The organism is Microbacterium aureliae (assembly GCF_054780155.1).
In genome coordinates this window covers 1-57,671 of sequence record NZ_BAAGWW010000006.1, presented here as the reverse complement: position 1 = coordinate 57,671, position 57,671 = coordinate 1, and the positions used below count along the sequence as shown (strand labels likewise).

At 72.6% G+C, this 57,671-nt stretch carries 24 protein-coding genes (1 of these 24 running past the window's edge); 17 read left to right on the top strand and 7 right to left on the bottom strand.

All coding sequences use genetic code 11. The annotated features are described in order from the left end of the window. The 9 genes in view from ACYVF4_RS13340 to ACYVF4_RS13300 are tightly spaced (at most 20 nt apart) and all read left to right on the top strand, a layout consistent with a single transcriptional unit that may run on beyond the window. Positions 1-226 carry the 3' end of a dipeptide/oligopeptide/nickel ABC transporter permease/ATP-binding protein gene (locus tag ACYVF4_RS13340; RefSeq protein ID WP_460723596.1) on the top strand. 1,859 nt of this gene lie to the left of the window's left edge, so only the last 226 of its 2,085 coding nucleotides appear in the window; its start codon lies off the left edge, out of view; the stop codon is at positions 224-226. Next, positions 223-1,029 (top strand): ABC transporter ATP-binding protein, encoded by an 807-nt coding sequence (locus ACYVF4_RS13335; protein WP_460723594.1) that lies wholly within the window; start codon positions 223-225, stop codon positions 1,027-1,029. The genes ACYVF4_RS13340 and ACYVF4_RS13335 overlap by 4 nt, the downstream gene beginning before the upstream one ends. Before the next feature lie 20 nt (positions 1,030-1,049). Continuing rightward, the gene (locus tag ACYVF4_RS13330; protein ID WP_460723592.1) at positions 1,050-2,009 is read left to right on the top strand and encodes a dihydrodipicolinate synthase family protein; all 960 of its coding nucleotides are present in this window, start codon (positions 1,050-1,052) and stop codon (positions 2,007-2,009) included. After that, complete coding sequence (locus ACYVF4_RS13325; RefSeq protein ID WP_460723590.1) at positions 2,006-2,962, top strand: ROK family protein; 957 nt, start codon at positions 2,006-2,008, stop codon at positions 2,960-2,962. The genes ACYVF4_RS13330 and ACYVF4_RS13325 overlap by 4 nt, the downstream gene beginning before the upstream one ends. After that, positions 2,959-3,660 (top strand): N-acetylmannosamine-6-phosphate 2-epimerase, encoded by a 702-nt coding sequence (locus ACYVF4_RS13320; RefSeq protein ID WP_460723588.1) that lies wholly within the window; start codon positions 2,959-2,961, stop codon positions 3,658-3,660. The genes ACYVF4_RS13325 and ACYVF4_RS13320 overlap by 4 nt, the downstream gene beginning before the upstream one ends. Next, positions 3,660-4,436 (top strand): glucosamine-6-phosphate deaminase, encoded by a 777-nt coding sequence (gene nagB, locus ACYVF4_RS13315; RefSeq protein ID WP_460723586.1) that lies wholly within the window; start codon positions 3,660-3,662, stop codon positions 4,434-4,436. Before ACYVF4_RS13320 ends, nagB begins: the two co-directional genes overlap by 1 nt. Further along, positions 4,411-5,391, top strand: coding sequence for a DUF4862 family protein (locus tag ACYVF4_RS13310; protein WP_460723584.1), 981 nt, complete (start codon positions 4,411-4,413; stop codon positions 5,389-5,391). The genes nagB and ACYVF4_RS13310 overlap by 26 nt, the downstream gene beginning before the upstream one ends. Continuing rightward, positions 5,388-6,557: an N-acetylglucosamine-6-phosphate deacetylase gene (gene nagA / locus ACYVF4_RS13305; protein ID WP_460723581.1), complete on the top strand. Its 1,170-nt coding sequence runs from the start codon at positions 5,388-5,390 to the stop codon at positions 6,555-6,557. The genes ACYVF4_RS13310 and nagA overlap by 4 nt, the downstream gene beginning before the upstream one ends. Before the next feature lie 16 nt (positions 6,558-6,573). Further along, positions 6,574-6,789, top strand: a complete 216-nt coding sequence (locus tag ACYVF4_RS13300; protein ID WP_460723579.1) for a putative acetyltransferase — start codon at positions 6,574-6,576, stop codon at positions 6,787-6,789. Positions 6,790-6,798: 9 nt separating this feature from the next. Here the strand turns inward: ACYVF4_RS13300 and ACYVF4_RS13295 are convergent, their stop codons facing one another. From ACYVF4_RS13295 to ACYVF4_RS13285, 3 genes are read right to left on the bottom strand one after another with little or no spacing between them, the layout of a single operon-like run. Next, complete coding sequence (locus ACYVF4_RS13295) at positions 6,799-7,650, bottom strand: macro domain-containing protein (RefSeq protein WP_460723577.1); 852 nt, start codon at positions 7,648-7,650, stop codon at positions 6,799-6,801. Positions 7,651-7,680: 30 nt separating this feature from the next. After that, positions 7,681-9,396, bottom strand: coding sequence for an amidase (locus tag ACYVF4_RS13290; RefSeq protein ID WP_460723575.1), 1,716 nt, complete (start codon positions 9,394-9,396; stop codon positions 7,681-7,683). Beyond that, positions 9,393-10,445 carry an agmatine deiminase family protein gene (locus ACYVF4_RS13285; protein ID WP_460723573.1) on the bottom strand — a complete coding sequence of 351 codons (1,053 nt, stop codon included), beginning with the start codon at positions 10,443-10,445 and terminating at the stop codon, positions 9,393-9,395. Before ACYVF4_RS13285 ends, ACYVF4_RS13290 begins: the two co-directional genes overlap by 4 nt. A gap of 75 nt (positions 10,446-10,520) precedes the next feature. On the opposite strand from ACYVF4_RS13285, the gene ACYVF4_RS13280 reads away from it, so the two are divergent. From ACYVF4_RS13280 to ACYVF4_RS13265, 4 genes are all read left to right on the top strand, one after another. Then, positions 10,521-11,123: a TetR/AcrR family transcriptional regulator gene (locus ACYVF4_RS13280; protein WP_460723571.1), complete on the top strand. Its 603-nt coding sequence runs from the start codon at positions 10,521-10,523 to the stop codon at positions 11,121-11,123. A gap of 96 nt (positions 11,124-11,219) precedes the next feature. Continuing rightward, positions 11,220-11,495 (top strand): GlsB/YeaQ/YmgE family stress response membrane protein, encoded by a 276-nt coding sequence (locus ACYVF4_RS13275; protein ID WP_460723569.1) that lies wholly within the window; start codon positions 11,220-11,222, stop codon positions 11,493-11,495. A gap of 60 nt (positions 11,496-11,555) precedes the next feature. Then, positions 11,556-12,326, top strand: a complete 771-nt coding sequence (locus tag ACYVF4_RS13270; protein WP_460723567.1) for a DUF72 domain-containing protein — start codon at positions 11,556-11,558, stop codon at positions 12,324-12,326. Continuing rightward, positions 12,326-13,168, top strand: a complete 843-nt coding sequence (locus ACYVF4_RS13265; RefSeq protein WP_460723565.1) for a sulfurtransferase — start codon at positions 12,326-12,328, stop codon at positions 13,166-13,168. Before ACYVF4_RS13270 ends, ACYVF4_RS13265 begins: the two co-directional genes overlap by 1 nt. A 50-nt stretch (positions 13,169-13,218) precedes the next feature. Here the strand turns inward: ACYVF4_RS13265 and ACYVF4_RS13260 are convergent, their stop codons facing one another. Genes ACYVF4_RS13260 through ACYVF4_RS13250 form a run of 3 tightly spaced genes read right to left on the bottom strand, consistent with a single transcriptional unit; the run spans position 13,219 to position 14,850 of the window. Continuing rightward, positions 13,219-13,770, bottom strand: a complete 552-nt coding sequence (locus ACYVF4_RS13260; protein WP_460723563.1) for a DUF3618 domain-containing protein — start codon at positions 13,768-13,770, stop codon at positions 13,219-13,221. After that, entirely contained in the window at positions 13,767-14,198 is a 432-nt protein-coding gene (locus tag ACYVF4_RS13255; protein WP_460723561.1) for a phage holin family protein, read from the bottom strand. Before ACYVF4_RS13255 ends, ACYVF4_RS13260 begins: the two co-directional genes overlap by 4 nt. Next, entirely contained in the window at positions 14,191-14,850 is a 660-nt protein-coding gene (locus tag ACYVF4_RS13250; RefSeq protein WP_460723559.1) for a hypothetical protein, read from the bottom strand. Before ACYVF4_RS13250 ends, ACYVF4_RS13255 begins: the two co-directional genes overlap by 8 nt. Before the next feature lie 284 nt (positions 14,851-15,134). On the opposite strand from ACYVF4_RS13250, the gene ACYVF4_RS13245 reads away from it, so the two are divergent. Together ACYVF4_RS13245 and ACYVF4_RS13240 are read left to right on the top strand one after the other, a co-directional pair. After that, complete coding sequence (locus ACYVF4_RS13245) at positions 15,135-16,292, top strand: right-handed parallel beta-helix repeat-containing protein (protein WP_460723557.1); 1,158 nt, start codon at positions 15,135-15,137, stop codon at positions 16,290-16,292. A gap of 137 nt (positions 16,293-16,429) precedes the next feature. Then, positions 16,430-54,964, top strand: coding sequence for an FG-GAP-like repeat-containing protein (locus ACYVF4_RS13240; RefSeq protein WP_460723555.1), 38,535 nt, complete (start codon positions 16,430-16,432; stop codon positions 54,962-54,964). Between the two features lie 3 nt (positions 54,965-54,967). Here the strand turns inward: ACYVF4_RS13240 and ACYVF4_RS13235 are convergent, their stop codons facing one another. Continuing rightward, the gene (locus ACYVF4_RS13235) at positions 54,968-56,185 is read right to left on the bottom strand and encodes a trans-sulfuration enzyme family protein (RefSeq protein WP_460723553.1); all 1,218 of its coding nucleotides are present in this window, start codon (positions 56,183-56,185) and stop codon (positions 54,968-54,970) included. Positions 56,186-56,298: 113 nt separating this feature from the next. Here ACYVF4_RS13235 and ACYVF4_RS13230 point away from each other — a divergent pair, with 113 nt between their 5' ends. Both ACYVF4_RS13230 and ACYVF4_RS13225 read left to right on the top strand, forming a co-directional pair. Continuing rightward, positions 56,299-56,808, top strand: coding sequence for an Lrp/AsnC family transcriptional regulator (locus ACYVF4_RS13230; RefSeq protein WP_460723551.1), 510 nt, complete (start codon positions 56,299-56,301; stop codon positions 56,806-56,808). Between the two features lie 4 nt (positions 56,809-56,812). Continuing rightward, a complete protein-coding gene (locus tag ACYVF4_RS13225; RefSeq protein WP_460723549.1) occupies positions 56,813-57,196 on the top strand; it encodes a TIGR03618 family F420-dependent PPOX class oxidoreductase in 384 nt (127 codons plus the stop codon). Positions 57,197-57,671 lie beyond the last annotated feature (475 nt).

The window sequence follows — 57,671 nt, the reverse complement described above, 5'->3', positions numbered from 1 at the left end:
AGCGGTGCTGTCCATCGAGTCGGGCTCGGCCCGCCTGCACCAGGTCCCCGGTGTCGTGCCCTCGCCGCGCGACTTCCCCGCCGGCGATCGATTCGCGCCCCGCTCGTCGAACCCGGCGCGCAACCTCGGCGTGACGCCGGTTCGCCGGCGGATCGACGGCACCGACCATTACTACGCGGCGCATCCCGACGACGCGCCCATCGAGCCGATCGGAGCGAGCCGATGAACGACGCGGTCATCGAACTGCGGGACGTGCACGTCCGCTACAAGTCCCGCTCGTCGACGCTGTTCCACCGCCGCTACGTCGACGCGCTGGACGGGGTCTCCCTCACGGTCCGCCGCGGCCAGACCCTCGGCATCGTCGGCGAGTCCGGGTCGGGCAAGTCCACCTCGGCGAAGGTCCTCGTAGGCCTCGAACGGCCCACGTCGGGCTCGGTGGTCTTCGCCGGCGAAGAGGTGCGCAGCTTCACGACGCCGGTCCGCCGCCGCCTCGGCCGGATCCTCTCGGTGGTGTTCCAGGATCCGGCGACGGCGCTGAACGCCCGCATGACGGTGCGCGACGCGCTGCTGGACCCCATGCAGGTGCACCGCATCGGCTCGGCGGCCTCGCGCGAGCGGAAGGTCCGCGACCTCGTCGCGCGCGTCGGCCTGCCCGCGTCGGCCCTCGAGGCGCTGCCCGGGCAGCTCTCGGGCGGTCAGCGGCAGCGGGTGGCGATCGCGCGCGCCCTCGCATTGGACCCGCAGGTCATCGTCGCCGACGAGCCGACCTCGGCCCTAGACGTGTCGGTGCGCGCGCAGATCCTGAACCTGCTGACCGACCTCAAGGACGAGCTGGGCCTCGGGATGGTGTTCATCTCGCACGACATCCAGACGGTCCGCTACCTCTCGGACGAGATCGCGGTGATGAACCGCGGCCGCGTCGTCGAGTTCGGTCCCGCCGCCCAGGTCTTCGACCACCCCGAGGACGACTACACCCGCACCCTGCTGGGCGCATCCCCCTCACTTCTCGAACCGACGATCGTCGGCTGACCGCAACCGGAGCATCCCCCATGACCACGTCCTCCCCTTCCCCCGCCCCGCGCCGATTCTCGGGCGTCGTGCCGCCGGTGGCCACCCCGCTGCTGCCCGACGGCGGAGTGGACCATGCCTCGCTCGAGCGCCTGGTCGACCACCTCATCGAGGCCGGCGTCCACGGCCTCTTCGCCCTGGGCTCCACCGCCGAGACGGCCTACTTCACCGATGCGCAGCGCGCCGAGATCGTCCGGACCGTGACCTCGGCAGCATCCGGCCGGGTGCCCATCATCGTCGGGGCGATCGAGCTGACCTCGGCCCGCATCATCGAGACCGCGCGGCGGCTGACGATCCCCGGCGTGGATGCCGTCGTGACCACCGCGCCGCTGTACACCCTCAACTCCACCCGCGAGGTCGCATCCCACTTCGCCGCGATCGCCGCCGGCATCGACGTGCCGCTGTGGGCGTACGACGTGCCGGTGCGCGTGCACTCGAAGCTGCCCGTCGACCTGCTGGTGTCGCTCGGCGAGGCCGGGGTCATCGACGGCGTCAAAGACTCGTCGGGCGACGATGTCGGCTTCCGCCGGTTGGTGGCCGCCAATGAGGCTGCCGGCCACCCGCTCCAGCTGCTGACCGGCCACGAAGTGGTCGTCGACGCGATGGCCCTCGTCGGCGCCGACGGGGTCGTCCCCGGCCTCGCCAACGTCGAAGCGAGCGGATACGTCCGCCTGTGGGAAGCCGCCGTCCGCGGCGACTGGGCTGCCGCGCGCACGGAGCAGGAGCGGCTCAACCGCATCTTCGAGATCGTCTTCCAGCCCGTCGGGCTCTCGGGCGACGCCACGGGCGTCGGTGCGTTCAAGGCGGCCATGAAGGCCCGGGGGATCATCGACCACGCCACCATGGCCTTCCCGACGCAGCCCCTCGACGAGCAGGCGGTATCCCGGATCCACGGCATCCTGGCCTCGTTGGATCTGCTGCCGGACCCCGTCGCGGGATGACCGAGGTCGTCCTCGCGGTCGACATCGGAGGAACCAAGACCGCCGTCGCCCTCATCGACCGCGCAGGGGTCGCCCACGCCCGCGCGCACGGAGCGACGCCCGGCAGAGAGGGCCCGTCCGCCGTCGTCCGCAGCGTCGGAACCCTCGCCCGCGCAGCGCTGGAGCGGGCTCCCGCCGACATCGTCGTACGCGGCGTCGGCGTCGCCACTGCCGGAGTCGTCGACGTCGCCGTCGGATCGATCGTCTCTTCCACCGACACGATGACGGGGTGGGCGGGGACGCCGCTGCGGCAGCTGATCCGCGACGAGCTGGACGACGTGCTGGATGCCGGTGCGGTGGTCTCAGTGCAGAACGACGTCGACGCGCACGCCCTCGGCGAGGTCCGCCACGGGGCGGGCGCCGGTGCGCGCAGCGCGCTGGTCGTCGCCGTGGGCACGGGCGTCGGCGCGGGCATCGTCCGGGACGGCGCGGTGTGGCGCGGCAGCCGCGGTGTCGCAGGGGAACTCGGCCACGTGCCGATCCCCGGCGCGGAGCATCTGCGCTGTCCGTGCGGCCGGAGCGGGCACCTCGAGGCGCTGGGGTCGGGCGTCGGCCTGCACCGGCAGTACCTCTGGCTCGGGGGGGACGCCGCCGTCACCGACGCGCGCGCCGTCGTCGCCCTCGCCCGCCAGGGCGACGCGACCGCCGCTCGAGCCGTCGACGACTCCGCCACCGCGGTCGGCCGGGCGACAGCCGGAGCGGTGACGCTGCTCGACCCTGAAACGGTCATCATGACCGGCGGGATCGTCGCAATCGGCGAGACATGGTGGACGCCGATGCTGGCCGCGCTGCGGGGCGAACTCATCGACGCGCTCCACGACATCCCCGTCGTCGCCGGCTCACTGGGCGGCGATGCGCCCCTGCGCGGGGCCGCGAGCACCGCGTGGCACGACCTGGAAGAAGAGGACCGATGACCGACACCTCCGGAATCTTGGAGCAGCTCGCGGGCGGACTGATCGTCTCGTGCCAGGCATACCCCGGCGAGCCCATGCGCGATCCCGACACGATGCGACGCATCGCCGAGGCAGCCGTCCTCGGCGGCGCAGCCGGCATCCGACTGCAGGGACTCGCCGACATCCGGGCCGCCTCGGGCCTGACCGTGCCGATCGTGGGCCTGGTCAAGAACGGTGACGGCGACGTGTTCATCACCCCGACCCTGACCCTCGCGCGCGAGGTCGCCGACGCGGGTGCCGGCGTCGTCGCGATCGACGGCACCCGGCGGCCGCGGCCCGACGGCCTGACGCTCGCCGAGACCGTCGCGGGGCTGCGCGAGACCCACGACGTGCTCGTCATGGCCGACTGCGGGTCGCTGGCCGACGCGGTCGCCGCAGCCGATGCGGGCGCCGACATCATCGGCACGACGCTGGCGGGCTACACCGGCGAGCGGCCGAAGACCCCCGGTCCCGACCTGGAGCTCATCGCGCAGATCGCCGCCGCGCTGGACCTGCCGATCGTCGCCGAGGGCCGCATCCACACCCCCGCCGACGCGAACGCCGCGATGCGGGCGGGCGCCTTCGCGGTGTGCGTCGGCACCGCCATCACCCATCCCACGACGATCACGTCGTGGTTCGCCGACGCCGTCGCGTCCGCGCCGGGCAGGAAGGACAGCTGATGGAAGTCATCATCACCCGCGAGGACGCCATCGGCCCCCTCGTCGCCGACGACATCGCCGCGCTGCTGCGAGAGCGGCCGAATGCCGTGCTCGGGCTCGCGACCGGATCGAGCCCGCTGCGGGTGTACAACGAGCTCGCGGCGCGGACCGCCCGGGGTGAGCTGTCGTTCGCGCGTGCCCGCGCCTTCACCCTCGACGAGTACGTCGGGCTGCCCGCCGACGACCCCCGCAGCTACCGCCGCGTGGTCGCGACGGACTTCACCGACCGCGTCGACTTCGCCCCGGATGCCGTGCAGAGCCCCGACGGGGGAGCGGCGGACCTGGACGAGGCGTGCCGTCGGTATGAAGCGGCGATCACCGCTGCCGGCGGTGTCGACCTGCAGATCCTCGGGATCGGCACCGACGGGCACATCGCCTTCAACGAGCCCGGGTCCTCGCTGGCCTCTGCCACGCGGGTGAAGACCCTCACGATGCAGACCCGTCGCGACAACGCCCGGTTCTTCGACGGCGACGTCGACGCCGTGCCGATGCACTGCCTCACCCAGGGGCTCGGCACCATCATGCGTGCCCGGCACGTGGTGCTCGTGGCCACCGGGCAGGCCAAGGCCGAGGCGGTCCACCAGATGGTCGAGGGCGCCGTGTCCGCGATGTGGCCGGCCACGATCCTGCAGCACCACCCGCACGCCACCGTCCTGCTCGATGAGGCTGCAGCCTCGCGACTGCAGCTCGCCGACTACTACCGGTACACGTATGAGCACCGCCACCTCGTCCAGTGACGCGGCCGCGGCCGGCGGCATCCCCCGTGTCCTGATCAGTGCGTACGCCGCCTCGCCCGCGCACGGCGCGTGGGACCCGGCGCTGGAAGAAGAGCTGTTCGAGCGCCTCATGGGACTGCCCGCGGTGGCGGGCCTCGAGGTGCCGTGGGTCGGGGCCCTGCATCCGCACGACAGCGAGTGGTTCGTGCGCCACGTGCCCCGCTTGGCGGTGCTCGCCGTCACGGCGCTGCCGTGGGTCATGCGCCGGTGTGCCCAGGCGCCCGGGTACGGCCTGGCCTCGGCCGACCCCGACGGCCAGGCGGCCGCCCTCGCGGATCTGCGGGCGATCCGCGACCAGACTGCAGACCTCGCCGAGCGCAGCGGCGTGCGCACTGCGTTCGTCATGCTCCACTCCGCCCCGCGGGGGAGCGGCAGCGCAGACGCGTTCGCGCGGTCGCTCGGCGAGCTGGCGACATGGGACTGGGTCGGCGCCCGCCTGGCCGTCGAGCACTGCGACGCCGTGCGCCCGGGGCAGCCGTTCGAGAAGGGCTTCCTCTCGATCGACGACGAGCTGGCCGTCCTGGACCGGATGCCGGGGGCCGCCGGCCTCTGGATGAACTGGGGCCGCTCGGCGATCGAGCTGCGGGATCCCGCCGCGGTCACCCGCCAGATCGCGCTCGCCGCCGGGACCGGCCGGCTCACCGGCCTGACCTTCTCGGGGGCCTCGGTCATCGACGACGCCTACGGACCCGCCTGGATCGACACGCATCCTCCGATCCGCGAGACCGATTCCGCCACGAGCTCGCTGCTGACCGCCGAGGCCGTCGCCGCCGCGGTGCGGGCCGCCGGTGACGTGCCCTGGTGGGGGGTGAAGGTGAGCAGGCGGACGTCCGACCGCACGGCCGCCGACGTCGCGGCGACCGTAGGCCGTAACCTTGCCGTCGTGCGAGACGCGATTGCGGAGTCCGGCCGGTGACCGAGACCCTCATCCATTCCGCGCGCATCGTCACCGCGGCAGACGGCGCCATGGCCGATATCCCCGACGGCTGGCTGCACGTGCGCGACGGCGTCGTCGCGGGCGTGGGCGCGCGCGCGGATGGATTGCCGCGGGTCGATCCTCGGGCCGAGGTCATCGACGCCGTCGCCGTGGCCGGTGCCGGCGCGATGCTCACGCCGGGACTGGTCGACATCCACTGTCACGGCGGGGGAGGGGTCTCGTTCGACGGCTCGCTCGATGACATCGCCCACGCCGTCGCAGTGCACCGGCGACACGGGGTGACCAGCCTGCTGCTGTCCCTCGTCAGCGCACCGCTGGACGCGCTCGAGTCCCAGATGGCGCGCATCGCCGAGGCGATGACGGCGGTGCCCGGCGTCCTCGGCGCCCACCTCGAGGGGCCCTTCCTCGCCGACGCCCGCCGCGGCGCGCATGATCCCGCGGTGCTGCGCGAGCCCGAGGCAGGCGGGCTGGATCGGATGATGGCGGGCGGAATCGTCCGTCAGGTGACGCTCGCTCCCGAACTGGCGGGCTCGATGGGCGCGATCGAGCGCATCGCCGCCGTCGGCGCGGTCGCCGCCGTCGGGCACACCGACGCCGACGCCGACACCGTGGACCAGGCCTTCGAGCGCGGAGCGCGACTGCTCACGCACGCCTTCAACGGCATGCGCCCGCTGCTGCACCGTGCCCCCGGGCCCGTCGGTGCGGCGCTGGCCGACCCCCGTGTCGTGCTCGAGGTGATCCCCGACGGCGTCCACGTCGACGGAAGGGTGGTCCGGATGCTGTTCGCCGCCGCCCCCGGCCGGATCGCGGTCGTCAGCGACGCCATGGCGGCCGCCGGTGCGCCCGACGGCCGGTACGCCCTGGGATCGCTCGAGGTCGACGTCGTCGACGGTGCGGCCCGCGTGGTCGACAGCGGCTCGCTCGCCGGCTCGACCCTGACTCTGGATGCGGCCGTGCGCCACTGCATTCGGTTCGGTGTTGCGCTCGCCGACGTCGTCCGCGCCGCGACCGCGACACCGGCGCGCGTGATCGGTCGCCCCGACCTCGGTGTGCTCGCGGCGGGTGCCCCCGCCGACGCGGTGCTGTGGAGCGTGGACCTGCACGTCGCGCGGGTGTGGCAGGACGGCGCGGTCGTCGTGGGCTGACGCCTACGATCGAGAGATGCCGCTGATCCAGCCCCTGCCGCCGCCCGGCGGGCGGGTCGTCGTGCGCTACCTGCTGCCGAGCGGCCAGGCCACCGACGCCCTCGGCGAGCTGCTGAGCGCCGACGAGCACACCGTCGTCGTCGACGGCAAGCGTGGGATCGAGCGGATCGCCGTCGCCGACATCATCGCCGCCAAGCCCGTCCCGCCGCCGCCCGCCCCGCGGACGCGCTGACCGGCGGCGCTACCCGCCGGCGCCCCGACCATCCCGCACCGCCGCGAAGCGGTCCAGCAGGATCGGGATGCCGGTCTTCATCCACCACGCGGGGTCGACGGTGCCCGCCGACATCCCGTGGCCCGGATCGAACTCCGCCATGTGCAGGGGCTCGTGCGCTCGGTCGAGCGGCGTGCCGAGGACGTCGGCCGCCTCGGCGAGGACGACGCTGCGCAGGCCGAACCAGTCCTCGGGCAGCGGGGTCTCGCCCAGGCGTGCCCGCAGCTCCCGCCACAGGTACGGGTCGCCGCGGAGTCCCCATTGCGTGACCCCGCGCTCGAACAGGCTGCCGATGCTGCCCGGCGCGACCGGCGGGGGGAATCGCGCGTGGACGAGCGCGCGCACGTGGCGGTACGCCGCATCGTCGAAGGCGACGAGGCGCAGCTCCTCGACCCCGGTCGGGGTGTGCTGTGCGGCGTCGAGGGCGGCGGTGACGGATGCCGCGCGCGGCCACCCGTACACGCCGGCGCCGACGAGGGGCGCGGCCACGCACCGGGCGCCCAACTCGTCGGCGACCTCGAGGACGCGGCGGAAGCAGCTCTCGAGCAGGGCGGGATCGGTCTCGCCGGCGTTGCGGTTCGGGCCGACGGTGTGGATGACGTGGGCCGCGGGCAGGTTCCCGGCGATCGTCCAGCCGGCGTCGCCGCTGGCGAGCCCGTCGGGGAAGCGCCGGATGCAGTCCGCCAGCAGCGCCGGCCCTGCCGCGCGGTGGATCGCGCCGTCGACGCCCCCGCCGCCGCGCATGCGGTTGTTGGCGGCGTTGACGATGGCGTCCACGTGCTCCCGCATGATGTCGCCCTGTACGGCGGTGACCCGGATCATGCCCTCATTGTGCGCCCGGGACGCCCGCTTCTACAGGCGCGGGGTGCGCGGCGGCTCGACGCGCCGCGCCCCCGTGGCCTCGAACGCTCCGGCCAGACGCAGCAGCCGGGAGTCGTCGTACGCGCGCCCGGCGAAGGTCAATCCCACCGGCATCCCGATGTCGGCCATGACCCCCATCGGCACTGTGACGGTCGGGATGCCGAAGTGGCGGACGGCGAGGTTGCCGTTGGCGATCCACACGCCGTTCCGCCAGCCGAGATCGGCGGATGCCGCATCGACGTCCATGTCGGCGGGCCCGACGTCGGCGACCGCGGGGAACACGACGGCGTCGAGCGAGAGGGCGTCCATCCACTCCTCGAGGTCGACCCGGCGGGACTCCTCGAGGCCGCGGACGCCGTCGGCGAGCTCGGGCATGTCGTCCCACGTCGCGCCGGGATGCCGGCGCACCCAGTCGGGGTACTCGGCGATGTCGTCGTCGAACCCGGTGTAGCGATCGGTGAGGGCTCCGGGCGGGACCGGGAAGATCGTCCGGCCGTCGACGTCCGCGAGCGTGGACAGCGCGGGGTCGCCGTTCGCGCGCAGGAAGTCCTCCCACGCCCACGCCGACAGGTCCACGATCTCGCGCCGCAGGTAGTCGGCGCCGACGAACCCGCGGGTGGTGATCGTCGCCGCTCCCGGGCGGTCGCCCTCGTAGTTGGACACCACGGGGAAGTCCACCTCGACGACCTCGACGCCGTGCGCCTCGAGATCGCGCCGTGCGGCCCGCCAGAGTTCCATGACGGACTCGCGCGTGCGGATGGGCTGTCCGGTCGGGCCGCCGATCCCGGGGTGCTCGCCGGTGCCGGCATCCGGATCGGCGTTGATGTACATGCGCGGGACGCCGATGCGGACCCCCGTCAGGACGCCGCACGCGGCGGCGCCGTCGACGGCGAGGTCGGCGTACGAGGCGGGACGGACCTCGGAGGCCCGGGGGAGCGGCACCCACGGCTGCCGCCGCCAGAAGTCGCCGCGCGTGTCGGGGTCGTCGGCGACGATCACCTCGAGCACCTCGAGCAGATCCGCCATCGTGCGGGTGTGGGGCACGACGACGTCCATCGTCGGGACGAGCGGCCAGTTGCCGCGCACCGAGATCACGCCGCGCGAGGGCGTGTAGGCGCACAGGGCGTTGTTCGTGGCGGGACCGCGGCCGCTCGACCACGTCTCTTCGCCCAGGCCGAACGCCGCGAAGCTCGCCGCCGTGGCGGTGCCCGAGCCGTTCGAGGATCCCGAGGCGAACGGGGCGGTGAGGTAGGCGGCGTTATAGGGGCTCTCGGCGCGGCCGTAGAGGCCCCGCTGCATGCCGCCGTTGGCCATGGGCGGCATGTTGGTCAGCCCCAGGCACACCGCGCCGCCGGCGCGCAGCCGCTCGATCGTGAACGCGTCGCGCTGGGCGACGAGGTCCGCGAACGCGGGCGACCCCGCCGCGGCGGTGAGGCCGCGCACCAGGTAGCTGTCCTTCGCCGTGTACGGGATGCCGTCCAGCGGCCCGAGCAGCGCGCCGTCGGCGCGCCGCGCGTCCGAGGCCGCCGCCTCGTCGAGCGCGGCCGGGTTCGCGACGACGACGGCGTTGAGCGCGGTGGCGGTGTCGGGCCGGTCGTACGCGTCGATGCGGGCGAGGTAGGCCCGGACGAGCTCGACGCTCGTGGTCCGGCCGGACTCGAGGGCCGCCCGCAGCTCGGCGATCGACGCCTCGACGACGTCGATCATCGGCTAGCCCCGTCGCGGCCGGCCACGCGCGGCTGCTGCTGCGTGATGCAGTGGATGCCGCCGCCGCGCGCGAAGATCGGGCGGGCGTCGACGGTGACCACCTCGCGACCCGGGTACGCGTCGGCCAGGATCGCCCGTGCGGTCGCGTCGGCGTCGTCCTCGCCGAAGCCGCACGCGATCACTCCGTCGTCGACCACCAGGTGGTTGATGTAGCTCCAGTCCACGAAGCCTTCGTCGTCGCGCAGCGTCGCCGGGGCGGGCACGTCGATGATCTCGAAGGCGCGGCCGGCGGCATCCGTCTCGTGGGTCAGCAGCTCCCGCAGCCGGCGGGTCACGTCGTGGTCGGGGTGGGCTGGGTCGTTCTGCGCGTGCAGCAGCAGGCGGCCGGGCGACGGGATCGTCGCGACGATGTCGACGTGCCCGTTGGTGCCGAACTCGTCGTAATCCCGCGTCAGGCCCCGGGGGAGCCAGATCGCCTTCGTCGTCCCGATCGTGCGGGCCAGCTCCTCCTCGACGCGACGGCGGTCGGCGTAGGGGTTCCGGCGGGGATCCAGCTGCACGGTCTCGGTGAGCAGCACCGTCCCCTCGCCGTCGACGTGGATGCCGCCGCCCTCGTTGACGAGGACGGAACTGATGTGCCGGGCGCCGGTGAGCTCGGCGATGAGCCGGGCGATGTTCGCCGATGCCGTCCACTCGGCCCACTCGTTCGCGCCCCAGCCATTGAAGATCCAGTCCACCGCCCCGAGGGCCGTGGGGTCGGCGTCGTCGACGACGAAGGTGGGGCCGAAGTCCCGCATCCAGAACTCGTCCAGCGGAGCCTCGACGCGCTCAATGTCCGACGACAGCATCCGCCCGGCGCGGACGCGCTCGGTGGGGTCGACGATCATCGTCACCGGCTCGAAGCGCGCCACGGCGTGGGCGACGGCGGTCCAGGCGGCGTAGCACTCCTCGCGCTCGGCATCGGTCTCGCCGAGGGTCTGGCCCTCGCGGGGGAAGGCCATCCAGATGCGTTCCTGCGGTGCGGTCTCGGCCGGCATGTGCCACGCCATCGTGGGTCCTCCTGGAATCGGGCGGCAGTTGTTGATCACTTGATCAATTCGTCACGACGGTACAGAATCGAGGGAATGCCGTCAACCTCTTCGCGCCGGCCCGCCGCCGAGCGGCGCGCCGAGATCGCCGCCGCCGCCCAGGCCCTCGCCCTCGAGAGCGGCCTGAGTGCCGTCACGCTGCGCGCGATCGCCCAGCGCATGGGTGTCGCGCCGGCGCTCGTCGCGCACTACGTCGCGAGCATGGACGAGGTGGTCGCGGACGCCTTCACACGGATCGTGGATGCCGAGCTCGGCGAGCTCGAGCGGCTCGCCGGCGCGCAGCCGGAGCCGGGTCGTGCGCTTGATGTCGTGCTCGCGAGCCTCATCGACGCCGCGCGCGACGACGTGACCCTGGTCTGGGTGCAGAGCTGGGCGCTCGGCGGCCGAAACGAAGTGCTCGCCGCAGCGGTCCGCGAGGCCATGGACCGCTGGCGGGCGTTCCTCGCGGGGATCCTGCGCGGCGGACGCGCGGAGGGGGCCTTCCGCATCGCCGACCCCGACGCGGTGGCCGCGCAGATCCTGGGCATGATCGACGGCGTCAATGCGCACTCCCTCGTGTCGTGGCAGGACCCCGCCGAACGGCTCGCGCTGCTGCGCCGTTCCGTCGAGGCGCTGATCGGTGCGGCGGGCAGCGGATGATAGCGCTTCCATGGCCGCCGGGATAGGGGGAGGAGTGCCGGCGCTCGTGACGCCAAGCTGATAGCCGCGTCACAACCGCATCAAGAAGGGGGCATCATGCTTTGGACCATCCTCGGACTCATCCTCATCGGTCTCATCGCCGGTCTCATCGCTCGCGCGGTCATCCCCGGCAAGCAGAGCATGGGGATCCTGATGACAATCGTGCTGGGCATCGTCGGCTCGTTCGTCGGCGGATTCCTCGGCTTCGTCATCTTCGGCGCAGACCCCGCCGAGGGCTTCCTGCAGCCGGCCGGCATCATCGGCTCGATCATCGGGGCGATCCTCGTGCTCGGCATCTACGTGCTGGCCACGCGCCGCCGTCGCGTCGTCTGATCCACCACCGCGCGCGGCCGGGAACCCTCTCGGCCGCGCGCGTGCGTGTACGCGTGTGACATGACCGGCAAGTTGGCCATCGGCGATGTGCGCGTCGGGACGTCCGGGTGGGCGTACCCGCACTGGCGCGGAGTTCTCTACCCGCCGGGCACGGGCAGCCGTCAGCTCGAGGTCTATGCGGCCGAGTTCGACACGGTGGAGCTCAACGCGAGCTTCTATCACTGGCCGCGCGCGGCCGCCTTCGAGAACTGGCGGCGCCGGCTGCCACAGGACTTCGTGTTGACGGTGAAGGCGCCGAGGGGGCTCACCCATGCCGGCGCACTGCGCAATCCGCAGGTGTGGGCGGACCGGATCGGCGACGGCATGCGCCCCCTCGGTGGGATCGCCGGACCCCTGCTGCTGCAGCTGCCTCCGGATGCAGAACGCGACGACGTGCGACTGGACGTCGCGCTCGCCGCGATGCCGCCCGGACTCCCGGTCGCGGTGGAGCTGCGGCATCCGTCCTGGGTCCACGATGACGTGTTCGCGCTGCTCGAGCGGCACGACGCGTCGTACTGCGTGATGAGCGGGGCGCGGCTGCCGTGCGAACTGCGCGCCACGGCCGAACTCGTCTATGTGCGCTTCCACGGGCCGGATCCCGACACCCTCTATGCCGGCAGCTACCCTGACGCCGATCTGGACTGGTGGGCCGCGAGGATCACGGAGTGGCGGGCCGCCCATGCAGTGGTGGCCTACTTCAACAATGACGGTCACGGATACGCCGTGCACGACGCCCGCCGGCTGAAGGCGCGACTCGGGCTGTCCGCGCGGGCGGGGCAGGATGGTCGGTGATGAACGACATCCTGATCGACGCCGACGAGCTCGCCCGACTGCTCGAGGAGGGCGCGCGCGTGCGTCTGCTCGACGTCCGGTGGCGCCTGGACCGGCCGGACGGCCGCCCCGACTACCGCGCCGGCCACCTGCCCGGCGCCGTCTACGTCGACCTCGATGCCGAACTGGCCGAGCACGGCGCGCCGACCGCCGGCCGGCATCCGCTTCCCTCCATCGCCCGGCTGCAGGCGGCGGCCCGGCGCTGGGGCATCGCGGCGGGTGATGAGGTCGTCGTGTACGACGATCTCGGATCCCTCTCGGCGGCCCGCGCCTGGTGGGTGCTCACGGATGCCGGGCTGCCGGGCGTGCGGATCCTCGACGGCGGGCTGCGATCCTGGACGGCATCCGGCCGCTCGCTCGAGACCGGGGACATCAGACCGGCCCCGGGTACCGTCACCCTCGCGTCAGGACGCCTGCCGTCCCTGACCATCGATCAGGCGGCCGCGCTGGCCGGTCGCGGCGCACTCGTCGACGTCCGTGCGCCCGAACGCTACCGCGGCGATGTCGAGCCCATCGACCCGCGCGCAGGGCACATCCCCGGTGCGATCAATCTGCCGACGACGGGCAACGTGGACGACGCCGGACGCTTCCTCTCGGCCGAGGCCCTGCGGCGGCGCGCCCGGGAGGCGGGGATCGAACCGGGTGCAGAGGTCGGGGTGTACTGCGGGTCCGGCGTGACCGCATCGCACGCCTTCGTCGCGCTCACCCTCGCCGGCTATCGACCCGCCCTGTACGCGGGCTCGTGGAGCCAGTGGGCGAACCATCCCGACCGGCCCGTCGAGACGAGTCCGGCCCGACCATGAGACCGGGGCGGGCGCGCCCCCCGCGCGCCCGCCCCGGTGTCCTCGGTCCGTCAGACCGTGGGCCTCGGCGCGCTCGAGGGATCGGCGGACGACCCGGCCTCGGCGCGGACGGTCTCGGCTCCTTCGCGGGCCTGCTCCTTGACGGACTCCGCCGCGTCGCGCACCGGCTCCTTGAGGTGCTCCGCTGCGTCGTGGGCCGCTTCTTTGACGTCCTCGAGCAGCGGCTGCGCGGCATCCTTCACGTGCTCGGCCGCGCGCTTCTCGGGCTCGCTCGCCGGCAGGAGGGATCCGAGGATCCAGCCTGCGGCAAGCGCGATGACGCCCACCGCGACGGGATTGCCGCGCGTCTGGGCCGAGATGCGGTGCGGAACGTCGCCGACGGCGTGCGCCGCTGAACCTGCGGCGGAGCCCACGTTGTGCGCGGTGTCGTCCGCCGCGCCCATCACCCGGTCGCGGACGCCCGCGAGGGCGTTGCGCACCCGGCTCGTCTTGCGGTGGAGCGCCTTGGCCGGGTTGACCTTGTCGGCGAGGGCGTCCACGTCCGACCCGAGCTCGCGGTGGGTGCGTTCGATGTCCGCCCGGATCTCATCGGTGGTGCTCATCGGTTCTCCTCATTTCTCTTCAGCGTGTCGGGGATCTCACGGAGGGTCTCGACGGTCTGCGGCGCTCCCTCGACGCGATCGAGCCGGCTCCGGCCCACCGCGAACAGGATCGCCGCGAGGATCGCCCAGATCACGGCGACGATGATCGCCGCCCATACCGGCCCGACCGGGTCGGTGAGCGCCGCCCAGAGGGCCAGGGACAGGAACAGGACGGTCAGACCGCCTGCGTAGGCGGCTCCGCCCATGAGCCCTGCGCCCATGCCGGCCTTGGCCGCGGAGTCCTTCAGCTCGGCCTTGGCCAGAGCGACCTCCTGCCGCATGAGGGTGGAGATGTCGCGCGTCACCTCGCCCAGCAGCTCGCCGAGCGACGCCGACGCGGCCCGGCGCTCGGACGGCGTGGCGGTCGGGTCCAGTCGCGGATCAGCCATGGGTGACTCCGGGCGTCGTTCCCGGAACCACCCCGGGAGTGCTGTGCCCGGCCGTTCCGGCGCCGGGCACCGTGGCGGTCGTCGACCCCGGGACGGCCGGGGGCACGGGTGACGGCACCGAGGTCCCGAGGTCGGCGGCGCGGGCCTCGGCGCGGGTGGCGGGAACGGCGGGGGCGGTGTCCGCGGCGTCGGACGCCGATTCCCCGAGGGAGCGGGTGAGGCGGCCGGCCACCACGCCGACGGCGACGGCGATGCCCAGGAATGCGGCGGGGCGGCGGCGGGCGAAGCGGCGGACCTCGTCCAGGATGCCGCGCGCATCGTGGCCTTCGAGCCACCGTGCGGTGTCCTGGGTGCGCCGTGCCGCCTGCCGGACCAGGTCGCCGGCGAGGCCTGACGGGGCGGTCGCCGCGAGCTGATCCAGGTCGCGCCCGACCGAGGTCAGCCCCTCGGACGCGCGGTTCACCTGGTGGTCGGCCTGCTGCCGCAGCTCGTCGCCGACGCGGCCGGCGACCTGTCGTGCCTGGTAGCGGGTTTCGTCGACGACGCGGCCCGCCTCGCCCTTCGCGGTCTGGGCGACGCCGCTCGCCTTCGCGCCCACGCCGTCGGGGTGGCTCGGGGTCGACCCCGGCGTCCTCATGTCGAGATTCGTCATCAGATCCTCCTCTGGTTCGCGCCGCTCTGGAGCAGCGGTCGCGTCGCGGTCGGGCAAGCGTGCGGCCGCCTGTCGGGGACCGCCGAGAGGGTTGACGGATGCGGGCCGGGCGGTCTACTGTTCCGCGCCCGGGACGCAGTATGCTCCGGCGTGTGAGGCAGGTGCGGGGGGTCGCAGCAGTCGTCGCCGTGGTCGTGGTCGCGGGTGTCACCGCGTGTGCGCCGACGCCCGCGCCGGAGGGGACGACAGCCGGCATCCCGACGAGCATTCTCGAAGGGGCATGCATGGATGCCGTCGACGGCATCGTCGCCGCCGTGACCGAACTGGCCGCTGGTTACGAGGAGCCTGCCGCCGGCGTCGAGCCCACGGCCGCGCCCGAGCCGCCGGATGCCGCGGACGGCGAGCAGCTCGCGGACGCGGTCGACGCGGCGCGTCGCGCGCGGGATCGCCTGGACTGCGATCGCGAGACCTTCACCGCCGAGCTGCGGGACCGCCTGGGCGCGGCGGAGCCGCAGGGCGCAGTGGCGGCGGCCGTCTGGCGTCGCGCCTCCGCCTCCATCCTGGGCACCGTCCGCACCGAGGGCGGGGAGTGGATGCTGTCCCCCGGAGAGGACCTGCTGGACGCCCTCGCGCGCGCCGCCGAGGGAACGACGATCGTTCTGCCCGCCGGTGACGTGGCGCTGCCGGCCACAGCGGTGCTGCTGGCCGGAGTGACACTCCGCGGTCAAGGCAGGGAGCGGACGATCGTGCGCTCCGAGGCGTCCGACGCGGGCGTGATCGTGGCCACCGCGTCGCTCGTGCGCCTGGAGTCCCTCACCCTGGCGCTGTCGGACGCGACATCCGCCTCCGGCCTCGTGGCGGGCCCGACGGCATCCGTCGCTCTCTCGGATGTCCGCGTCACGGGCGCGCGATCGGGCGCCGGCGGTGCCGGCGGCGCGGGCGTGTACATATCCGCGCAGCGAGACGAAGGCGCCGGGAGAGGCACGACCCTCGAGATCACCGACTCCGTCTTCGACCGCAATCAGTGGGCGGGGGTCGCCGTCGCGGGCGGCCATCGCGCGAGCATCCAGGGTGCGACGTTCGCCTCGAACGGCGAGATCGGCGTGCTCTTCCTGGACTCCGCGGGCGGCTCGGTGACCGAGAGCGCCTTCCGTGACAACGGCGTGGCGGTCGCCGCGACCGGCACGGCCGACCCCTCCTGGGCGCAGCTCGAGATCCGCGGCGGGTCGGTCGGAGCGCAGGTGGACGCCGACGCCGCCCCGGTGATGAAGGACCTGCGCATCCGCGGGACGTCCTCGGCGGCGATCATCTTCGGCGGCGAGTCGGGGGGAGCGGTCGAGGGGGCCGTGTGCACCGACACGCCTTACGGCATCGTCGTCGCGGACAGCGCCGCGCCCACGCTCGGCGACAACGACTGCGTCCTCGCCCGCGGCGCGTTCTGACGCCGCGCGACCGTCGAGTCCGACGACACGCCGCCGAAACACTTGACAGTGGCTCTATACAGGTTCGATCCCGAGTGCAATACTCTTGCTCGTCGCCCGCGTATGGGGGTATATGCGGACGGGACACGGGGGTCGTCGTGCTGGGAGCACAGTCCGCAGGACGCCGCGCGGAGCGCGGCGGCCGCGGACCTGCTCGGCCCGGCACCCCCCTCTGGCGCCGCGGAACCGCGGCCATCGCGACCGTCGTCGCGACGGCGCTCGTCGTCACGATGAGCGCTGTGCCGGCGGCTGCCGAACCGCCTGCACACTCGACCGCGTCGGCGCGTCCCGCCGTCCCGCCGACCGCCGCACCGGCCGATGCCGACCCGGCCGCGCCCGTGATCATCGACCTGCGCGACGCCGAGTCCGTCACGGTCGAGGTGCTCCCGCGCGACGAGGCGCGCGCCGCGCTCGACGCCCTCTTCGCCGCCGAGGCCGCCCGCCTTCGCGCTCTCGCCGAGCAACAGGCGCTCGTCCAGCAGCGGCAGGCGCAGCAGATCGCCTGGGTGCAGCAGGTCCGCACCGAGCAGGATGCCGCGCGGGCCGCAGCGCAGAAGGCCGCGCAGGCGCAGGCCGCGGCCAACGCCCAACTCAAGGCGGCGCTGGAGGCGCTCGCCAAAGCCCTCTCGACCAGCCAATGCACGACCGTCGGCGGCACGAACGGCCAGCCCGCGTCCATCTCGTGCCCGATGGCCGGCGGCGACGCCACCATCTCGGGTGATGACAACGTCGGCGTCACGACGCCCGGCACGACGTCCGGAACCACGACCGGCGGCACGACAACGACCGGCGGCGCGACCACGTCCGGCGGCACGACCACGACCGGTGGCGGCACCACGACGGGCGGGACGACGACCGGCGGGACCGCCGGCGCCGACGCGCCGGATGCCATGACCGCGACCGCCCTGCCGGACGATCCGGTGGCCGACCAGCTGCTCACGCCGGATGCCCTCGGCGCCGCCGTATCGCAGGCGCTCGGGGAGTGGGCGGCGGCGGGCGCCGACACGTCGGGCATCTCGGCGACCCTCGCGTCACTGCCCGGAGCGACCCTCGGTCAGACCTCGGGTCGATCGATCGTCATCGACGACGACGCCGCCGGGTGGGGCTGGTCCCGCATGGACCTGCTCACCGTCGTGCGGCACGAGATCGGCCACGCGCTCGGAGCCGGCCACGGCGCCGGGCTGATGGACGAGATGCTGGCCGCGGGGGAGTCGTGGGGTGTGGACGTCTCGGTGCTCCCCGCTCCGGCGCCCGAGCCGCAGCCCGAGCCCGAGCCCGAGCCGCAGCCCGAGCCCGCGCCGCAGCCCGAGCCCGCGCCGCAGCCCGAGCCCGCGCCGGCACCTGAGCCCGCCCCGGCACCTGAGCCCGCCGCGCCGTCCGAGCCCGCCCCCGACGCGGCCGCCGAAGAACCCTCTCCCGAGTCCGGCGACCCGGCGGACGCCGGGACGATGCAGACCACCACCGTCCCCGTCACCACCGAGTCCGCCACCGACGCCGCCCCGGCGGACGCCGCCGACGATCGCGACGCGGCGAATGCCGTGCAGATCGCGGCCCCGGCAGCGGGCGCGCCGCGCTGGACGATCACCGACGGCACCGCGGTGCTGACGCTCTCTCCCGAGGATGCCGCCGAGGGTGCGCTGCGGTTGGCCGCCGGACGCGTGGTGTTCACCGGCGCCGACGGCGACACCTTCTCGGTCGACGCGCGCGGACTGGACGACGTCGTCGTCGAGGGCGTCGACGGATCGAGCTTCGCGGTCGATCTCGCCGGCATCTCGGGTCTCGCCCTGGCCGTCCACGGGGTCGCCGACACGCTGCGGATCACCGGCCTCACCGCGGCCTCGCGACTGACCGCCATCGAGGGCCGCCTGCAGCTCGACTCCCTTCTGGCGAGCCTGTCGTTCCTCGCCCCGCGCGTGGCCGCCCTGATCGAGAGCGCCGGAGCCGTGTCGCTCGCCGGCGCGCTCGCGCTCCCCGGCGCCGATCTCACCGTCCGCGGCCGCAGCGTCGCCGTCGAGGCCGGGACGTCGATCGCAACCGGATCCGGCGCCATCGTCCTCTCGGCCCAGGATCTTCGCACCGGGGTGACGGATGCCGCGGCATCCGTCACGGTCTCGGGCGCCGGCCTCTCGGGCGCGGCCATCGTCCTCACGGCGGCCGCCGCGAACACCACGAGCGCGCGTGCCTCGGCCACGGCGACCGTGACGCTGTGGGGATCGACCCTCACCGCGGCCGGTGACGTGACGATCCGCAGCGACGCGACCGCCGACCTGTCTGCGGCAGGATCCTCGTCCAGCGTCAAGGGCGGGTCGTACGCGGTCACCCGTCTCGGCGGCTCGTCGAACATCACGACTCCCGGGACCGTCCGCATCGAGGCGCGCAACCACGCCACCGGCTCCGCCGTCGCGGTGAACGCCGACGGTGCGGCACTGGCCGACGCCGACCTGACCCGGCTGACCCACGTGCTCGTGGACGGCGATCAGCGGATCGTCGCCGGCGAGCTGTTCCTGCTGGCCGCCGCATCCGGGTCGCTCGATGTGACCGCGCGCGGCGCGTCCGCGGTCCTGCCGGCCGCCCCCGGCGAGCTGGCCGCCCTCGGGCTCGGCGCCTCGACCGGGCTGCACTCGGTGGCCGTGGGGCGCGCCTTCCTCGAGACCGTGGCCCAGCTGGGCGAGGACGCCACCCTCGCCGTCGCCGACGCGGACGTCCACGTCGTCAGCACCTCTGACACCCTCGCCACGGCGCGCACGCTGTCGGACGGACCCGGCATCGCGGCCCTCGTCGTGACGGACCTCGCCACGGCGGCGCTCCGCGACGGCGCAACGCTGACGGGCGCGGACGACGTCGAGATCACGGCGACCACCCGGCACACCGCGCTGGCAGAGGGCGGGCGCGGCTGGGCGCTGACCTCGTCGACGGCGGGCACGTCGGCGCTCGTGGCCCCCGGCGCCCCGCTCACCGCCTCGGGCGACCTCGTGCTGTCCGCGGTCCAGCGGGCATCGGCGCGGGCGATCGCCGAGGGCGCCGCGCTGATCCTCGGCGCACACGACGTCGACGCCCGGCTCCAACGAGGAGCGCAGATCGCAGGGGCCGTGCGCCTGTCCGCGACGGGCCACTCCGTCAGCGAGGCGACCGCCGCCCGCGCGACGTCGCCGTTCCCGGCGCTGGCCCCCGTGACGCTGCTGACGGTCCTCGCCGGGGCACCCGAGGCCGCGACCGCCGCCGCCTCGGCACTGCAGGCCGTCGCCGCCGTCCCGGTCCGCGCGCTCGCCGCCGCCGTCCTGGTGTCGCAGAGCGTGGTCGGGCTCGGCACGGGCCTGGCGCTGGACGGTGCTCCGCTGCGAAGCGGCGGCACGGTCGAGCTGACCGCACTGGCCTCCGGCTCCAACTCCACCGGCCGCGGTCTCGACCTGGCCGTCGACCCCGTGGCGGTCGCACCCCTCCACCGCCGGGTCGCCGTGGTCGAGGTCAACGCCCCGGTGTTCGCCGGCGACGACGTGCTCGTGCAGGCGGGCCGCGGGCCTCCGGCATCCGGGGATCAGTCGAACTCCTCGTCCGCCCTCCACCTCGCCGCTCCGATCGCTCTGGACGATCCGGCCGCGACCCTCACCCTCGACGACGGAAGCTCCCCGCGGATGCCGGCGATCACGCCGCCTGCCGGAGCCGTCCTCATCTCCGCCGCCTCCGGCGGCACCCTCGCCACCCGCGGGGCGACCCTCACCTTCGCCCCCGGATCCCTCCCGGCCGACGCGTGGGTCACCATCACCGCGCGCGACAGCGGCGTCACCGGACTGCTGACCGCGTCGGCGATCTACGACCTGCGCGCGTACGACGCCCGCACCGGCGCCGAGATCACGACCTTCCGCATCGCGCCGGTCCTCACGATCGCCGTCGACGCAGCGGCTCCGCAGTCGAGGATCTGGTACGTCTCGCCCGACGGCGCGCTGCAGGCCATCGCCACCACCTACGACGCGGCGGCCGGCACCCTCACCGCCGCGCTCCCGCACTTCTCGGACTACGTCGCCGGGTCGCCGCTGGCCGGACTCCTCGGGCTCATCGTCCAGCAGCTCCAGACGTACCTCGCCACGGCGTCCCACACCCAGAACCTCGGGGACTTCTCGCTCGGCAACGCGCTCACCCTCACCGGCATCACGCTCTCGGTCGGGTCGCTCTCGGCAGGCGCCACATACAACGGCACCGCCTCGTTCGCGGCGGGACTCTCGCTCGCCCTCTCCGTCGGCGCCCTGTCGATCACCGCCACCGCGGCGGTGACGGCGACCTACACGCTGACGGATGCCGCGTCCCTCGACGCCGGATCCCTGCTCATCACCGTCGGCCCCGTCTCTCCGGCATCCGACTTCGCCCTGACGATCTCTTCGGGCTCCACCGCGATCGCCGTGGTCCGTGCCACGAGTGCGACGCTCAGCCAGTCCGGGTCGGACCTCACGATCACCGCGACGGGCGTGTCGGCGACGATCGGCGGACAGCTCCAGATCGCCTCGGGCTCGCTCACCCTGACCTCGCGTGCGGACACCGGCGACGTCGACCTGCGGCTGACGGGCGGCACGGTCACGTTCACCTCGGGAGGATCGGGGCTCGCGCTCACCTCGGCGGTGCTCACCTACGACGGCACCGCGGGCCTCGCGGTCTCTGCCGACGTCGCGATCACGATCGGCTCGGTGGCCCTCACCGGATCCGCCCGCGTGACGCGCACCAGCGCGGTGACCACGATCGCGGTGACGGGCCTTCGGGCGACCTTCGGCACCGGCACCGACCAGGTCGTCACCGTCAGCGACGGCAGCGGAGACCTAAGGCTCGGCGCGTCCGGAACGACCGGCACGGTGAGCGCGACGGTCGTCGCGACCGGCATCGTCGATGCGACCTTCGCGGGCCGCGTCGAGATCGACACCGTGGCGGGGCGGACCGCCGTCGCCGCGGCCGCGCGCAACCTGGAGCTCGATCTCGGCGACGGGCTGCGGGTGTCGCAGGCCGTCATAGCGCTGTACGTGCGGACGACCTCGTCGGGCACCGACGCGGCCGTCGACGCGCGCGGCACCGTCGCGCTCTCGGGCTGGCAGTCGGTGGGCCTGACCGGCGACTTCCGCGCGCGCATCAACGGGTTCAGCACCGCCGTCGACCAGACCGTGTCGTTCGCCGACGGCAGCGGCACCGTCACGATCGCCTTCACCGGCAGCGAGGTCGCGAGCGGCGGGACCTCGTTCGCCGCCTTCAGCGGCACCGGGCTGACCCTCACCGCACTGGGGCAGACGCTGACGGCGGATCTCGCCTTCACCCGCACCACCGCCGGGTTCACCGTCACCGCCGCGAACGTCGCCCTCGCCTTCGGCGGTGCCGCTCCGGTCGCCCGATTCTCGGGGGGATCCGGCACCGTCACCCTGACCCGCTCGACGGGCGCCGTCACGGCGACGCTCGCGGGCACCCTCGAGGTGACGGTGCCGGGCTTCAGCTTCTCGGGCGGACTCGACCTCGACCTCGACACCACCTCGGGCGCGTCGAAGCTCGAGGTGACCGGCACGTCGGTCGAGCTCGTCCTCGGCGGCCAGGCCATCACCTTCGACGACCTCACCGTGGCCCGCCGCACCGTCGCCGGCGTCACGCGCACCGAGATCGCGGTGACCGGCGGATCCTTCGCCGTCACCCAGGGGGTCACCGACCTGCTGTCCGTCGACGCCCTGTCCGGCTCGCTCGACATCACGTCGACCGGGGTCGCGGGCAGGCTGAGCGCGACCGTCTCGTCCGACCTGTCGGCGTTCACGTTCGCGTCGAGCATCGCCGTGGCGATCAACACCGGCAGCGCCGCGATCGGGGACCTTCCCGCCGGGCCCTACCTGCGGATCGAGGCCGCGGGAACCGTCATCACCGTCGGCGGGCAGACCATGACCGCCGACATCGCCTTCGAGCGCGGTGTCGACGCCGCCGGTGCCACCGTCGTCCGCGCCGGGCTCAGCCGGGGAAGCCTCGCCTTCACCGCCGGCTCCGCCACCGTGCTGTCGGTGACGTCGGCGAGCGGCGCGCTCCTGGTCGCCGCCGCGGGGATCGCCGCGCGCGTGACGGGGACCGTGACGCTCGCCCTCCCGGGTGTCGCCGTCACCGGGGTGCTCGCCGTCGAGGTGAACACGACGGGTGCCGCCGTGGACACCACCGTCGCCGTCGGGGGCTCGGATCTCGCGCTGGTCCTGCCGGCGGGCTCCGGCAGCTACCTGCGGGTGGCGGGCACCGACCTCGTGGTGGACGTCGCCGGTCAGCGGCTGACCGGAACCGTCGTCGTCACCCGGGACTCCACGGCAACGACGATCGCCGTCTCGCAGGGCTCGCTCGTCTTCGCCGGGGGCCTCATCACGATGACGGGGATCACCGCCACGCTGACCGCCGGCGCCACCGGCGTCTGGGGCTCGTTCACCGGTGCGCCCACGGTGGCCATCCCCGGAGTGACCACCACGGCGTCGAGCCTCACGGTGGAGCTCAACACGGATGCCGCGTCCACCCAGGGCACCATCGCCGCCGGCACGATCCGCGTCGGGGCGGCGAGTCTCACCGTGAAGGTGGCCGGCGTCGAGATCACGGGCGGCATCTGGGTCACGCGCACGGTCGTCGCGGGCGTCGTGTCGTATCGGGTCGCCGTCACGGGCGGCAGCGTCCAGCTCGGACCGACCGGCAGCCCGTACGTCCACGTCACCGGCATCGCCGGCAGCTTCCTGATCACGCCGGCGGGCATCGCCGGAAGCGTCGCCGCCACCGCCGATCTGACCGTCCCGGACCTCGTCGCGGTCACCGGCCGATCGGTCACCGTCCGCGTCAACACGACCCCCGGCCCCGTCGACCCGGGCACCGGCATCCTGCCCGCGGGTCCGTACCTGCGGATCGAGGCGAGCGGTCTCAGCGCGACGATCACCGGCGCCGGCACCATCGCCGGCACCTTCGCCTTCACCCGGTCGACGGATGCCGCGGGTGCGGTCGAGACGGTCGTGGCGATGACGGGCGTCCAGGTCACCCTCAGCGGCGACTCCCAGCCCTCGCTGTACGGGGGCGAGGGCGCCTTCCTGATCCGAAGCGGCGGCGTCGCGGGCTTCCTCTCGGGTGCGGTGTCTCTCGGCGGGGATGCCGTGGCCGTCGGCGGCTCCGTGCTCCTGCAGGTGAACACCACCGCCGGCGCCATCGACACCGTCCTGACCGTGGGGGGCACGAGCCTCGTTCTGGCGCTTCCGGCGCCGGCGCCGGGCGGCATCATCTTCAGCCTCACGGCGTCGGACCTGACGCTCACGATCGGCGACTTCGTCACCGTCGAGGGCAACATCACCTTCAGCGACACCGTCATCGGCGGCGTGCCCGTGCGGGTGGTCGCCGCCACCGGCGTGACCGTGTTCCTGGGCCGCGGCCCCGCGTTCCTCAGCTCCGGTGCGCTCAACCCGCTGGCGATGGGGGTCCTCGTGACCGGCGCCACCATCGGCCTGATCCAGACGGCCGCCGGTCAGGCGTTCGTGGCCACCGGCACGGTGAGCCTCGTCGGCGTCGCGGGCGTCGTCCTCACCGGCACGACGAGCGTGCGGGTCAACACCACCGGCCAGGCGATCAGCCAGACCATCGAGATCCCCGGCAGCACACAGCCCGGCGTCCTGGTCGACTTCGCGACCGACGCCGCCGTCACCCGCTTCGACGTCACCGATGCCACCCTGGCCTTCGCCGGCCAGTCCCTGAGCGGAGATCTCCGCTTCGATCGCTCCGGCGGCGACCTCGAGATCTCCATCGCGAACGGCTCGGTCTCGTTCGGGGACGCGGTGCAGGTCGGCGCGATCACGGGCGACCTGGTCGTGCGCACGGGCGGGGTCGCCGGCATCCTGACGGCGAACGTCACCATCGCCGCGCTCGGGATCACGGACGTGACCGCGGGCGTCGCCGTCAACACCGCCGCAGCCGCCGTCACCGTGGGCAGCGCGACCCTTCCCGCGGGGCCGTACCTGCGCGTCGAACTCACCGGCCTGGACCTGGCGTTCCTCGGTCAGGCGCTCCGCGCGGACATCGCCGTGGAGCGCACCACCGCGGGCGGCGTGACCACCACCGTCGTCGGACTCGCCGGCGTCTCGATGTTCATCGGGGACGACGGCGGCACTCCGGGATCGGGCACCGCCGACGTCGTCGACGACATCGGCGTGCGGATCACGGGCGGAAGCGGCCTGCTCGTGGTCGCCGCCGCCGGTCTGGCGGGGCGTATCGACGGCACGGTGACCGCGCGGCTCGGCGCCGACGCGACGCTCAGCGGTGCGCTCTCGCTGACGCTCAACACCACCGCGGCCCGGGTCACCGCGTCCGTGCTGGTGGGAACGGCCGTGCGGAGCCTCGACGTCGCCGCCGGACCCTACGTCCGCTTCGAGGGCACGGCACTCGCGCTGACCGTCCTCGGGCAGTCGCTCACCGCCGACGCCGCGATCGAACGGGTCACCGCGCTGGATCCGCTCACCGGCACCCCCGACACCGGCCGCGCCGTGCTGCGGATCGCCGCCACCGGCGTCGGCCTGACCCTCGCCGGCGGCGCCGTGAGCCTCAGCGGCGGCACCGCTCTTCTGCTCGTCAGGGCCACCGGCGTCGCGGGCCGGATCACGGGTGACCTCGCGCTCGCCGTCCCGCAGGTGTCGCTGAGCGGCGGGCTCGCCGTCGAGTTCAACACGTCCACGTCCCTCGTGGACGAGGACTTCCAGGTCGGCGGCCAGACCCTCAGCCTCGTCCTCCCCGCCGGCCGGTACCTGCGGATCGCCGGAACGGGCGTCGTGCTCACCGTCGCGGGCCAGCAGCTGACCGCCGACGTCGTGATCGTCGACGACGCGGGGACCACCCGCATCACCCTGCGCTCGGCGCGCCTCGCGCTCGGCGGTGCCGCAGCGCTCGCCGAGTTCGTCCAGCCCGCCTCGGGTCCCGGCTCGACCGCCACGATCGTGCTCGCCCCGACGGGGTCGTACGGTGCCATCACGGTCGGCGTCCTCCTCGCCGTGCCCGGAATCGCCGTGACCGGCACGGTCACGATCGCGTTCAACACCACCTCCGGCGGTCAGACCGTGCCGGGCTGGACCGCTGCGCTGCCGGCCGGGGTCGTCCGCATCGGCGGCGAGAGCCTGCAGCTCAGCGTCCTCGGGCAGACGATCACCGCCGACCTCGTCTTCGAGCGCGCGGCCACCCCCGGGGGATCGGTGGTGAGGATCGGGCTCGCCCGGGCATCCCTGTCTCTCGGGCCGCTCACCGCCTCGAACGGCAGCGGCCTGTTCATCCTGGATGCCGCCGGGATGGCCGGCACGCTCTCGCTCGACATCGCGGTGGCCGGCGGCGCACCGTTCGCGCTCGCCGGCGCTCTGGAGCTGCAGCTGAACACCACGGGGACGGCGGTGTCGGCATCCCTGCCCGTCGGCGGCGGCACCGTCACCGTCGACCTGCCGGCCGGGCCGTACATCCGGCTGGCGGGCACCGGGGTCGTGCTCACGATCCTCGGCCAGTCCCTCACGGCGGACGTCACGTTCGAGCGGGCCACCTCGTACGGCGGCGACGGCGTCCCCGGCGGCACCGACGACAGCACCCTCACCCGGATCGCCCTCGCCCGCGTGGAGCTCGCCCTCACCGCCGGGGCGGCGCGGCTCGGGCTCACCGGCGGAGAAGCGCTGTTCGTGCTGCCGAGCACCGGCGGGCTGGCCGGCCGGGTGAGCGGCGGCGTCACCCTCTCGGGTGTTCCCGGAGTGATCCTCGCCGGAAGCGTCGCCCTCGAGATCAACACGACCGCGGCGCGCGTGATCGAGACCGTGCGCGTGGGCGCTGGCACCGTGACCGTCGATCTTCCCGCCGGCGGCTCGGGCGGCTACCTGCGGTTCGCGGGCACCGGCGTGACGATCGCCGTCGCCGGCCAGGCGCTCTCGGGCGACATCGTCGTCGTCAAGGACGGCAGCGTCCTCACCCTCACCATCACGGGTGGGGTGGTCCGCTTCGGCACACCGACCGCACCACTGATCAGCGCCACCCAGATCGCCGGCGTCTTCCGGCTCGGCGCGACCGGCATGGCCGGTTCCGTTTCGGCGTCCCTCGCCGTCACCGTCCCGGGCCTGGCGGTCACCGGCGTGGCGACCGTCCAGATCAACTCCGGCACGGCCGACGTCACCCTCGATCCCGGCGGCTCGAACGAGACGGTCATCCGTCCCGGGCTGAAGGTGCAGGTCACCACCGCCACCCTCACCGTCGCCGGGCAGCGCCTCGACGCCGACCGCATCCTGATCACCCGCACGTCCACCGGCGAGACCGCCCTGGCCGTAACGAACCTGACGCTGCAGCTCGGCACGTTCGTCACCGTGACCGCCGCCCATGCCTGGACCGGCGCGATGCTCGTGTCCTCGCGCGGCGTCGCCGCGCGCTTCAGCGGCAGCACGACCGACGCCTTCGCTCTTCCCGGCCTCACCATCGCCGGCGATGTCGAGTTCGCCGTCAACACCACGACCACCTCCGTCCGGCGCACCGACCTCGGCATCGACGTCCCCGCCGGGCCGTTCCTGCACCTCGCGGTCACGCGCGGCGTGCTCGCGGTGACCGGCGGCCCGTCCTTCTCGGGCGATTTCCGCATCAGCCGCTCCCTCACCCCGGGCGCCACGGCGCTCACGGGCACCTTCACCGGCGGGCTGGTCGTCGCCGCCGGCGACGTCGACGGTGACGGCCGCGCCGACCTGCTCACCGCCACCAGCACCGGTGCGGCCCTGCACCTCGGCACCGGCGCTCCCGGCATCCCGTCGGCGCTCTCGAACGTCTTCACCGCCGCTCCGGTGGCCACCTTCACCGCCGGCAGCGGCACGACCACCGCCGTCGCCCTCGCCGACGTGCGCGGCTCCGCGCTGCTCGACGTCGTGGTCGTCCGCGGCGGCACGTCGGCGGTGTACGAGAACCTCGGCGGCTCGTTCGCGACGGCGATCACGCTCACGACGCCCGGCGCCGTGGCCGTCGCGGCGGCCGACGTCGACGGCGACGCCCGCACCGACCTCGTGGTCGGCGCGACCGCCGGCGCACTCGTCTTCCGGGCGACGCCGACCGGCTTCGACGCCGCCGCCTCGCTGACCCTCGCCCACACGGGCACCGTCGCGGTGCTGCTGTCCGACCTCACCGGCGACGACCTGCCCGACCTCGTCGTCGTCAACGCCGGCGCCCCGCACGCGGTCTACGTCAACGCCGGCGGGGCCGGCCCGGCGTGGACCGCCTACGCCGCGCCCCTCACCCTCGCCAACACCGGGTCGGCGACCGACGCCGCCGTCGGCGACGTCGACGGCGACGGGTTCCGCGACGTCGTCGTCGCCATGAACGGCGCCCCCGCGCAGGTGCACCGCAACGCCGGATTCACCACGACCGGCGGCGTGAGCTCGTGGGGCGGGCTGGGCGCGGGCGCGCCGGTGTCGACGGCCTCGGTCGTGGCCGACGCGGTCGCGCTGGCGGACATGGACGGCGACGGCCGACTGGATGTGGTGCTCGCGACCACGACGGGCGTCCGGCTCCACCTCAACCGCGGGGCGGGGATCGGCGGCGACTGGCTCGGGTTCCGCTCGGCAACCACACTCGGCGTCGTCTCCGGGACGGCGCTCGCGGTGGGCAGGTTCGACGCCGGCGACGACCTCGACATCGTGCTCGCGACCTCGGCGGGGGTCCGCTACCTGACGGGTGCCCCCGCTGCCGTCACCACGATCGCGTTCAGCGGGGTGTCGGTCTCGCTCCTGCCCGAGGGGCAGAGCTCTGCGGTCGGCATCACCGGCGGCACCGGCGCCTTCCTGCTGACCGCCACGGGCATCGCCGGTTCCTTCAGCGGGGACGTCGCCGTCGCCGGCGGCGGTCTCAGCGCCGGCGCCACCCTCTCGGTCCGGTACAACGGCACGCCCGACGCCATCGACCAGACGATCGTGGTCGGCGGGGTCGCGGTGCCGCTGCTGTTCAGCGCGACCGAGGTCGCCGACTCGTCGGGCGCGTACGTGGCCGTCAGCGTCTCGGGGTCCATCAAGCTCGGGGACTTCGTCGAGATCATCGGCACCATCAGCTTCGCCGGTGGTGAGGTGACGGTATCGGGCCTCACCGTGTTCGTCGGTCGGGGGCCCGGATTCGTCGACGGCGGCGCGGTCAACCCCTTCGCCACGGGACTGTACCTGACCGGGGTCAGCGGCTTCGCGAAGGGCAGCGCCGGCAGCCGCGTCGCCGCGCTGTCCGGCAGCGTCGCCCTCGTCGGCATCCCGGGAGTGACGCTGGGCGGCACCGCGTGGGTCTTCTTCAACGAGACCACCAGCGAGCAGGTCCTCGGCTCCGGCGACGACGCCGTCACGGTCGCCGAGGGCACCGCTCTCGCCCCGCACATCCTCGTCATCGGCGACCTCGTGCTCGGCGTCGCAGGACAGGAGCTCACCGGCACCTTCGCGGTCGAGACGCTCGCGGCCGGCGGTCTGCGCATCCGCTTCGGGTCCTCCGCCCGCGACGGCGGCGCTCCGCTCACCCTGAGCCTCGGCGACGGCGTCGCGGTCGCCACGATCGGCGCCGGCCAGCTGGATCTGACGCCCACGGGCGTCGCCGCGGTCCTCACCGCGACCCTCGCCCTCAACGCCGGCGACCAGTTCTCGCTGACCGGGGACGTGCGGCTCCAGCTGAACACCGGCACGGCCCCCCGGACCGTGCAGGGCGTCGTCCTTCCCGCCGGCTCGGTGCGCGTGCAGGTCGGCTCGCTCGCCACGCCCGCCGTCCTCACTGTGGCGGGGCAGAGCCTGACGGGCGTGTTCGTGTTCTCGCAGGTGCGCGGCCCGATCGCCGCCGGGGCGCCGGCGGGAACCCCCGCGCCGACCACGACGGTGCTGATCGCGTCGGCGCTGACGCTGCAGCTGGGCACCACCACGGCCGGGGTCCGGCTCACCGACGGCACCGCGGTGTTCGTCATGACCGCAGGCGGCATCGCCGGTCGCCTGAGCGGCACCCTCGCCTTCATCGTCCCCCGCGACGCCGTGCGCTTCAGCGGCACCTTCACGGTGGCCGTGAACTCGGGGCCCGAGGTCGACCGCACCTTCGAGCTCGACGGCACGACGGTCGCGCTCCTGCTCCCGGCCGGGCCGTACGTCAAGGTCACCGCGGCGGATGCAGCCGTCGTCGTGGCTGGGCAGCGCCTGTCGGGAACCTTCTCCTTCGAGCAGTCCGGCTCCGGTCCCACCGCCACCACCGTGATCACGGTGAGCGGCGCCCGCGCCTCGTTCGGCGACGGCACCCGCGACTTCGTCTCGCTCACCGGGGGCACCGGCCAGTTCACGCTCGCGACCGCCGGCTTCCACGGTGAGATCAGCGGAGACGTCGCCGTCACCCTTCCGGGCATCACGGTGTCCAGCGGGTTCAGCATCGCCGTCGACACGCGTGGCGGGCTGACCCCGACGTTCGAGATCGCCGGCACGAACCTCACCGTCGGCATCGGCGGCTTCCAGCTCACCGAGGGCGCCATCGGGTTCACGCAGCGCGTTACGGCGGCGGGCCTGCGGATCATCGACATCGAGGTCTCCGCGAAGGCCGACTTCGGCGCTCCGATCGGCACCCTCGGGGTCACCGGGTTCCTGCAGATCGGCCCGGCGGGTCTCGCGGGCGTCCTCGCCATCACCGACGCGAACATCTCGCTGGGCGGTTCGCTGACCGTCGGGGCGAGCGCGCTGCGGCTCGAGATCAACCGCTCGGGTCAGGCGGTGGTCCTCTCGGACACCGCGGGCACGCGACTCGAGGCCGGACCGTACCTGCGCATCGTCGGCGAGGGCGTGCTGCTCGACCTCGGCGACATCTCCCTCACGGCGTCGGTGTCGTTCCAGCAGACCACCAACGCCGCCGGCGTCACCCGCACCGTCATCGCGATCTCCGGCGGAGAGGTCGCCCTGGGCACCGACGATCCGCTGCTCGTCGGCGTCGACGGTCTGATCGTCCTCACCCCGGCGGGCCTGGCGATGTCGCTGGCCGGAACCCTCGACCTCGGTGCGCTCCTGCCGGCGGGCGTCACGATCAGCGGCTCGTTCTACCTCACCATGAACGGCACGGGCGTCCAGGTCACCGAGTCGGTCACGCTCGGCGCCCGCACGGTCGCGCTGAACCTCAGCGCCGGCACCTACGTGCGGGTGGGCGGTCGCGGCGTGGTCCTGGCCATCGCCGGGCAGTCGCTCACCGGCGACATCTCGTTCGAACGCTCCGGAACCACCACCACGATCGTCCTGGCCGGCGTCTCGCTGCGGATCGGCAGCGGCGCCACCGACATCCTCACGCTCACCGGCGGGGCCGGCACGCTCACCCTCGCCGCCGCCGGCATGTCGGGCACCCTCTCGGGCGCGGTCGCCCTGACGGTTCCCGGGGTGTCCGCGTCGGCCGCGATGCAGCTGAAGATCGACACCGCCACCCCGCAGTTCGAGCTCGCCGCGACGGGCCTGGCACTGGACCTCGCGGGTCAGCAGGTGCGCGGAAACTTCACGTTCGAGCAGGCGGGTCTCGGGGCCGCGCGGGTGGTGAAGGTGACCGCCACGGCGGTGTCCCTCTTCCTCGGCGACGCGAAGGGTGCCGGCGACGGCGACGACGTCGGCGTCCGTCTGACCGGCGGAACCGGGGCCTTCCTGCTCACCGCCTCGGGCATGGCCGTCGACATCTCGGCATCCGTCGCGCTCGTCGGGCTCAGCGGCATCCCCTTCAGCCTCGGCTCGGGGCTGGCCGTGCGGCTGCAGGTCAACACCGCGCCGACGGCGATCTCCGCGACCCTGGGGGCGCTCACGCTGAACCTCCCGGCCGGACGTTTCGTGAAGGTCTCGGTCACCGGCGCCGTCACCGTCTTCGACCAGGTCATTTCGGGCACCTTCCAGTTCGAACAGGTGCGCGGCTCCGGCCCCGACGGCCGCGCGGGGACCGCCGACGACGTCGGCGTGCTGCGGATCGCGGCGACGGGCGTGTCGCTCTTCGTCGGCAACGACGGCGGGACGTCGGCGGACGAGACGGACGACATCGGCCTGCGGCTGTCCGGCGGCACCGCCCTGCTGCTGCTCACCGAAGAGGGGTTCGGCGGCTCGATCTCGGCGACGGCGTCGATCCGCCTGGGAGCGGGACTCCAGGCCTCCGCCACCGTCGGCGTCGAGATCAGCAACATGCGCCGGACCGTCGCCGGCAAGCTCGTGCCGGTCGCCGTCGCCGAGCAGTTCGCCGTCGGCGGGCAGACCCTCACCCTGACGCTCCCCGCCGGGCCGTATCTGAAGGTCGCGGTCACGGGCCTGGCGCTGACGATCGCCGGTCAGCAGCTGACCGCCGACGTCTCGTACGAGAAGGTCACCGACATCGGCACCGACCTGACCCTCGCCACCGGCGACGACGTCACCACGCAGCGCATCCGCTTCGCGCGAGTCGGCCTGCGGCTGGGGACCGGCGACCGCGACGTCGTCGTGGTCCGCGACGGCTCGGGTGCCTTCGACATCGTCGGCAAGACCTCGACGGCGGCGGGCGGCATCGCCGGGCGGATCCAGGCCACGGTAGAGGTCTTCATCCCCGGCGTGCGCTTCGCCGGCACCCTCGAGGTCCAGGTCAACACCCTCGCCGCGCCTCGCACGGTCGACGGGGTGCAGATCGCCGCCGGGGTGACGGTCGCCGGGCGCGGGATCGTCCTCGAGGTCGCCGGTCAGCGCCTGTCGGGCGACTTCGCGTTCTCGCGCAACAGCGCCACCGGCGAGATCACCATCGCACTGAAGAACGTGAGCCTCGGCCTCGGCGACGGCACGCGCACATACGTCACCGCGACGGTCGCCACCGGCACGATCCTCGTCACGCGCAGCGGCGTCGCCGCGGCCGTCGTGGCGACAATCACGCTGAACCCGGACGTGCTCCCCGGCGTCAGCGTCGACGCCACGGTCCTCGTGAAGGTGAACACCACCACGGCGGACATCTCGCGCGACGTCGTGATCGAGGGCGTCACCCAGACGATCGCGATCGCCCGCGACTCGATGCTCGTCCAGGTCGGCCTGCCCGGCGACCCCGCCGAGATCGGGATCCTCGGTCAGACGCTCCGGGGCGTGGTCGTCTTCGAGCAGCGCAAGACCGCCGCGGGGGCAAGGATCGTCCGGCTGGCGTTCACCGATGTCGAGATCTTCCTCGGGGATGCCGGCGGCGACGGCATCGATCCCGTCGGCGACGCGTCGCCCAACGATGTCGGCCTGTACCTCTCGGGCGGCCGCGGCGCCTTCCTCATCACCCCGACCGGCATGGCGGGCGAGATCGCCGGCGGCGTCGAGCTGCGGGGCCTGCCCATCGTCATCACCGCCCAGCTCACGCTCCAGGTCAACACGCTCCAGGTGGCCGGCCAGGGTGTCACCGTGAACGAGATCTTCTCGTTCGCCGGCGTGAGCGTCGTCACCACCACCGACGGGACGACGGGCACCCCCGAGGTGCAGACGATCACCGTCGGGGTCCCGAGCGGGACGTTCACCCTCGCGATGGACGTCGACCGGGACGGCACGATCGAGCAGAGCGAGATCACCGCGCCGCTGGCCTTCAACGCCTCTGCGGCGGCCGTCGACGCCGCCATCGAGGCGCTGCTCGACGCGGATGCCGGCACCGACCGCGTCGGAGTGGTCAAGGCCGGGAACGTCTACACCGTCACGTGGAACGCCAACGGCAACCAGGTCGTCCTGCAGCCCAACGTCCGGATCCTGACGCTCCCCAAGGGGCCGTTCCTGCGCGTCGCCGCCGAGAGCATCGCCGTCGTCATCTCGGGGGTCACCCTCACGGCGGACTTCGCGTTCGAACGCATCGGCACCGGTCCGGCGGCGGTCTCCAAGATCGCGCTGTCCCGCGTGACGCTCAGCGAGAGCGCGAGCATCGGCGGGACGAACCCCGGAATCGTCTCGGGCAGCGGATTCCTCGTCGTCTTCCCGCCCGGAGCCGTCACCGACACCACGCCGTCGACGGTGACCACCACGACCGGCGGCGTGGCGGGCATCATCACCGGCCGCGCCAAGACGGCCGCGGGATCGTTCGCCTTCGACGCCTCGGTCGGGCTCACCATCAACACCACCGGCGCGTCCGTGGAGCAGTCGATCGTCGTGGGCGCCGAGACCCTGACGATCAACGTCCCCGCCACGCCGACCTTCCGCTTCATCGTGCAGGACCTCGACTTCAGCTTCGGCGACGTCCTCGAGATCCGCGCGGGAGAGTTCGCCATCACGGGCAACAGCTTCTCGGGGTCCGGGCTCGAGCTGTTCATCGGCTCCGGCCCGTCAAAGCTCGCCGGCGGAGCGCCCAACCCGCGGGCGATCGGGGTGCTCATCCGCAACGCCGCCGTCGAGTTCATCCGGGGAGCCACCCCCGCCGACGGGTGGGCACTGCGCGCCACCGGCACGATCGCCTTCCTCGGACTCAACGGCCTGGACATCTCGGGTTCGGTCTCGTTCCAGGTCAGCACCGCCACGTCGGGATCCTTCACGCTTCCCACGGTGGGCACCATGAGCGGGTCGATCGCGGCCGGCGCCTTCTCGTTCGCCGTCACCAACGTGGTGATCGCCGCCGGACCCGTCACCCTCGGCGGTTCGCTGCGCGTCAGCCGGCAGCCGAACGGCACGCTGGATCTCGCCCTGTTCGACGCCAAGATCCTCATCACCGCCGGCGGCCGCAACATCGCCAGCCTCGCCGGCTTCGCGACGTTCTCGGTCTCGCCGCAGACCGGCTTCCAGCTCGGGACGTTCCGGGTGACGTCCTTCGCCATCGCCCCCACCACGGCTCCCACCTTCGCCAGCTCCGCCACCCCGCCGGCCATCGTCAGCGGCGACCTCGCGACACCGCTGCGCGGTGCGGTCCTGACCGGGCCGGTCACCACCATCGACGTGACCTTCACGCCCTCCGAGGGGGCGATCGACGCCACCTCGGTCACCACCGGCGCCCCGGCGATCGAGGTGACGGCCGCCGGTGTCACCGGGGCCTGGACGGTGGGGACGCCCACGGCGGTGTCGGGCAAGGCCAACACGTGGCGCTACGCCCTCAGCGCTCCCGGGGGTGCAGTCCTGCCGACCACCACCGTCGTCACCGTCCGCTTCGTGGACGGCGCGGTCACCACGGTCGGCGGCGCGGCGCTGCTCGTGGCCGAGAGTGAGACCTTCTACCTGTTCAGCCCGACCGTCGTCGGCCAGAAGCCCGGCCCGGTCGCGTCGCTCGTGACGCCCAGCCTCAGCCAGACGCAGCTGAACGCGCAGGGCTACATCGACGTCGTCTACACCTCCATCCCCGCCGCGACGGGCGAGACCGCACCGCCGATCATCAAGTCCACCCTCGAGACGGCGGCGCCGTTCCGCCTCTCGGGTCTGCTCGGCGACGTCGCGCTCGACGGCAGCGGGACCCCGATCCTGCTCGGCGCGCCGCTGCTGATCGCCGGGCTCGCCGCCGACGCCACGAGCGTCACGTACCGCTACTTCCTCAAGGACAAGAACCCCGGCAACACACTCGGCCTGTTCACCGGTTCGGGCACCGTGACGCTCACCATGACGGCCGGCACGGTCGCCGCCGGCGCAGCCGGCACCCCGCCCACCTACAACGGCGTGCAGTCGCTGGCGCTCGCGGTCACCGCCGGGACCGTCGGCGAGCGCACCGAGGGCGGCCCCATCGCGCTCGGCCCCCTCACCCTGCAGGGACCGACGGTCGGTCTGGGCGGCTTCGGCTTCTCGGACGGCAAGGTGCTCGTCTCGGTCATCGTCGGGGTGCAGCGGGCATCGCTCGCCTTCGGCGGCAACCCCACCACCGGCGCCGCCTCCACCGCGCAGACCACCTCGGGCATCACCGTCGACCTCGTCGGGCTGCAGGGCTCCTTCGAACTCGCCGTCGACGTCTTCGGGCTGCTGGGCGGCACCGTCGACATCGGCCTCACCGGCAAGTGGGGGCTGCAGGTCGCCGGCCTCGACGCCCAGATCCCCGACGTCGCGCGCCTGCAGGCCACCGGCATCCGCGTGAATTACGACCCCAAGGGCGCCGCCGACCAGGAGCTCGTGCGGATCAACACCGCCACGATCACCTTCCCGTCCTTCGGCATCACCGGCTCGCTCCGCCCCTACGATCCGGCCGCCTCGTCGAACATCGCCGCCAACAACGACCAGGCGCTCGGTGCCGGCGTGATCCCCGGCCTGACCGTGTACGGCGACGGGTTCAAGCTCGGCACCGCCGAACTCGCGTACGGCCTGCCGCCGACGACGGGCACGGTGGATGCCGGCAACGCGCTGACGCCGTCCTCCGCCGACCGCAAGATCAGCTTGGGCGGCATCCTCGAACTCGACGACATCCGCGTCGGCGTCTCGGGACTCGAGGTCCGCTTCCCCGCCGCCGGCGCCCCGTCCACCGCCACCGCCGGGTTCACGGGCGCGATCTTCATCGCCACCGGCGGTGCCCGGCTCTTCCCGGGCAAGGCCTTCGGCGCCACGCTCACCGACCGCACCACCGCCGACGACCGCCGTCCCGACGGCACACCCGACGATGAGGCGTTCCGCATCGCGCTCACCTTCAGCGGGGGCAAGGTCGATGCGTTCCAGCTCACCGTCGACACCCTCGAGATCCGCCTGGGCACGTACGTGACCCTCACCGCGCGCGACTTCCGCCTGGACACCGGCGCGACCGGCTCGCAGGTCATGGTGCAGTTCCAGGCGGTGGGCGCGAAGGTCACGATCGGCTCGCTCGCGATCGCCGGCGAGGGTCGCAACTTCGCGATCCTCGGCAACGGCTCGTTCAAGGCCCTGCCCGGGTTCGGCGTCTTCCTCTCGGTCGGCTCCGCCACCGGCGACTCGTTCAAGTGGCCGTCGTTCCTGCCCGTGCGCATCGACGCGATCGGGATCCAGTGGGCGGACGTCGAGAACGCCCCCGGCGACTTCGTGCTCATCCTGTCGGCGAGCGTCACCGGCATCCAGGGGCTGTCGGGCCTGCAGATCTCCGGCGCCATCCAGGGCATCCGCATCCAGCCCTCGCTGCTGCTGGAAGGCAAGTTCCCGATCATCGGCATCGACTCCCTCGGCGTCACGGTCAAGGGCAAGATGTTCGGCGGCGATGTGTCGGCCGGCCTCGTCGGCGGCATCCTCAAGCTCGATTCCGCCTACAACGTCATCGGGGTGTTCGACACGACGACCCCCGTCGCGCAGCGCGTGTTCTACCTCGGGCTCGAGGGCACGATCTCCATCGCGGGGCTCGCCGGATTCGGCATCCGGCTGGGACTGTCCGAACTCGGGCCGCTGCAGGTCTATCTGAGCGTGAACGTGCCGGGCGGCATCCTGCTCGAACCCAACTCCGGGCTGTCGATCAACGACTTCGCCGGCGGCGTGGAGTTCTTCAAGACCCTGCCCTCCATCGAGGACCCCTTCGCCCTGCGCTCGTCCGCGTTCCAGCTGCCGACGGTGCTGACCGCCGACCAGTGGCTTCTCGGCCTGCAGCAGCAGGTCGCCCTGCAGGCCAAGGCCATCGCGCAGAACCCGGGGCAGAGCGGGTTCGCGGCGGCCTTCACCTCGCCGATGGTCATCACCGGCTCGGCGAAGATCTACTCGATCTACACGTCGCAGGCGGTCTTCAACGGCCAGGTGATCATCAAGATCTCGACCGACGGCAAGATCCTCATCGTCGGCAAGCTCAACTTCGCAGCCGACAACATCTCCATCAGCGGGCGGCTCTACGCCGACCTCTCCAAGGTCGCCAGCGGCAACGTCACGATCCTGTTCCTCGCCGATTTCCCCGACCAGGTCCGCCTGCTCACCCTCTACGGCAAGCTCAAGATGGGCTTCCGCAACTCCTCGGGCAACGAGGTCACCTTCGACGTCGTCGAGGGTCTGGACCCGATCGCCACCGGAACCGCGCCCACCGTGGGACTCGGTTCCCCCACCACCGACGGCGGGTCGGTCGACGTGGGCGTCGTCAACGGCGCGAACGGGTCCGTCAAGCACATCGACGTCTCGTACACGCCGCCCGCCGGCGCGAGCCTGGACGTGGCCGGCATCCTCGACAGCGGCCAGGAGTTCACCCTCTGGTTCGGCGGGACGCAGCGCACCACCATCACCGGCCGGCCGGTGCCGATCGTCGCGGTCACCACCCCCGGCGGGATGGTGTTCGTCGAGCTCCGCACCGACGGCACCGGCGCGTACTACACCGTCGACGGCACGCGCACGGACGTCGTCCTGGTCGCCGATCTCGCCGCGGGCGCCGACCTGCTCGAGACCGCCGTCCGCATCACCGGGACCACGCGCTTCCGCTACGCCATCGGCACCGCCGCCCTCGGGATGGGCCGGTGGGAGGTGCGCTTCGCCGCCGGCGCGGTCAAGAACGCCGACCTCGTCACCGAGGCGGGGACCACCGTCGGCGCCGGGAGCGCCGCCACCACGCTGTCCTTCACGGTCGTGGGAGCGACGGCGACCATCATCGACCCGACCCCGAACGCGTCGGTCGACATCAACGTCATCAACGGCCGCGCGTGGATCCTCGTCACCTTCACCAACCCGACGATGTTCGCCATAGACCCGGCCTCCATCACCGACCTGGCCCCCGAATTCCAGCTGTCCGGCGCGGGGCTCGGCACCATCCGCATCGACGGCACGCAGCGGCCGCAGCTCGTCTCGAGCACCGCCACCAGCGCCACCTACCGCTACTGGCTGACCGGCCGCTTCGCCACGACGGGCGTGGTGAACCTCACCTACATCGCCGGCAGCTGGTCGTACCTGCTCACCCTCACCGGCGCGCTCGTGGTCACCGACGAGCCCGACGAGACGGGCGCGGGCAGCGTCGGCATCCGGTTCCCCGCGGCGGGGCAGCTCGGCATCCCCGCCGGCTTCACGATCGACCCCGACTCGGTGATCCAGCGCCTCGCCGGTCTCACCTTCGGCACCGCCGGCGGGTGGTCCCTCACCCGCGACACGTCCGTCCCGATCACCGCCACCGAGACGCCGGGCGAATTCCGGCTGCCGGTGATCGTCACGAGCCTCGGGACCGCCGGCTCGCTGACGGCCGCGCTGACCTCGGCGGTGCTCGGCTACCGCGGTCCGGTCACGGCGGGGTCCCAGGCGGGGCAGACGCTCGCCGTCACCCCGACCGCCTACCTCGACGTCGACTTCGACGCGACCGTGAACGGCCGCCCGCTCGATGTCGCCTCGATCCTCGACCTCGCAGCCGAGTTCGATCTCTACGGCGAGGGCCTGGGGTCGATCGTCGTCGACGGCACGCGCGCGCCGCTGCAGGTCGCGAGCGGCGACCCCGCGAAGCTCCGCTTCCGCTACTGGCTCACCGGGCAGTACGACGCAGGGCTCTCGGTGACCCTGACCCGCATCGCCGGCTCGTGGTCGTACACGCAGACGGTGACCCCGACCGCACCGAGCATCAGCGCCCCGGGCGCGAGCCTGGTGTGGACCACCGCCCTCGTGGTGTCGTTCCCGGATGCCGCGACCGCGGGCTTCCCCGCCGGCTACGCCGTCGATGCGGCGTCCGTCATCGACCGCCTCGCCGCCTGGGTGTTCACCGCGACCGAGACCGGGTGGACGGTCGTCCGCGACACCGCTCGCGCCATCCGCGCGGGCAGCGCGCCCGGACAGTTCCTCGTCCCCGTCCTCGTCGAGCGCGCGACGACGGCGCAGGCGTCCTCGGCGGTCACGATCGGAGCGGTGACGGTGTCGTACGCCGCGACGGCGGCGCCGGCATCCGACACGCCCTTCACCGCCCCCGTGCGCGACTGGATCGACGTGCCGTTCACCGCGCCGACGGGCCTGAAGTTCTCGCAGGCCTCGCTGCTCGACCTGAACGAGTTCACGCTGCAGGTGACCCGGGGCGGCTCCACGGTGACGATCACGGTGACGGGAGCGACCTTCCTCGTCGACGCCGGCGGCGTGGCCTGGGTCCGCTACCAGCTGTCCGCGCCGCTCCTGCCCGGCGACGAGGTGCAGGTGGTCTTCGCCACCAGCGGCTGGAGCTACACGCAGGCGGACGGCACGACGGCGTACACCGGCGCCACGCCCACCGCGGGCACCCAGGCCGACATCCCCGCCCCGATCACGATCACCCCGCGCACCATGTCGTACCTGGACGTGACCTTCACCCCGCCCGCAGCGGTCAACGGCGAGACGTTCACGATCCTCCCCGGCTCGGTCACCGGGGACGAGTTCACCCTCGCCGGACCCGGCGCCGGCGGCATCCAGATCATCGGCGTCGTCCACCTCGGCGGCGACACGTGGCGGTACCTGCTCAACGGCAGCTTCGCGCCGGGCCGCGTCGACGTCATCTTCGACCTCACCGCCTTCGACGTCAGCCCCGCCCGGGCGCCCCCGGCCGGCACCACCCTCACGCGGTCCTTCCAGGTCGTCGGCTCCACCGCGGACGTCGTCCGCACGGTCCCCGACAACCCCGCGACGGGCGACGTCGACGAGTCAAAGACCACACCGCTGGCGGGCGCCACCATCGGCCGCGACCTGCTCAACGCCCTCAAGTACCTCGAGATCCGCTTCCGCGGGTCGGACGGCTTCGCCATCGACCACAGCACGATCGACGGCAACGAGATCGAGTTCCGCGACGCCTCGGGCGCCCTCATCGCCCTGTCCTCTCCGGTGCGGGTCGGCACGAGCGACATCTACCGCTACTCCTTCACCGCGACCCTCGCCGCCGGCGCCTACACGATCACGTTCCTCGCCGGCCGGTTCGCCGACATCGGCGGGCGGCTCAACTCCGCCGAGACCGAGACCCTCACCCTCACCGCCCCGACCGCGTCGCTGAGCGACCCGACGCCCGGGTCGGTGGTCGATGTGAAGGAGCTCGCCGGGCGCGGCTGGATCGACATCACCTTCGCCGACTTCGGCGGATCCGCCATCGACCGTGCCTCGATCACCGATGCCGGCGCCGAGATCACCCTCACCGCCGGGGGCGTGGAGCTCGTGGTCCTCGGATCGCCGATGCTCGTCGGCGGCAGCACCTACCGCTACTTCTTCTCGGGTCACCTCGCCGGGGCGATCGTCGTCGCCTTCGTCGACGGCAGCTGGCAGAACGCGCAGGGCACGCCCTTCGCCGCGGCGACGCACCCGGGCGCCGCGACCGCCGAAGCGGACCTCTCGTGGGCGGCCATCGGGCCGCGCACGTGGATCGGCGTGCGGCTCACGCCCACCGCCGGCGCCGCCGTCGACACCTCGACGCTCGGCTCGAACGACCTCTCGTTCGCCGGGGGCGGCACCCAGGCGCTCGCGTTCTCGCGCGTGCAGTACGCCGACGGCCTGGCGATGTACTCCTACACGCTGGCCACGGCGCTCACCGCCGGCACGGTCACCGTCACCTTCGCCGCCGGCGCGTGGGCCGACACCGCCGGGAACCTCGCCGCCGGCGGCAGCCAGACCTTCCGGCTCATCGAACAGGGGACCAGCTTCTTCATCGAGCTCTCCGGCGGCATCCTGCTGCAGGCCGGAGACTTCCTCGACGAGCCGCTGCTGCACATCAAGGCGCAGGTCGTCCTCGAGATCGACTACACCCGTCTGGTGTTCATCCTCACCTTCGCCGGGCAGCTCGACGTGTACGGCCTCGGCACGCTCGGCGCGACCGCCGGCCGGTTCGTCCTGGCGATCGGGGACGAGAGCACCAACCCGATGTACCCGGTGCCGCAGTTCTGGGGCGTGGCGTCGATCGAGACGAACTTCGAGGCGCTGCGACCCTACGGCCTGCACCTCAGCGGATCCGCCCAGCTGCGCATCAACCTCACCAACGAGGTCAAGACCGAGCGGCTGACCCTCACCGGCGTCGGCCCCGGCGGCACCGACCTCACCGAGGACTTCGTCCTGCAGCCCTTCAGCTTCGGGTTCCAGATCGTCGGCCAGGCGATCGTGGCCCCTGCCGGGACCGAGCTGATGCGGATCCAGGGCGGGCTCTACCTCAACATCTCGGCCAACCCGCCGACGCCGTCGATGGAGCTCTGCCTGACCGGCCGGCTGTCGTTCGGCTCCGGGTCGGCGCAGCTCGAGTACGGCTCGGTCACGGGCGTCCTGATGATCTCGACCCGCACCGGCGGAGGCGCGATCCCGGGCGTGGCCGGCAGCATCCGCGTCTCGACGGGCGTGGGCATCGGCCTGCCGAACGTCGGGTCGCTGTTCTCGGCCACAGGTTCCGTCAACGTCATCTTCAACACCACGCTCGCCGACCAGACGTTCGTCGTGCCCAACGCCTTCCTGCCGTTGCTGCTGCCCGGTCAGGCGCCGGTGTTCTTCATCCCGAAGTCGCCCCCCGGCATCGACGGCCAGCCCGACCCGGCCGCACCCGCGGGCGGCAGCATCTACGTCGTCGCCAGCATCCAGGCGGAGCTCACGATCGGCGGCGCCTTCACCCTCACCGGCTTCATCGGGATCACCGCGGCGATCGACCCGTCGGGGACGGCGTATCTCAAGATCGACGGAATGGTCGGCACGACCATCCCGTACCTCGGCTCCCTCACCGGCGCGCTCAACCTCGCGGTCTACGTCGGCGCGCAGACCGGAGTCGTCGGCCGCGTGCAGCTCACGCTCGGCGCGAACTCCATCCCCGGCGTCTCGCTCAACGGCCAGTTCCTGCTCGAGATCAACACCTTCAGCTCGGCGCGTCAGATCCGCACGTTCGTCGTGGACACTCAGACCGTCAACGGCGCACCGGTGTTCGGCGGGTTCCGGCGCCAGAACGGCCAGCTCGTCGTCGCCAACCAGACGATCGGGGTCGTCGCCGGGTTCCGCCTCGAGATGTACGGCTCGCTGCGGGTCCTCAACGTCCTCGAGATCACCGGGCACGTCGTCCTGACCGTCGGCGCCGGCCAGCTGGCGCTGGTCGTCAACGGCCGCGCCGCCCTCGAGCCGTTCGGCGACCTCACGATCGTCGACTCCGGATTCTCGATCACCAGTCGCGGCGTCGTTGCGCGGTTCGCGATCGCGCTGGATGCCGGCTTCGGCGCCGACATCGGCATCGGCTTCTCGGTGAGCGCGCTGCTGCAGCTGAACACGACGGGGGCCTCCGCCGTCATCGGCAGCACGACGGTCGACCCCGGATTCCTGCTGCGGCTGGACGGGTCGATCAACTTCCTCGGCTTCGCGCGCGGGTCGGGCTTCGCCGAGATCCGCATCGCCGCCGGCGCCTTCGAGATGCGCTTCGGCGTGGCGTTCGACCTGGCCGGCCTGCGCTTCACCGCCAACGGCGTCGCGGGCGTCTACAGCGACGGCTTCGTGATGGCGGTGTCGGTCAGCGCGTCGGCCGACGCGTTCGTCTTCAGCCTGAGCGCGAGCGGCACCCTGCGCATCAACACCGTCGGCGAGCGCCGCGCGGGCGTGGACCCCGGCTTCAAGCTGCAGCTGACCGGCTCGGTGACGCTGCTGAAGCTGTTCAGCTTCAACGCCGGGTTCACCATCGAAGTCGGCAAGACCAGCGCGACCGACTCCACCTACGCCGCCGGCGACTGGTACCTCGACGCCTACGCCTCGCTGTCCTTCTTCGGCTTCGACTTCTCGGGGACGATCTTCGTCAACTCCGACGGCAACTTCAGCCTGGTGCTCTCGGGCCGGATGCAGCTCGGTACCGACTTCATGGGGATCCGCGGCAGCTTCTCGCTCGAGGTGTCCTTCCTGACGCACGAGCAGGACGGCATCGTCTGGTACACGCTCTTCGTCGGCGGCTCGGCGAGCGTCGAGGTCTACTTCGACTTCAAGCTGTTCGAGATCAGCCTGGGCGTGGGACTCGACCTCGCCGTGACGGCTGACTCGCGCACCGCGGACTCCAACGGCGACGTCCCCCTGAACTTCCGGGTGACCGTCCGCTTCAAGGTGCTCGGCTCGTGGTACTCGCGCTCGGCGACGATCCAGATCGGCACGGTCCGGTTCCCGGTGGTGCCGTACCTTGCCGGCAACAACGTCACCTACACCGGCCTCGACGCGTTCAAGAGCCTCCGCGAATGGCGGACGACCGACCGGAACCTCTACCTGAACGTCGGCGGCGCGCCGCAGCGGACGGCCCGCAACGTGTCTACCGCGGTGACGAACGAGTCGGTGTACATCGAGCAGATCGGCAACCTCAGCGGCGGGCTGGCCACCATCAAGATCACCGCCTTCGGCCACTCCCGCACGTACGCCAACGTGCAGCGCATCCACGGGTACTTCGGCGACGGCGTCGACAACGTGGTGATCGACCCGAGCGTCCAGATCCCCGTCACCCTCGACGGCGGCACCGAGGGCGACACGATCCTGCTGCAGGGATCCGGTCTCGGCTCCCTCGTCGACGGCGGCGACGGCAGCGACGTGATCACCGTTGCGGGCCCGGGGACGGCCACGGTCAACGGCGGCGAGGGCGCCGACGTCCTGCGTCACACCGGCACCGGCACCGTGACGCTCAACGGCGACGGAGGCAACGACCAGCTCTTCGGCAACCTCATCACCGACGTCCTCAACGGCGGTGCCGGCAACGACACGCTGTCGGGCCTCGCGCGGCAGTACAACGGCGGCGACGGCGACGACGTCATCCTCGCCACCGCCGCGGTCTTCACCTCGGGCGCCACCCGGGTCGTCGACGGTGGCACCGGCAACGACCGGCTGACGATCGTCCTGACCGGCGGGTCGGACCAGCTGCTCATCACGAACCCGTCCGCCGAGGTGCTCAGCCACACCCTCAACGGCCTCACCCGCGAGACGGCCGACATCGAGCAGCTCGTCATCGACGCCGGCGCCGGCTCGGACCAGATCACGCTCAGCGACATCACCGCGAACTCCTCGGGCATCGCGTCCATCGAGATCGCGCTCGGCACGGGCGGCACCGACATCGTCACGGTCCTCGGCGCGAGCACCGGCGACGACGTCGTGATCTCGACCGACGGCTCGCGCACGCGGGTGGTGCGGACCACCTCGGCGGGCTACACCGTGTGGATCGCCGGCGGCGTCCGCGCCCAGGGCGACGCGCTCATCGTCGACGGGCGCGGCGGCGCGGATTCGATCTCGGCCGCCGCGGTCACCGCCGATCAGCTCGCCCTCACGCTCATCGGCGGTCTCGGCAACGACATCCTCGTCGGCTCCCGCTTCGACGACATCCTCGACTCGGGCGCCGGGAACGACACCGTCACCGGCGGTCTCGGTCGCGACACCTTCCTGGATGCCGGTGGCGTGGACACCCTCGTCGAGACGTTCTCGAACGTCGACTTCGGCCTCTACGACAACCTGTTCGTCGTGGGCCTGGTCGTCGGCACCGACTTCGGAGTCGGCTCCGTCGTCGAGGACCTGAACGACCTCTTCGAGATCGCCCGCCTCACCGCGTCGGGGACCGCCGCGACCACGTTCCTCATCGGCGACGCCGACGGCTCGGTCCTCGTGGCGGGCGTCCGCCGCACGGCCGACCCCTGGACCGGCACCGCCTACCTCGACGGCGGAGCCGGGAACGATCTGGTCCGCGTCGAACTGACCCGGTCGACCGGGATGGCCGTCCACATCGACGACTCCGCCGGCACCGACCGCCTCGACGTGCGCGGCTCCACGGCGCCCGACGACCTCATCGTCGACGTCGTCGCGCCCCCGCCCACGGGCACCGAGCCCAACCGGATCCGCCGCGTGTCCTTCGACGGCGCCGGGGCGATGACCGTGCTCGGCACCATCACGCATTCGGGCGTCGAGCTGGTCGAGATCCGCACCCTCACCGGCGGCGACCGCATCGCCGTCCGCGCGATCGCCGTCGAGCACCGGCTCTTCACCGGCGAGCACACGGACCGCATCGCCGTCGGGTCGCACGCGGCCGGCAGCGGCACAACCGCGTCCGCCTGGACGAACACGGGCGGTGACGTCAACGCGATCTCGGCGCTCCTCGTCGTCGACGGCGGCTCCGGCCCGGGACCGATCACCGGTGCGGACCTGCTCTCGGTCGACGACACCGGGGACACCGCCGCCAACACCGGCGCCCTGACCTTCGAGTGGATCACCGGCCTCGGCATGAGCACCGGCATCCGGTACACCGGCCTCGAACAGCTGACGATCGACCTCGGGTCCGGCGGCGACACGTTCACGGTCCACTCCACGCACGCCGGCACCACGTCGCTGACGACGAACAACGGCGCCGACACCGTCATCGTGCGAAGCGTCGCCGGCGCGACCACCGTCGCCACCGGCGCCGGCGACGACACCATCCGCATCAGCTCCACCACGAGCGGGCAGGGAGGCGTCCTCACCGGCATCGCCGCGCCGCTCAGCGTGACCGGCGGCGCCGGCAGCGACACCCTGTTCGTCGACGACGCCGCGACGGTGCTCGACCGCATCGGCGTCCTGACCGGCTCGAGCATCTCGGGCCTCGGGATGACCGCGGGCGCGCCGACGCCGAGCCTCGTCCAGGTCGTGACGGTCCGCGGCGCGATCGACGGCCGCTTCACCCTCACCGTCGCCGGGGTCGGCGTCACCGTGCAGCTCGCCTTCGACGCCACCGCCGCGCAGGTGCAGGCGGCGCTGGCGACCCTCGTGGGCGCCGGCAACGTCGTCGTCACCAAGGCCGGCGACCGCTGGACGGTCGCGTGGGCGGGCGCCCTCGCCGGCGCCGCCGGCCGGGCCCGCACGCTCACCGTCGCCAGTGCCTCAGGGCGTCCGCTGACGCCCCCCGCCGGCGGCACCGTGGTCGCGCAGGTCCTCGCGATGACCGACGGGCGCATCGTCTACGAGGACGTCGAGGCGCTCGATGTCACCCTCGGCTCGGGATCCGACGTCGTGACGATCGACGGCACGCACACCGGCACGACGACCGTCAACGCCGCGGCGGGCGACGACCGGGTCTTCGTCGAGGCGCTCTCGGGCCGCACGACCGTTCGCGGTCAGGCCGACGGCGATTGGCTCGTCGTCAACGCCGCCCCCGGCCCCGTCGGGGTGAACGCGATGGCGGGGCAGATCCTCGATCTCGACGGCGGCGCCGGATCGGACTACTACCTCGTCGACCTCTTCGGCGTCGGCAGCAGCCGCATCAACACCCTCGACGTCATCGACGGCGGCTCGAACGTCCTCGTCGTCAACGGCACGGCCGCCGGCGACACCTTCCTGCTGCGGCGCAACGCCACCCGCGCCCTGATCGCATCGCTGTCCCAGCCGCTGTCGGTGGGCGGGCAGTTCGGCGCGGCCGAGAAGGTCACCTACGGGCAGCAGATCACCGGCGGCGTCGTCCTCAACGGCCGCGCCGGCGACGACACCTTCGCCTTCGACGACACCGCGTCGGTCGTGGTGGTCAACGGCGACTCCGGCAACGACCGCTTCCGCTTCGGCCAGCTCTACACCAACTACTCCGGCGACCCGGAGTTCCCGGCATCCGACTTCTTCTCGTCCACGCGCGGCAAGCTGACGCGCGGCGTCTCGTTCACCGCCTCGGTGTACGGCGGCTCCGGCGACGACGTGTTCGAGGTCTTCCGCAACGTCGCCACGCTCAACCTCTACGGCAACACCGGCGACGACACCTTCGTCATCCGCTCGTTCGTCGGCGAATCCGAGCTCGCCGCCGTCAACGCCGGCGAGGGCCGCAACTTCATCCAGTACGCCGCGAACGCCCCGGTCAACATCGACGGCGGCTCGGGCTACGACCTCGTGGTGATCATCGGCACCGAGTTCGACGACACCTTCGTCATCACGTCGGGCGGCGTGTACGGCGCGGGCCGGGTCATCCGGTACGTCAACGTCGAGAAGGTCTCGATCTACGGCATGGAGGGCAACGACGTCTTCCATGTGCTGTCGACCAACCCCGCCATCGAGCTGTCGATCTATGGCGGACTCGGCTCCGACCGGGTCGAGGTCGGCAGCGCCGCACCGGCGGTCCAGGCCGACGACCTGCTCGGCCACACCGGCCTGGTCCGGCACTCCGTCGAGAGCACGGTCGCCAACAGCGCGTGGGCGCTCCTGCCGGTCGACGGCATCGCCACCGAGATCATGGACAACGATGAGCCGACTGTCGTCGTCGCGCCGGTCGGCGGCTCGCTCGTCCTCCGCGAGGGCGGCCCGCACGGATCGGTCACCGTGCGCCTGACGAAGGCGCCGACCACCGCCGTCCAGGTGACCCTCGTCGGACCTGCCGTCGACCCGACCTCGACGAGCCGCAGCCGCTTCATCGAGCTCTCGGTCGACGGCGGCGCCACGTGGCAGACCTCGGTGACGCTGGACTTCGCGATCGGCGACACCGGCCAGCGCACCGTGCTCGTCCGCGCGACCGACGACCTCTCGGCCGAGGGGGAGTGGCTCGTGCCGATCGACGCCATCGTCACCGGCGGTTCGTACGCCGGCGCGCTCGTGGCCACGACCTTCGTCCGGGTGCTCGACGACGACGCCCCCGCGGTGCCGGTCACGATCCCCGACGGCGGCATCCGGGTCATCGAGCCGTCCGGCGGCGCCGGCGGCACGAAGGCCGCCTACGAGGTGCGGCTCACGTCGGCGCCGGTGGGAGCGGTGACCGTGCGGGTGACCGCGCCGGCCGGCCTGAGAATCTCGGCCGACGGCTTCGCGTGGGTGACCCAGATCGACCTCGCCTTCACCACCGCCGGCGCGCGCACCCTCCACGTCAAGGCCATCGGCGACGGGATCGTCGAAGGCCAGCACGTCCAGGCCATCACCGCCGTCATCGTGAGCTCCGACCGCCGCACCGGGTCCGTCTCGGGTGCCGGAGCCGTTCCCGGGGAATTCGTCTTCTCGGGCTTCTCGGCCACGCCGGGATCCCTCAAGGGCCACCTGATCCGGATCGTCACCGGCGCAGGCGCCGGCCAGTCCGCACGCATCTGGAACAACACCGCCACGACGATCGAGATCGAGGGCGAGTGGGATGTCGCCCCGGCGACCGGCGACGCCTTCGTCATCTCGGGCTACACGGCCCCGATCGTCCAGACCGAGATCGTGCGGACGGTCACCGCGATCTCGCCCGACCAGCGCACCGTGACCCTCGCAGGCGCTGCGCTCCCGACGGCGGACGGCGGCCTGAGCGGTGCGCTGCTGCGGATCGTCGGCGCCAACGGCACGGCGACGTACCGCACGATCGCCTCGAACACCGCCACCACGATCACCGTCGTCGACCCGTGGGGCACCGAAGCCTTCACGACAGGCGTCACCCAGGTGTACGTCGCCGAGATCCCGGGTGAACTCGTCGAGCGCGTCACCGTGCTCGTCCACGACGCCGACTCCGCGGGCGTCGTCATCACACCTGTCGGCGGCGACATCCGGCTCGTCGAGGGCGCGGTGGCCGGCCAGTTCGGCGCCGAGGCGAGCTACACCGTGCGCCTCACCCGGGCGCCCGCGCCGGGCGAGACCGTGACGGTCACTTTGGACGCGATCGCCTCGTTCACCCTCGACATGGGCGGACCCGACTGCGGCCTGCCCAACGGGTGCCGCGCCGCGCAGCTGCAGTTCTGGAACGGCTCCGCCTGGGTCTCGCAGCTGACGATCGACTTCGACGCCACCGACTGGGCGACCGCGGTGGTCGTGCGGATCCGGGCGATCGACGACACGCGCATCGACGGCGGAGACGTCCAGGAGTTCGCCGACGCCGCCCGCCGCGTGCACCTCATCCAGGGCCCCCTCTACGTCTCGGGCGGCGACGACCCCAACCCGCCGGTCCCGCTGGAGCTGGACGGCTACCTGCCGATCGTCCTGCCCGGTGAGAGCTCCGCGAGCCCGCTGCCGGTGGCGCTCAGCACCGCCGAGGCGATCGAGACTGCCCAGGTCGACGTCCTCGTCGTCCACAACGAGGACAGCCCCGCCGCCGACGCGGGCGTCCTCACGCGCGACCGCATCACCGGACTCGGGATGGCGGGGGACTACTCTCTCGCGGGCCGCCCGGTGCTGGGCGGCATCCGCTACACCGGGTTCGAGGACCTCACGATCCTGCTCGGCTACGGTGACGACACCTTCGTCGTCGAGGGCACGCACACCGGCACCACGACGATCCACGCCGGACCCGGTGACGACATCCTGACCGTGCGGACGGTCGACGGGCACACCCGCCTCATCGGCGGCCCCGGCTCCTCGTCCACGCCGCTCTTCGGCAACACCGACGACGACGTCTTCCACGTGGGGACGGCATCCGCGGTGCTCGATCTGCTGCGGGCCCTGCTCGTCCTCGACGGCGGCGTGGGCGACGACACCGCGAACCTCTCCGACCACGGCGACGCCGACGACAACCTGGGCTGGCTGACGCAGGACACCCTCACCGGGCTCGACATGACGCCGCGGACCGGCGTCGACGAACTCGGGCGCCCGCTCGACCGCCTCTACGCGGTCACCCCCCGCGGCGCGACCTTCACCATCGTGCTCTCGCAGGTACGTAACGGCGTGTCGTCGGGGATCGGCGCCGTCACCTTCGCCGCGGGCACCTCGGCCGCCGACGTGCAGCAGGCGCTGCAGCGACTGCTCTTCCCGACGACCTCGGGAGCCGGCGCCGGTGTGTCCATGAGCTGCGGCACCGCGGACAGGACGCGGTGCGCGGCGAGCGTCTACGTGTGGCTGGTGGGGGGCACCTACCTCATCGGGTTCCGCGGCGAGGTCAACGCCGACACCGCCTTCCCGATCACGATCGGGCTGTTCGCGCTCGGCGCGACGGCGACGGATGCCGCGTCCGACGCCGGCGCGATGTCCGGCATCCGGTACCACGGGCTCGAAACCCTCAACCTCTCGCTCGGCTCGGGCAGCGACGTGCTGAACGTGCGCGGCACGCTGCCGGTGACCAACGTCGCCTTCGGCGCCGGCAACGACCGCGTGTACATCTCGTCCCGTGCGGACGTGGGGCTCACCGAGCGCCCGACGTTCCTGGCCGGCGACCTGGACCGCATCGCCGGCACGCTCAACCTCGACCTCGGGACCGGGCGCCACACGCTCCTTCTCAGCGACGAGGGCGCGACGGCGGCCGACACCGCCGTCCGCATCACCGACGTCGCCACCGCCGCCCGCGCGGTCGACGCCGACCTGTCCGCCGCGGGAGAGATCTTCGTGACGGGTCTCGCCCCCGCCGGGATCTCGTGGCGGGCGGATGCGACCGGCACGTTCGCCGACGGCATCCGGATCTGGGCCGGCGGCGGCGCCGACACCATCACGATCGACGGCACCCACGCCCGCGCGGGCGTCCGCACCACCACGTGGCTGAACACCGGGCTCGGCGACGACACCGTCACCGTCGATCTGCGGGCCGGCGAGGACGGCTTCTTCGTCCTGAACACCCAGGGACCCAACGACAACGTGCTCGACCTCGGGGCGGACCTCCACGACGGCGACGAGCCGATCCGCGCCGACGTGGTGGCGAGGATCACCGTGACGCGGAACGGGCAGACCTGGACGCTCGACCCGAGCCGCTACGTCGTGTCCACCACCCTCGACACCGCCGGGCTGTTCGACTCGCTGCTGCCCGGCGACATCGTGCGGGTCACGCTGCACCTGACGACCTGGACGGTCCAGACGCTCGGCACGTACGACCTCGGTGGCACGTCGGACGTCGTGGGCTACCGGGTGTGGGTCAACGGTCGGATGCTGACGGCGTCGCAGATCGCCCAGAGCGGGGGGCTCCTCACCTTTGCCACCGAACTCCAGCGCGATCTTTCCGCCCCGCACGTCCTGGTCGAGGTCACCCGCAGCCTGTTGCGGCAGTACACGATGCCGGCGACCGGCGCGATCCTGCCCGCCGGAACGATGGACGACGACGTCGTGCACGGCGAGACATCAACGCTGCCGCTGATCATTTTCGGCGGCATCGGCGCCGACCTGCTCCACGGCGGCGTCGGCGGCGACATCGTCTTCGGCGACCGCGGCATCGTCGAATGGGTGGATGCCGGTGGAACCGTCGTCGCGCGCTCGGGCACGGGCGGACCCGACGACATCACCGACGGCGTCGTCCGCCCGATCGGCCTCATCACGACCGTCGATCCCACGATCGGCTCCGCGGACGTCATCACCACCGGCATCGGTTCGGACGTCCTCCTGGGCGGCGCGGGCGGCGACATCCTGGTCGCCGACCGAGACCAGACCACCGGCGCGCCCGACGGCCGCAACATCGTGATCGGCGATCACGGCCGGTTCGTCGCGGCAAGCGGCGCGGTCACTCCTACGTGGGGTGGGACCGCGGTCGGCGCCGGCCGGATCGAGACCCTCGATCCCGCGTTCGGCGGCGACGACCTGATCCGCACCGGCGCCTCTCGCGACCTGATCCTCGGCGGGGCGGGTGGCGACGGGGTGTGGGCGGGTGCCGACGCCGACATCGTGCTGGGCGACCACGGCTTCCTGCTGCTCGAGACCCGGAGCGGGGCCCTCTACGCAGTGACTGTGGCGGTCACCGACAACGCCGTCGGCGGCGCCGACGTGATCCGCGGCGAGGCCGGGGACGACCTGCTCATCGGCGGCACCGGCGCCGATCAGATCGACGGCGGCACGGAGCGCGACCTCATCTTCGGCGACAACGTCTCGCTCGACCGCCGGACGAGCTTCGGCGACCACACCAGCCCGCGCTTCCGCACCCTCACCGCGCCGCAGATCTACAGCACGACCCTGGGAACGGCCGGTCAGGCCAACGTCGACGGCTCTCGTCGCAACGACCCGGCCGGCGCGACGGCGTGGAGCGACTTCCGGATCACGCTGCTCGACCACGCCGCGACGACCGATCCCGCCCGCTACGGCGACGACCGGATCGCCGGCGGTGCACACGACGACATCATCTTCGGCCAGCTGGGTGACGACGTCATCCAGGGCGACGGCTCGATCGACATCGCCGCGGGCGCCCACCGGACGGCGGCGGGCGACCTCGTCATCACCCCGTCCGTGGATGCCGCCACCGACGGCGACGACTACATCGAGGGCGGCGGAGACGCCGACGTCATCTTCGGCAACCTCGGCCGGGACGACATCATCGGCGGCAGCTCGGAGCTCTTCTCGCTCACGACGCGCGACCAGCGTCCGGACGGCGCCGACCGCATCTTCGGCGGCTCGGGAACGGCCATCGGGCGCAACGCCGACGGGCCGCTCCACGGCCGAGACTCCGACACCGTCGTCGGCGACAACGGCAACATCCTGCGCCTGGTGAGCGTCGGCACCACCGGCGTCAGCACGTACCTGCGTTTCACCTACGACACCTATACCGGCACCGGCGAGATGCCCCTCCTGCCCCGTGCCGTGCAGCTGCTGGACTACACCCCCGGCGGGCCGGACTTCGTGTCCGCGGCGCTCACCGCCGACATCGGCGGAGCGGACGAGATCCACGGCGAGGCCGGCGACGACACCGTCTACGGCGGGCGCGGCAACGACGTCATCTTCGGTGACGCCGGCGACGACGACCTGATCGGCGGCTGGGGACACGACTGGATCTCGGGCGGCACCGGCGTCGACGGCATCCTGGGCGATGACGGCCGCATCTTCACCAGCCGCAACGGTTCCACCGAGCCGTTGAACGGCGTGACCACGGCCGACGCCCAGATCGAGATCGCCACACCCGGCCGGGTGCAGGTGGCTCTCCTCTTCCCGGCCAGCTGGCTGACCAAGCGCGTCGACCTGACGCCGTTCGCCGTCGACGGCAACCACCTGAACACCCTCTACCGCCCCCAGTACGCCAACGACATCCTGTTCGGCGGCTGGGACGGCGACTTCATCCACGGCGGCTCCGGCGACGACGCGATCTCGGGCGCCGAGGCGCTCACGCTCTCGTACGGCTACCACGCGACCGCCGGGCGGGTCCGCAGCGACTTCGAGCGCCCGTTCAACGACGGCACGCTGCTGGGCTTCAGCCCCGCCGCCGGCACGTTCGCGCTCTACGACGAGTACGCGCCGATGGTGAAGCTCCTGCTCTCGGGCGGTGAATGGTTCCTCAACTTCGATCACGCCGAGGGCCGGTTCGACCCGGTGGCGACGACGACCCGCACCGACGGAGACGATGTCCTGTTCGGCGACCACGGCAACGATTGGGTCGTCGGCGGAACCGGCCGGGACACCCTGTGGGGCGGGTGGGGCAACGACCTGCTGAACGCCGACGACGTCCTGACCACCAACGGCGGACTCAACGACCAGCCCGACACGAACACGTCGTACGAGGACCGCGCCTTCGGCGGCGCCGGCCTCGACGTCCTCATCGCCAACACCGGCGGCGACCGCCTCATCGACTGGGTCGGCGAATTCAACAGCTACATCGTGCCGTTCGCGCCCTTCGGCCTCGGCACCGTCAGCCGTCAGGTGATGCCCGGTCTCTACGACTTCCTGTACCGCCTGTCGGCCGCGCAGGGCGCGGACTTCACGATCGCCGACCTCGCGGGCGAGTACTACGCCGACCGCAACGGCGAGCCGTTCGGCGAGATCGGGCTCATCATTCAGCAGGACGACTACTGGCAGGACCAGACCGGCGGTCCCCGCGACCCGCAGCCCGGCAACGTCCCCGGCGGCAAGCGCGACGTGCTGCGGTCGGCATCGTTCAGCAGCGGCGCCGACGCGTTCTTCGCCGACTCCGGCGTGTTCGCGGTGAAGGGCGGTGCCCTCACGGTGACAGCGACCTCGACCTCGGGCGACGCGGCGGCGGTGTACTACATCGACCAGTACCTGCCGATCTACTACGAGCTGCACGCGCAGGTGAACCTCACCAAGCCCACCGGCGGCTGGAAGGCCAACGCCTACGTCATCTTCGACTACTTCGCACCCGATGACTTCAAGTTCGCCGGCGTGGACCAGTCCACCAACAAGCTCGTGATGGGACGTCGCACCGCCGCCGGGTGGCTCGTCGATGTGCAGGCATCGGTGTCGGGCGGCGTGAAGTTCAACACCTGGTACTCGATGCTGGTCGCCGTCAACGGGACGACGGTGACAGTGCTGCTGGGCGGCGTCGTCGCGTTCACGCACACCTTCGCCCCCCGGATCATCGACGGCGTCGCGGTCGGCCTCAACAAGGGATTCGTGGGGGTGGGGTCCACCCAGGCGCGCGGCGTCTTCGACAACATCTCGGTCCAGGTGCTGCCTCCGCAGATCACGCTGGACCGCACCGAGACGTTCGACTCCGGAGCGGGGGCGGTGAGAGACGTCGCCGGGGGAACCTGGACGACGACCGCGGGGGTGCTCACCGGCTCCGCCCCGTCCACCGGGTCGCCCGCCGTCGCACTGGTCGACCTCGGCGGGACTCTCGAGGCGAACGCGTACCTCGAGATCACCGCGACCCTCACGCTCCAGGCGGGCGCCCGGGCCGGCATCGTCTACGACTTCTACAGCATGAGCGACTACAAGTTCGTCATCCTGGACCTCGCCGCCCAGGCCGTCGTCTTCGGGCACGTCGCCGGCGGGCGGCGCGTGATCGACGAGACCGTCGCGCGCACCCTCACCGCGGGCACCGTCTACACGATGGTCCTCACCATCAAGGGCGCTTCGGTCTCGCTCACCCTCAACGGTGCGTTCATCCGCTCCCGGTCCTACAACGCCGCGCTCGCCGACGGCCGGTTCGGGCTGCTGGTCGACGCGGGCGTCGCGCGATTCGACAGCATCCGTATCCGCACCGACAGTGCGCTGCAACCCGCGACCGCGTCGTCGACGACCTTCACCGCGCCGGACCCGGCGACCTCGCCCGCCGAGCCGACGCCCGCGCCGGCCCCGCCGCCGGAGCCGGCACCCGAACCGGCGCCCGCACCCGCGCCGGAACCGGCGCCCGCGCCGGGCCGCAAGAAGTAGGGGTCAGCCGCCCGCCGTGGCCCCCGCCGGCTCCGGCGCCACCGACGTGAACGCGTCGAACGCCTGCGCGAGGTCGGCGATGAGGTCGTCGGCGTCCTCGAGCCCGACCGACAGTCGGACGATGTCGGTCGTCGGCTTGGCGTCACCCGCGACGGGTCGGTGGGTGAGGGCGGCCGGATGCTGGATGAGCGAGTCGACGCCGCCGAGCGAGACGGCGTGGGTGAACAGCCGCACGCCGGTCGTGAGCGCGGCGGCAGCGTCGAAGCCGCCGTGCAGGCGGACGGCGATCATCGCGCCCGTCCCGCGCATTTGGCGTCCGAGCAGCCCGCGCGGGTCTCCGTCGTGGCCGGGGTAGAACACCTCGGCGACCGCCGGCTGCGTGCTCAGCCATCCCGCGATGCGCATCGCCGACTGCTGCTGCGCGCGTACGCGCACGGGCAGGGTCGGGATGCCGCGCTGCAGCAGGTACGCGGCGAGCGGATGCAGCACCGCGCCGGTGATCGCGCGGACGCACCGCAGGGCGGCCGCCCACTCCTCGGAGCACGCGACGACGCCGCCCATCGCGTCGCCGTGACCGCCGAGGTACTTCGTGGCGCTGTGGAGCGACATGGCCGCACCGAGGTCGAGGGGGTTCTGCAGGATGGGTGTGGCGAAGGTGTTGTCGACGAGCACCGGCACGCGGCCGCTCTGGCCGACGACCGAGGCGATGTCGACGAGGTCGAGGGTGGGGTTGGCGGGGGTCTCGACGATCACCAGGGCCGTGTCCGCCCGCATCGCCCCCGCGACGTCGCCCTCGGCGCAGTAGGTGACCTCGGTGCCCAGCAGCCCGGACGCCAGCAGGTGATCCGTGCCGCCGTACAGCGGGCGGACGGCGACGACGTGCCGGCCTCCGGTCTCGGACACCGCGGCGAGCACGGATGCCGTGACCGCCGCCATGCCCGAGGCGAAGGCGACCGCGGCCTGGGCGTGCTCGAGCGCGGCCAGCGCGTCCTCGAATCGAGCCACCGTCGGGTTCCACAGTCGCGCGTAGACGAAGCCGCCGTCCTCGAGCGGGGCGCCGCCGGTGGCCATGGACTCGTACGAGTCGCCGCCGCGGATGATGTCCGGCAGGGGGTTGGTGGTCGACAGGTCGATCGGCAGGGCGTGGACGCCGAGGGCCTGCAGGTCGTCGCGGCCGGCGCGGACGGCGGTGGTGTCGGCGCCGAGAGTGAAGGGGTGCATCCCTCCAGGGTGCGTCCAAGGGCAAGCTTGCGCCAGAGGTCTTGCTGAGCGAGCATCGAAAGGCGTCTGAGATTGGTCCGCAGGGAACCACAGACGACGAGAAGGAGGCTCGGTTGACGAATGCGCAACGCCCGCTCGCGAGCAGGCTCGACGCCCTCGACGGCTCGCTGCTCGAGCGCATCGCCGTCGACGCGGCGGTGACGAACAAGGAGCTGGCCGCCGAGCTGGGCGTTCCGGAATCGACGTGCGCGTATCGACGCCGCCTGCTGCGCGAGCGGGGGGTGATCAGCGGCGCGCAGGCCGTCATCGATCCCGCCGCGCTCGGCTATCCACTCCAGGCGGTCGTCACCGTCCGGCTGGGCAGTCACAGCAAAGAGCTCGTCGAGGAGTTCTCGGACGCGATCGTGAAGACCCCTCGCGTCCTCCAGGTGTTCCACGTCGCCGGCAGCGCCGACTTCCTCGTCCACGTCGCCGTCGAGAGCCCCGAGATGCTGCGCGACATGGTGCTCGAGCACATCACGGTGCACCGCGGGGTCCGTCAGACCGAGACCCAGCTGGCGTTCGACGTGCGTCGCGGCGTCGGTGTGCCGCTCGGCGCAGACGCCGAGGCCGCGGCAGGATGACGGCATGCACACGCTGACCGATGAGGGGGCGCGATTCGTCGCCGACCGCCACCTGGCGACGCTCTCGACCATCGCGCCGTCCGGTCTGATCCACGCGGTGGCGGTCGGATTCACGCTCTCGGACGGCCACGTGAGGATCATCACGAGCGATGGGACGCAGAAGGTGCGCAACGTAGAACGGCGGGCACTCGCCACCGTCGCCCAGGTGGACGGCGCTCGCTGGCTGAGCCTGGCGGGACGTGCGGTCATCGACAGAGACCCGGATGCCGTCGCCCACGCCGAGGAGCTCTACGCCCGGCGCTACCGCACGCCGCGTCCGAACCCCCGTCGCGTCGTCATCCGGCTGGTCCCCGAGCGGGTCCTCGGCTCGTCGGGACTCGCGGACTGAGGGGCGACACGCCCGGGGAGCGGGCCTGATTTGCCGGTCACCCGGACGCCACGTAATGTTCTTGTTGTTCGCCCCAAAGGGAAGAGCGGAGAGGCCGAGGCCCCGCCCCCCTCAAGCAGCGGACCACCCCCCATCTCATGAAAACCGACTCGCGTCGGGTCTCTTCGGTGGAGGTTCCCTGCGTGCCTTGATCACTCTTCGGAGCGATCGCACAGCGCGCAACGCCACGGCGTGTCGATTTGACAAGAGCCGAGCGGGGGATAAGATAGTGAAGTTGCCCTTCGGGGGAGGCCTGGTGGTCTTCCTGGGGGAGCGTCCGATCCTTGAGAACTCAACAGCGTGCACTTGTCAAATGCCAAATAACCTCGTCCAGCTTCGGCTGGTTTGAGATTCCTTTGGATCAATTTATGGATGTCAGTGACATTCGTTTTTGGTCAGGTTGAACTCGCTGCTTTCTGCCTTATTCCGGTGGTTG

What these genes read in the sequence shown, in the direction of transcription:
- ACYVF4_RS13225 (WP_460723549.1), top strand. Translation starts at nt 56,813, where the DNA reads ATGCACACGCTGACCGATGAGGGGGCGCGATTCGTCGCCGACCGCCAC.
- ACYVF4_RS13250 (WP_460723559.1), bottom strand. Translation starts at nt 14,850, where the DNA reads ATGACGAATCTCGACATGAGGACGCCGGGGTCGACCCCGAGCCACCCC.
- ACYVF4_RS13300 (WP_460723579.1), top strand. Translation starts at nt 6,574, where the DNA reads ATGCCGCTGATCCAGCCCCTGCCGCCGCCCGGCGGGCGGGTCGTCGTG.
- ACYVF4_RS13270 (WP_460723567.1), top strand. Translation starts at nt 11,556, where the DNA reads ATGACCGGCAAGTTGGCCATCGGCGATGTGCGCGTCGGGACGTCCGGG.
- ACYVF4_RS13330 (WP_460723592.1), top strand. Translation starts at nt 1,050, where the DNA reads ATGACCACGTCCTCCCCTTCCCCCGCCCCGCGCCGATTCTCGGGCGTC.
- ACYVF4_RS13320 (WP_460723588.1), top strand. Translation starts at nt 2,959, where the DNA reads ATGACCGACACCTCCGGAATCTTGGAGCAGCTCGCGGGCGGACTGATC.
- ACYVF4_RS13255 (WP_460723561.1), bottom strand. Translation starts at nt 14,198, where the DNA reads ATGGCTGATCCGCGACTGGACCCGACCGCCACGCCGTCCGAGCGCCGG.
- ACYVF4_RS13265 (WP_460723565.1), top strand. Translation starts at nt 12,326, where the DNA reads ATGAACGACATCCTGATCGACGCCGACGAGCTCGCCCGACTGCTCGAG.
- ACYVF4_RS13290 (WP_460723575.1), bottom strand. Translation starts at nt 9,396, where the DNA reads ATGATCGACGTCGTCGAGGCGTCGATCGCCGAGCTGCGGGCGGCCCTC.
- ACYVF4_RS13335 (WP_460723594.1), top strand. Translation starts at nt 223, where the DNA reads ATGAACGACGCGGTCATCGAACTGCGGGACGTGCACGTCCGCTACAAG.
- ACYVF4_RS13280 (WP_460723571.1), top strand. Translation starts at nt 10,521, where the DNA reads ATGCCGTCAACCTCTTCGCGCCGGCCCGCCGCCGAGCGGCGCGCCGAG.
- ACYVF4_RS13245 (WP_460723557.1), top strand. Translation starts at nt 15,135, where the DNA reads ATGGATGCCGTCGACGGCATCGTCGCCGCCGTGACCGAACTGGCCGCT.
- ACYVF4_RS13285 (WP_460723573.1), bottom strand. Translation starts at nt 10,445, where the DNA reads ATGGCGTGGCACATGCCGGCCGAGACCGCACCGCAGGAACGCATCTGG.
- nagB (WP_460723586.1), top strand. Translation starts at nt 3,660, where the DNA reads ATGGAAGTCATCATCACCCGCGAGGACGCCATCGGCCCCCTCGTCGCC.
- ACYVF4_RS13295 (WP_460723577.1), bottom strand. Translation starts at nt 7,650, where the DNA reads ATGATCCGGGTCACCGCCGTACAGGGCGACATCATGCGGGAGCACGTG.
- ACYVF4_RS13310 (WP_460723584.1), top strand. Translation starts at nt 4,411, where the DNA reads ATGAGCACCGCCACCTCGTCCAGTGACGCGGCCGCGGCCGGCGGCATC.
- ACYVF4_RS13325 (WP_460723590.1), top strand. Translation starts at nt 2,006, where the DNA reads ATGACCGAGGTCGTCCTCGCGGTCGACATCGGAGGAACCAAGACCGCC.
- ACYVF4_RS13275 (WP_460723569.1), top strand. Translation starts at nt 11,220, where the DNA reads ATGCTTTGGACCATCCTCGGACTCATCCTCATCGGTCTCATCGCCGGT.
- ACYVF4_RS13235 (WP_460723553.1), bottom strand. Translation starts at nt 56,185, where the DNA reads ATGCACCCCTTCACTCTCGGCGCCGACACCACCGCCGTCCGCGCCGGC.
- ACYVF4_RS13260 (WP_460723563.1), bottom strand. Translation starts at nt 13,770, where the DNA reads ATGAGCACCACCGATGAGATCCGGGCGGACATCGAACGCACCCACCGC.